The following is a 57,671-nucleotide window of genomic DNA, read 5'->3' as shown; positions in this document are numbered from 1 at the left end:
CCTCAATGGGTTGTTGGTATAATCTATAACGTAAAAAAATAGAGGGAACTACTCAATTAGTTTAATTCTGTATAAAATCGGCAACGATCCCCTCTTACAATCGAAATACAGAATTCAACTGGTTTTCCTGAAGTATCAAACGCAGTTCGTTCTAGTAATAAAGCTGGTTTTCCAGCATCTGTTTTCAATAAAGGCGCTTCATCTTTATTAATAAGGACTGGTTCAAAAGCTTCTCTCGCCCTTACAACAATAATGTTAAACCGTTGTTCTAATAAGCTGTATAAAGAGGAAGTAGTTACTTCTTTTAATATTTCACTATCCTTAATAATACTTAAAGGTAAAAATGATGATTCCAAAATAATAGGCTCATTATCTGCAAATCGTAAACGCTTCATTTCTACTACTTGCTCATTTTCCTCTAATGCTAAATTGGACCTAACCTTTGTTGAGGGATAAACCTTCTGTATTTCTAGCACTTCATCTCTTGGATTTAAACCTTTTTCTTGAATCATGCGACTAAAACTATAAAATCCTCCAAGCGATTGTTCAAGTCTAGGTTTCGAAACGAAGGTCCCTTTCCCTTGTATACGATATAATTTCTCTTCCTTTACTAATTCCTCAATTGCCTTTTTTACTGTATTTCGACTAACTCGAAACATTTCCATTAATTGATTTTCCGAATCTATTTTATCTCCTGGCTTCCATTCACCTGATTGAATTTTTGCAAATAATATTTGTTTCAATTGGTGATACAATGGGATTACACTGGATTGATCTAACAAATGCATCTTTTTTCCTTCCTTCTCTAGGTTTTGTAATCAATATACCATCTATATAAAAAGATGCCTATTGATATATCAACCCTTCTCAAAGGCAAGATTCCCTAAGCAAAAAGTTTTCTCCACTTCCCCTTCTTCATTCAACCAAACAACATCTGCATCTTTCCCTAGTGCAATAGACCCTTTTCGCTTATCGAACCCTAAATGTACTGCTTGATTCAAAGAAACAAGACGCATTTGTTCAACGATTGAAAGTGTAAGCCACTCTTCTATGTTTTTCCTTGCCGTATTCATATTCAACACACTTCCAGCTAAGGATCCTGTTTTACGTTGAATACATTGATTATTGATTACTTCTACTTCATTTCCACCTAAACTATACATACCATCTGGCATCCCCTTTGCACGTATACCATCTGTAATGACTAACAAACGATCTAAGCCCGTCATTTTGTAAACTATTGGTAGTAAATCTTTATGGAAATGGATATTATCTGGAATTACCTCAATATACACATCTTCGGCTAAAAGCACTGCTCCAACAACACCTGGATCACGATGATGAAGTCCACTCATACCATTAAATAGATGTGTTGCATGTGTGATACCAGCTTTTAATGCATGGATTGCCGTATTATAGTCAGCGTCAGAATGGCCAATAGATGCAATAATTCCCTTACTAGTCAATTCTTTTAGTAATTCAAAATTGCTATCTTCCTCTGGTGCAAATGTGACAAGACGAATGGATTGTTGAGACTTATCGTATAAATCATTAAATTGTTGAACATTTGGCTTTAAGATATACTCTTCTGGTTGGGCTCCTTTTTTTGCCCCATTAATAAATGGACCTTCTAAATGAATTCCTAACATTTCAGCTACTGCTGTAGGTTGGTTTTTATAATAAGAAGAAAGTTCCTCAATAGTAGCTTCAATCTCTGACATAGGACCTGTCATCGTTGTTGCTAAAAAAGCTGTTATGCCTTCACTAGCTAAATACTTTGCCATTTTCGAATAACAAATTTGATCAGCATCCATAAAATCATGTCCTAAAGCACCATGTACATGGATATCGATCATTCCAGGGATTATATAACCTTTTAGCTGACAGTCTATTACATTCTCTATCGAAGCTAGTGAAGGACAATTATCCATTTGATCAATTACTGTAATTTTCCCTCCCGACATTTCTAGAAATCCGTTATTTAAAATTTGATTTTCCAAAACGATATTAGCATTAATAATCCATATTTTATTCATGAGGTTACCCCTCCACCAGAATACTGTGGTAGATTAGTATGTTCCTCTGCTTCAATTTCTTTCTTAAATATATGAGATGACATCCAAGTTAAAAATAATGCAGTTAAGCTAACACCGAAAAATGGTAATAAGCCAGGAATCCAACTATAAATTTTATATAGTATGGCAAGCCCTATAATGCTGCTAATCATTTGTAATGGATACGCAATACTAAATATGATTGAAGCAGCAAAGTAACGTAATGATGGTAAATTATAATGGGCATATAGTTGAAATATATTCACTAGAATAATACCGAATAGCATACTAATTGTGATGAACATTGTTAGTAAAAGTAAACCAAGTACGCCATGAAATGTTATAATAATCTGAAAGTTAATGATTAAAAAGTAGCCTAAACCCAGTAAGATAATACCTATTTTATTAGATGGAATAAATTCGACTTTATATGTATTCCAATATATTTTTACTAATCTTTTTAAGTCATCTTCTCCTAGTAATCTTTTACGTAAAGTAGTAAACATTGCGACAGTTGCCGGGGATAGTCCAAATAAAACCAGTCCAAGCAAAGTTAAGCCTATCCATAATAACTGTAGCACTGCTAACAATGTAATCCACTCTACAACCCAGTATAATTTACTTCTCCACCCTTCAAATTCCATGTACATTACCTCCCTACGATTCACACACAACTATATATCATGCATGCTTCATTTTAAGTATGAAGAATTGGTTTCTCTAACTAGACACGTCATTAGAAAGAAGTTTTAGAGAATAAGGGTCACATAAGCTTGGAATCAAAAGTGAATATTTAGCTTATGCGACCTTCTCCTTCTTATTAAGCTAGGAGGAAATCCTAAATTTAATTATTTTGATCGGTCATATGCGCCTTGTGCTACTTCCAAATATTCTTGTAAGCCCATCTTCTCAATTGTTTTCTTATAATCATTCCATTTATCGAAGCTTTCTTTGCCTGTAATAAAACTTGCTGTCATTTCATTTACATACGTTTGAATGTCTGTTAAAACGGCTGACACTCGATCATTTTCTTCTACTGTGTAATTCAATCCTGGAATAATTTCATCATCTTTCAAGGCATATGGCATTACTTGGTTAGCATTGTTAATAGAATTTTCCTTAGCCTCTGCACCTTGGAAATACTTTTTCGTTACAATCCCAGGGTAATAGCCGCCTGGCCATGTTAAATAATCACTTATCGCTTGATCTAAGTTTTTGCCATCTGGGTTATTCGTAATATTTTCTACATATTGAATAGTACCATCCGCATTTTCTTCGTAAGTGACATCTTCAAAGCCCATAAAGAACATTTTAGCTCCTTCCTCACCATATAAGTGATCAATCCAACGAACCATCGCTTCAGGATTTTTCGCTTTATCTGTTAAAACAAACATGCCTAAATTACCAAGACCATTAGTCATCGCAGTAAATTGTCTATCCCCATTCGGTCCTTCTAAAACTTGTGCACCAGTATAACCATCTATTTTATATAACTCTTTCGGATCTACTTCACTAAGCATACCAAACGTCCCTTTAGCTGCTTCTGCCGCAAATTTCTGAGGCTCTGTCGTAAATACATCTTTATTGATTAAACCTTCTTTGTAAAGTTTATTTAAAAACTCAAGTAATTGTTTATATTCGTCTGTCGTTGGCACGAAACGGAATTCTTCAGTTCCTTTTTTAAAGTCTAAATTCAGATTCATCGTTCCTTGTTTGTTCAAGCCAAATGAACCTCTTAAATAAGAAATAATTTGTTCAATACCATAGCCAGTTCCCCAGCCTTGTTCATCTTGTAAACCATTGCCATTAGGATCATTTTCTTTAAATGCTTTCAGCACGTTATACAAGTCTTCTGTTGTTTCAGGTGATTGTAAACCTAGATTATCAAGCCATTTCTGGTTAATCCATGGAGCTCCAACGCGAAGTGATGAAAACTTCGGATCGTAAATTGTTGGGAAGCCATAAATATTGCCATCTGCCATCGTCACACCTTGTTTTACAGATGGGTATTCTTCTAATAGTTTTTTAAAATTTGGAGCATATTGATCAATATAATCATTCAACGGTAAGAATACACCTTGTTGTCCATACTTGATTAAATCAGTTTTTGAAAATGCTGATGCAAAAAATATTTCTGGATAATTTCCAGCAGCTAAAAGTAAGTTCTTTTTGTCCGCTAATACTTCAGTCTGAACAGTTGTCCAATTAATATGGATGTTAGACATTTTCTCGTATTCTTCCCATAACATTAGATTGTTCCAATCTTGTGATGCAAAAAACTTTGCTGCAAAACCGTCTACTTCAATTTTCTCTTTTGTAATAGGCATATCCGTTGCATTCAAATTATCCAGATTACCGCTTTTTTCTCCACCATTATCTTTATTATCTGAACATGCTCCTAGCAAACTTGCAGCTAACATCAGGCTTGTTACTAAACCGTAAACACGCTTTTTTTTCACTTTCATTTAAAATCGCCCCTATTCTTTAACCTTTTAATGAACCAATCATGACACCTTTTACAAAATATCTTTGTAAGAATGGATAAAGCATTAACATTGGTAGGTTAGCAACGATTAAAACTGCGTACTTTAACCCTTCAACGCTAAGTTTTTGAGCTAAAAAGCTTTCTGACGTCGCTTTAATCATATCGTCAGCTTGTCCTTGAATTAATATTTGCCTCAGAATAAGTTGTAGTGGAAACTTATCTTGGTCTTGCAAGTAAATCAATGCTTGGAAATAAGAGTTCCAATGTCCTACTGCATAAAATAAAACCATGACTGCCATAACTGGTAATGATAGTGGTAGAACAATACTCCACAAAATTCGGAAGTTCCCTGCGCCATCAATCATGGCAGATTCCTCTAGCTCATATGGAATGGACTGGAAAAATGTCCGCATAATAATGATGTTCCATACAGCTACCGCGTTCGGAATAATCATGACCCAAAAAGTATTAATCATGCCCAAATCACGAATTAATAAATATGTAGGAATTAGTCCTCCACTGAAAAACATGGTGAAAACCATAAATGCCATAATAAAGCCTTTTCCTTTTAAATGTCTACGAGAAAGAGGGTAGGCTGCACAAATTGTCATAACTATATTTAACAATGTTCCAAAGAATGTGTACTTCAATGTGTTGATAAATCCATTCATAATATCTGGATTTTGGAATACCTTTTGGTAGGCCTCCACCGTAAATTCCTTTGGCCATAGCCATATATCCCCCGAGATTACGTACTCTGGATTACTAAGGGAAGCACTTAAAACAAAAATAAGTGGATACAAAACAACAACTGCTACAATTGTTAAAAAAATATAATTAAAGAGTGTAAACGCACGATCGCCCTTTGATTCTTTCATTTCAATCTCTCCTTTACCATAAACTTGTATCACTCACTTTTTTAGCTATTTTATTAACCATAATAAGGAGGATAAAATTAATGATAGAGTTGAATAAGCCAACAGCTGCTGAAAAGCTATATTGCGCTTCTAAAATCCCGCTACGATAAACGAAAGTTGATATAACATCCGATGCCGACATATTTAAATCATTTTGCATTAAAAATACCTTCTCAAATCCAATTGCCATGACAGATCCTACATTTAAGATAAATAAAATGACAATAGTCGGCATAATCGCAGGAATATTAATATGAATGATTCTTTGGAATTTTGATGCCCCATCTATCATTGCCGCCTCATGCTGTGCTGGATCTACGGCAGCTAAAGCGGCAATATATATGATGGAGCTCCATCCCATCGTTTGCCAAACATCAGATAGTACATATATCGATTTAAACCATGCTGGTTCTGAAATAAAATCAATTGGTGTACCCCCAAACAACATAATTATTTGGTTAATCATCCCATCTGACTTTAAGAATAGTAACAGCATACCAACAACTACTACTGTTGATAGAAAATGTGGGGCATAAATAACTGTCTGCACAAATTTTTTAAAACGAAGACTTTTCACTTCATTTAATAGCAATGCAATAATGATTGGTATTGGGAAAGATATAAGTAAAGTGAATACACCAATCCCTATCGTATTTTTTATTAAGCGCCAAAAATAATAACTATCAAAAAAACGTTCAAAATGCTTAAACCCTACCCACGGACTTCCCATAATTCCCTTTGTAGCAATGAAATCCTTAAAGGCAATTTGCACCCCATATAGTGGATAGTAATGAAAAACCAAAAAGTAAAGTATGACAGGAGCTAGTAATAAATAAAGTTCCCAATTTTTTTTGATAGATTTTTTCCACTCTACCAAGTGATTTTTCTTTACTTTTGATTGCTTTTTGAAAAAACGTTGTGTTTTAGATGTTTTGTCCTCAACAGTTGTTTTATCTAAAAGCGTCATAATTACACCCCCAATTTATCAATGTTGCAGAATGGTAGATTCCTGTATGATCTCTATAACCTTACCTCCGTTACGAATAGACTCTGTTGCTGCGCAGCCCACCGCAACACTCATTCGTCCTGCAAATGGCGTTGTTAAAGGTTCTTTATTATAGAGAATGAGTTCTACAAAATCTTGGGCAATTTTTGGATCAGCCCCACCATGGCTTCCTTCCTCAGGCTTCATTTCGTAAACAACATCACTAAGTTCTTCCCAAGAATTTGATTTTCGTGTTTTTAAATAAATTTTATTATTGATATCATCATTTTCGATACGCCCTTTCGTACCTATGAATGTATAATTTCGTGAATAGTCTGGTGTGAAGTGACATTGTAAGTAAGAAGCTTTTATGCCACCTTCCAATTCCATAATGACCATATTATTATCCTCTACATCAATTTCTTCACGGAATGCACATTCCGTAAATGTATGTTCAACATATTCTGGACAAGTTTTTTTCTGGTCACATGTTGGACACGTTAACGTATTTGGCTGATTTCCACCATAATAATCTAAGCTACCAAATGCAGAGACTTTCGTTGCATATTTCCCAGAAATCCAATGAATGACATCTAAATCATGTGAGCCCTTTTGAAGTAGCAGAGATGTTGTATTTTTTGAATTACCATGCCAATCGTGGTAGTAGAAGTAACCGCCGAATCCAACAAAATGACGTACCCATATAGCCTTTAATTCTCCAATAGCTCCTGAGTCAATTAAGCCTTTCATCGTTTGATACATACTCATATAACGCATATTAAAGCCAACCATTAGATGCTTTCCTGACTTTTTCCATGCATCTAATATTCGATCGCACCCTTCCACAGTAATGGCTAATGGTTTTTCAGCATATACATGCTTGCCTGCACTTAAGCAAGTAGTAATATGTTCTTCATGCAGATAATCTGGTGATAAAACCGCAATTGCGTCGATATCATCTCTTGTTAATAATTCCTTATAGTCCTTTGTTAAAAATAATGGTGTATCGAATTTTTCCTGAAATTTTTCTAAACGTTCTTGAGAGATATCAGCTAATGCTACTATTTCTGATGCTCCAGTAGGTTTATGCCAGTATTGTGCCAAGCCTCCTCTTAAACCGGCTCCAATTACACCAATTCGTATTTTTTTCATTGTAATTCCCCCTCTTATCCTTGCTCCCCTGTATTTCGTAAACGTTTACAAATCAAATTAAACTATTCATGACAACACAACTACACGTCAACACGTTGTAGGTACAAGTTAAAGTATAAAATTGTAATGAATATTCCAAAAATTTAACTGGAATAAATATATAATTCTAACACTTAATATGTCAATACCCTAGGTTTTGTTCGCTAGTATAAATTAACTGAAACCTATACGAGTTGACTCATCCGAAAATTCAGAAAATATATCGCTTCTTCAATAGCTCAATCTACTACCCTATTTTCTTAAATTTTTTTCTGAAAATAAACAAATTTCAAAGTGAACCATCAATATGTAGACAATGCTCTCTATATTTTGGTTTTTAATAATTCAATTTTGACTAATATCAAATAGTACCTGAAAATTAAAACTATATGGACTCAGTAGACCACCTGGTTCATATATTTTATTAGTGCTTGAAGATTTATTTTTTCAGTATCTTTTAATAGATATAAGGATAATTAGAGACAGCTTGTTGAGTTACTATCACAGGCTGTTTTTTATGCTCAAAACATAAAAAAACGACTCACCTATAATAGGTGAGTCGTCTGAGATTTTCACGTTCCCAAAAAATGAGGGGGGTTTCAGGAGCGTAATCATGAACTAGCAAACTTCTGGAGAAAAGTAGCTAAAGTTCATCCTTTCTACACTGTATTGTAGTCAAGGAATATTCTTTATATGATAATGATAATCATTTTCATTTAACTTGTCAACAATAATCTTATAATTTGTTCAACTTCTTTTTCCATGCTAACAAATACTATATTCAATAGCAAAAATCAATCAGTAACGATCTACCCTCGTTTACTTTTATAAATTATCGTTGCTCCAATGAATATAAATAAGGTTACTAGGCTCATCATTGTTTCTATTGCTCGATATTATTGGAAGACCATCAACAATTGTTGCTGAAACTGTATCTCTTTATTGTAGTATAGTGTGTGCAGACTAACACGAATTATTTTAAAAGCTAGAACGTAATACAGAACTGTTACTACTGTAATTCCTAGTACAAAGTGAGAAGTCTCCATTTTTGAGCAATCTCCGCATAAAAACAAGTGTTTTTGCTCTTTCACGAAAAACGGACAGGAAACTTAATAGCAAACAAAGATCCACTGGAAATAGTATTTGCATACTTATTTTTTGAGATGCTTCTTTTCTAAAATTTTGTAACTAATAAACAGCAATCGGCCCATAAGGCCCTTCGATAATTTCTATTTTTGTTTCAAAAATTTCCGTCAAAATTTTTGAGTCCATAACTTCTTCTACTGTTCCGAAAGCGGCAATTTGTCCATCTTTCATAGCACAAATTCTATCAGAATATTTGGCTGCAAAATTTATATCATGCATAACAGTCAGAATTGTTCTTCCAAATTCATTAGCCGCGCGTCTCAAATGCTCCATCATTTGAACAGAACGAGCAACATCAAGGTTGTTCAAGGGCTCGTCCAATAGTACATATTCAGTTTCTTGACACAAAACCATCGCTACATATGCCCTTTGTCTTTGACCACCAGAAAGCTCATCTAAATATCTATTCTCCAAATCCGTTAAATCTAAAAAATCAATATACTTAGAAATAATAATTTCATCTTCTTTAGTTAATCTTCCCTTTGAATAAGGAAAGCGACCAAATCCAACTAGTTGTCTAATCGTAAGCCTAGTGACAAAATGATTTTCTTGTCGCAATATAGTTAAAATTTTTGCTAAGTCTTTTGATTTGGATTCAGTAACATCCATATTGGCCACCTGAATTTGACCTTCCTCCATATCCAAGAGTCTTCCAATCATCAAAAGTGTCGTAGACTTTCCAGCGCCATTTGGTCCAATTAAAGAAGTAAAACCCGCTTTTGGTATTTCAATATCCAAAGGTCCTATTTTTACCTTATCTGTATAGAACTTTTTAACATTATCAATTTTTATCATAAAGCCCTCTTCCTTAAAACTACAGTTAAAAATATTATTCCACCAAATAATTCAATAATAACTGAAACTACACCTTGAGCATGGAACACATGATACATCAAAAAGTATGCACTCGTTATTATCAAAAATCCTATAGCAAGAGCCATTGGAAAGATATATCTATGATCATAAGTTGACGCCGCCTGATAGCTCAAAGTTGCTACTAAAAAGCCATAGAAAGTAAGTGGTCCAATCAAAGCTGTTGAAATTGACATCAAAATAGCAACTAATACAAGCGTATAAATGACACTAGGTTGATATTTAACTCCAAAAGAAGTAGAAACATCCTTTCCTAGTGACAATACATTTAAATTCTTAGAATGAGCAAGAAGTAATAAAGCTACAATGATTACCATAGGAATGACGATAGGAAAATATGCCGAATCTGCATTATTAACAGAGCCAAACAATCTTGCCTGTAAAATATCAAATTCAGAGGGAGCAAGTAGTCTTCTCATGAAAGTTGACACAGAATTTAGCCCAGTACCAATAATAATTCCAACTAAAAGCATAAGTTGTAGGTTCCCATATTTACCAGACAGTAACCATCCATATAGTATTAAACTCATCAAGACCATAACAACAACTTGAAATAAAAATGATCCAACTCCACTAAAATTGATCAATGCACTAGCACCAAAGAAAAATATTGTACTAGTATGAATTGTTGAGTAAAGTGATTCGAAACCTAAAAGCGAAGGCGTTATAATCCTATTATTCGTAATGGATTGAAAGGCAACAGTCGACAAGCTCTGACAAACTGCAGCAATAATCATGGCAACAAGAGCCACTATCCTTCTCATAACAACTGGGATAAAAGAAGGTGAATCTATCGGAACTGGATTGTTATAAACTAAAAGTCCATATGAAGCAAGAATGCCTAAAGCAATCAATGTGATCAGTAAAATCCAATACCGTCTTTCTTCCTTTTTAGAACGAAAAGCCCTAGCTGATCTACTTTTATTATGAAGGCTAGAATCGATTTCGACATTTTCTTTATTTCTATATTCTAATGTGGTCATCGCAGCCTCCTTGGTTTTCTTTGTCTCAATAAAATAGTAATAAATACGACTGATCCCACTGTTCCAAGTATTAAAGAAACAGGTACTTCAAAAGGCATGATAATCGTTCGTGAAATGATGTCGCAGGCAGTTATAGTCCCCATTCCTATCACACATACCCAAGGTAAATTACTCCTTAGATCATCACCTCTAAACATCGAAACAATGTTTGGGACAATTAAACCTAAGAAAGGTAAATTTCCAATAACAGCTGCAACAATTCCAACTGCAACAGAAATAAGGGCAGTCCCGAAAAGAACAATCCTATTGTAATTAACACCAAGGCTTGTTGCGACATCCTCCCCTAGCCCAGCTAAAGTCAATCTATTAGCATAAATAAAAATAAGCAAAGTAACGATAACAATTAACCATAAATATTCATATCTTCCCACCTGAACGGGAGCAAATGAGCCTACAAACCAAGTTTCAATACTTTGCGTCATTTGAAAAAGAAGTCCCATAAAAGTAGACACTGCAGAAATGACAGCTCCAAGCATTAATCCGATAATCGGAACAATTAAGGATGAACGAAGTTTAACTCTTCTTAAAAATAAAAAGAAAATCATAGTTCCTATAAAAGAAAAAATGATTGCGCCAGTCATTCTTAGAACTAAAGTTGGGGCAGGAAATAATAAATAAACAAGAAGCAGCCCTAAACCTGACCATTCAATAGTTCCTGTTGTAGTAGGTTCAACAAAACGATTCTGTGTAATCAGTTGCATGACGAGTCCTGCCATTGACATAGCAGCTCCAGTAAGCATTAATGCAACTGTTCTCGGAACACGAGTTATGAAAAACATCTCCATTCCATCTTCTTGTCCGCGTATATCATATACTCCAGTAAACAGTGATATAATGCCTAAAATAGTAACAACTATGATCGCTAATATAAAAGGTTTTGTACATATCTTATTGTGGTTATAAAACTGGGGTTGAGAAATATTCTCAACCCTAGAAATTATATTTTTTGGCACTATTTCATACTCCTTTACACTACTTAGCTAAAGTTTTTGCAAGATTTTCAAATAACTCTAAATAAGTCTGAAGTGATTCATTTGTGTAAGTATCTGCTGGCGCATAAATAATCTGTTTTTTAGACACTGCAGTTGTGTTTTGAAGTGCAGGTGCGTTAGCAATAACATCCTGTGCAGGAACTGAAGTAGCTGCATCAGATGTTGCAGCATCACGATCTAATACGAAAAGCCAATCCGGATTACTTTGTGCAATGGCTTCAACAGAAACTTCATCACCCTTATGATCAGTAGTAGAATCGGCAACTTCTAATGCTGGAACCCAACCGAAAATTTCATACATTGGTCCCCAAACACGTCCAGAATGAGGAGCTGCAAAACCAATATCTCCACCAGAAACAATAACACTCATCACTTTATCTGTTCCATTATAAGCAGATTTAGCATCTTCGATCACTTTATCAAAATCAGCAACCAATTGTTTCGCTTCTTCATTTTTATCAAAAATTTGACCTAAAGCAACTGTAGAATTTTTAAGTCCATTTACTAAATTTTCCCCAGGTGTAGTAGCTTCCTCAGAAATATCAACATCAAGGTCAATAACAGCTGCATTTGGCACTAATTTTTTGATATCTTCGTAATAGCCAGCAAATCTTTGACCGACAATTACTAGTTCAGGGTCTGCAGCTGCTATAATTTCAAGATTTGGTTCACGGTGATTTCCAATATTTTGAACTGAATCATCCTTTACATATGGTGAATCCGCAGGCATTACATCCTTTGGAACAGCTACTAGTTCAATATTCCAATCAGCTAACGTTTCAAAAGTTCTATTATCCAGGGCAACTACATTCTTTGGATTTACAGGAACAGTAACAGTTCCATGGGCATCAGTGATTTCAACCGTAGTAGGCTTAGCCACCTCTTCACTTCCATTATCTTTAGGCTTTGACTCTTCATTAGTTTCATTACTTGAATCTGAACAAGCTACTAACATCAAAGTCAAAACTGCCATAATACCAACAAATTTTAAATACATAGATTTCTTCATACATATACTCCTTATAATAGTTTATTTTGAAAATGATGAATTCTTTAGATTGAGTTGGATAGTAAAAGCTGCCATCCTAATCGCTATTGATAATCATTTTCATTTGTTCGTCCTGTGAAATAGTATAGTGATTAATTATGTGAAAATCCTGTGAAAGATGTAAATTAATAAATAAAATAGCTTTTTGCATCAAGTATTGATTAAAGATAAAAAAGCAAGACGTGAAGTATTCTTTTGATGGTTTCCGCCTCTTTAATATCTTCTAAAAACTGATGAGTTATAGGATTTTAAAGAACAAAAAACGAGCAAAACTGTTGAAACTGTTTTACTCGTTTTTTTCGATTATATTTAATATTGCTTACTATGACAGCCTGAACTTACCTATTATCTTATTGTGACTATTCAATCATTGAATACCCCCTGCCATGGATTGTTTGAATATATCGATCTTTCTTCTCGCATTTCAACTTTTTTCTTAAATACCCAATATATAAATCCACTACATTTGGGTTGACTGCTAAGTCATATCCCCAAACTTGATTCAATAGCATCTCACGGCTCAATATTTTATTTTTATTCTTGATTAAAAATACTAGTAAATCATACTCGCGCTTAGTAAGCGAGAAATTTTCGCCACCTTTTGTCACAATGCTGCATGATTCATCTACGAAGAGATCTTTAAATCGAAAAAAATTAGTCTCGTTTGTCTGGATAACGTCCCCTCTTCTTAAAATGACTTTTATCCTTGCTACTAATTCTTCTTTCACAAATGGTTTTCTTATATAATCATCTGCTCCTGCTTGTAATCCAGCTATGCAATCCTTGCTGGACACATTGTCAGTCACAATGATGATCGGTGTCGTTTTAACAGTTCGTATTTGTCTACAAATTTCCGGTCCAGATATACTTAACGAATCCCAATCCAATACGATAATATCCCAATCTTGCTCATATACTATATTTAAGCCTTTGTTTTCATTGTGAAGTGTTAATATGAAATAGCCTTCTTGCTTTAGACCGCTTACGATTTTTTTTGCTAAAGACCGTTCATTTTTAATGACCAACACATGCTTCACCTAATGCTCACCTCTACTTCATTACATAAAATAATTTATCACAAAAAGAATAGTGGATTTATAAATCTTAAATTTCAAAAATACTATTATAACAATTTACCAGGATAGATTTGTGCAAATTTACAATAAATATGTAGACAATACTAAAAATAAAAAACCTATTACTTTCTCAGTCTACTATGTAAATATAATTCTAACATTTGTAAAAATTTCATAAAGGGTTGGTTGGAGAGTACTGAAAAAGTCCGTTGTGTTCATTTAATAGGTGAAAGTTTGATTTAATTGAACTTTCAACCACTTTTTCGTTTATAGTAAATCTTTTCATTAGATTCTGTAAGAAAACACCTCAGTACTCAAATTTCCATTTTACTTATCTACTTCCTTTATTTGCATCCGATAAATGTTTTCCGAAATATCTAGTTATGGATTTAATTATTATTTATTCTAAATTGAATCCCCTAAAATGATAATGCAAGAAGTTATTTACAACTGTACATGTTGTTCAAATCATAACATATAAAGTGATTAATTATTACAAAAATATACCAATAAATGAAAATATTACTTATATTATTTGCTGGTGAAAATTTTTTTGATTTAGAAGCAGCCATTTTAAACATCTAGAAATACTTCTATGTTGATAAGATTATTTTAGGAGACGGGTGCAGTCTGAATTGTTCATTCTTACTAGAAAGGGCAGTTGAATTATATTTCTTTTATAGTTTTATATAACTTTCTAACAAAAAAAATCATCTCACCTCTAGATATCTATAGATGTGAGATGATTCTAACAGATAGCACAGGGAAGAATCAAAATTGCAGAAGAGATATGACCGATATTAGAGAAATTATTATCATCAACTGTAGGTTTTGTTGCGGTTTAAAGTATCCTTAGTATGAATGTTCAAGTTGTAAATACAACTCTCTCTAGGTTATAACTTTAATAAATAGAAAAACCCCTGCCATTTTGAAAATAATTTTAATCAAAATGAGTGGGTTTATTTTTAACATGAAAATAAATTTTAGAAAAGATTTGATTAAATCATTTTAAATAGCGTACGTCAAACATATATTGATCGTATAGCTTGCCACTCTCAAATTGGATTATTGAATCAAGAGTCGACTCTAACATTCCAATTTTCCATGTAATCTCTATCGCCGACATTGTCCCTATTGCTTGAATTGTACGTTTATATTTTTCCAACTCTAATGTTCTTTCAATCAATTCTTTAAATGCTTTTAGGGAATTCCCTTCATGCTCAAATGGTCGATCTATATTAATATCATTTAATTCGTCTTTATACTTTTTAATTGTTTCATTTCTCATTTTTTTAGCTTTATCTGCTTGTATTTGCATTGGTCCGAAACGAAATCTTGAACGCCATGCTACAAATGTTTTTACAGGAACATCTAGTAATTCAGCACCATCCCACTTCTCCATCCCTTTTTCTACACAAACTTCATGCATAATCTCCTTTAAAGGCTTCCCAAATTTCTCTTCTACCATGGCCTTATAATCCATAATATTCCACTCCTAAATCATCCGTAATTTCATTAAACCTTTCTTGATTCAAAGTACAATTTTAAATTACATTTTCTTAATTTATTCGTTTCTTCAATTAAGTTAATTTTTTTTTGATGTATTTTTTTTAGTGAGCTTATTGCATTTTCTACGATTGCTGGAGCATCGTTTCCTAAGTTAGGGAAATTCTGATTTAAATATTCATATAAAGCTATTTTTTCAATATTGGATGGAACGCTAGGTTCTTGTGGCAACTCAAATGGTGATTTGTTATCTGCCAATTGTTGAGGCGTATTATAAATAAACTGAAAGGCATTTTGTAACATCCTTTTTTCCCTTTCATCAATCACTTCATATACTCCATTTGAGTCAAGAGTAATTCGGTCAAATTCAACCATTACTAGTTTATCTGGTTTTCTATTTTTTGTTCTGTAGTACAGCATAACCTTTAAAACATCCTGCTCTGAAAGCTCCTTTATTGCTCTAAATATTCCATTTTTAGGATTAGGAACCTTATAAATTTTATTTTCTTTAGAAATATACAACCATTTTATACCACCCATAATCTATCCTCCTAAAACATACACAATATTTGTTCTTTATTTGCTTTTATCTATATAAAACTTTCAAATAAAGATTGATAAAAAATATGCTATAATCATTTTTATACATAAAATGTATTTTTTTACATTCATTTCAGTTAAAAAACTAAAATTGGACCTTCATTTAATCAATGTTTTGGAAAAAAATCCACGAGGATTAATACCCCATGGATTTCGTTTAAATAAAATAGAATTTTTTTGCTTCAAGTGTTACTTCTGCATATCTTCAGGTCAACCTTAATAGATCGTAAAGTAAAAACGATTACGATTCATGTAATTCAAAAGTCAATCCATCCCCTTCCATATACTAGTGATAATCATTTTCATTTGAATGTTCTATGGAGAAGTATAGCTTTATTTTCTGTGAAAATACTGTGAAGGGTAAACTTGTTATATTACTAAACATATAGCTTGTTTCAATAAAGCTAGTTGTTTTGGGATACATCTACTAACGGAAACCCAAACATTTTATTACGCTTCGTATTCTAAAGAGAATTAAATTAAAAAAAACTGCTGACCGTAAGATACAGGCAGCAGCTTCCTAGCTTTTTTGAAATTGTCCTTTAAAAGGCGTATAGTAAAGGGATTTTTAGTTTATTGAACTACTTCAGGGTGGAAACCATCATTTTGGAAGTAGTCATCATGTGACCAAATATTTAATTTTGCATCCTGTGTTTTTTGTTGAATAGCTCTAAATGCATCTTCAAATGTGTTGTTTGGCTTATGAATATAACGTACAACTGCAAGACCTTCCTTTAATAAAGATTCCTGCAATAATACATCATCTACAAAAACATAGGCTAGAAGGCGATCATAATTGTCCGTTTCTGGTCCAACATCATAGACTGCTTCAATTTTTTTAGCCTTTGCCAATAAATTAATCGTGTAATCTTTTGCTTGTTCAGCATATGGCTGGGCATCGCCTTTGTTGTAATTCATTTCAGGTGTATCCACCATTAACAGACGAATTTTTCGTTTCTCACCATTAATTGTCGCCTGAATCGTATCTCCATCATATGCTTTAATATAGTCTAGCTCAAAGCGTTTATTTCCTGTTTTTTCTTCCACTTGTTCAATTGAAATAGTACCTTGCTGATCTGTCACTGATTTAGTATCTTGATCTTCCGCAGGTGATCTGCCAAATATCATGTACAATGCTACAGCCAGAATAATCGTACCACTTGTTATTAATGTTTTTATATCTTGCATTTTCATGTAGTAGGCCCCTCACAACTAATCATCTTTGCTTATACCTACGCTTGGTATAAGTTGTGCAACTCATCATTAGGAAAACAAAAAGTTTCACGATGTTTCTATTGTAAAATATCAAGCTACTACATTCAAGCTATCACATTGTCACAGCTACCCAATGGTTAGGAGAAACCTCTACTAGCTGACTATTTTCTACTTCATAGCGTACTTTTTTATCTTCTATATATTCAGCATCATTATATTTCTTCTTCTCTATTACAGGATCTGGAATAGGTATTGAGCGTAATAATGCACGGGTATAAGGATGCTGTGGATTAGCATATAGTTCTTCACTTTCTGCCAATTCAACAATTTTCCCACCATACATGACCGCAACACGATCACTAATATGTTTCACCATTGACAGATCATGGGCAATAAATAAATATGTTAAACCAAGCTTTTGCTGTAATTCCTTTAATAAATCTACAATCTGCTTTTGAATAGAAACATCCAGTGCTGATAAAGGTTCATCACAAACAATAAAGTTTGGCTCGACTGCTAATGCTCTAGCAATCCCAATTCGCTGACGTTGCCCCCCTGAAAATTCATGAGGATAACGCATAGCATGTTCTTTCCTTAAACCAACAAGCTCAAGCAATTCCTCTACTCGTAGTCGTCTCTCTTCATGTGTCTTCACTAGGCCATGAATATCAAGGGCTTCCCCAATAATATCTAAGATTTTTTTCCGAGGATTTAACGATGAATAGGGATCTTGGAAAATAATTTGCATATGACGACGCATTGCCTTTAACTGCTTTTTCGTTAGCCTTGTTACGGGTATGCCTTGATATAAAACCTCTCCATTTGTAGGCTGATGAAGCTGAAGAATCGTTCGACCTGTAGTGGATTTTCCTGAACCAGATTCACCAACCAAGCCCAATGTTTCACCAGGGAATATATGGAAGGATAAATCATTGACTGCTTTTAGCGTTTGACCACGACCTAATGAAAATTCCTTCGACAGATGTGTCACCTCAATCAATGGCTTATGACGATCGATACCTGACTGAATATTGGCTATCTCTTTTGGCTGCTTTTTCTCATGCAACTTTGGTAGTGCATTCAATAATTTTTGGGTATACGGATGCTGAGCATTCGCAAAAATCTCTTCCGTTGTGCCCTGTTCAACAATTTCTCCTTCTTTCATGACGATGATACGATCACACATACCTGCAACCACGCCTAAGTCATGTGTAATTAAAACAATAGACGTCCCCATTTTTTTCTGCATATCACGCATCAATTTCAGTATTTGCGCTTGAATCGTTACATCAAGTGCTGTTGTTGGCTCATCAGCAATAAGCAGGGACGGGTTACAAGCAAGTGCCATGGCAATCATCACACGTTGGCGCATACCACCTGAGAATTCGTGAGGGTATTGTCGATATCTTTCTTCAGCATCCTGAATACCAACCAGTTTTAATAATTCAATTGTTTGTTGGTAGGCCTCTGTTTTTGACATGGCCTGATGCTTGATTAAACTTTCAGCCACTTGATCTCCTATTCGAATGGTAGGGTTTGTTGATGTCATTGGATCCTGAAAGATCATACTAATATCTTGTCCACGAATCCCTTCCATTTGTTTTTCACTTAATTCCGTGAGTTCTTGGCCTTTAAACACAATAGTGCCAGATTTCAGAAATGAAGGCGGCGATGGTAATAAACGCATAATGGAACGAGCCGTTACACTTTTCCCACTTCCAGACTCTCCTACAATTCCGAGTGTTTCACCTTTATTTAGATGGAAGCTAACATCCTTAACAGCTTCGAATTCTGTCTCCCCTGTGATAAAGGACACGCGAAGATTATTGATTTCTAAAAGCTTTTCATTCATTCGACCCATCCTTTTTAAAATTTGTGATTGACTTACTTACAAGTATAATCCATACTTTACAATACTGATAGGAATTATACAATATGATGCTGAATATTTTATTTACGTTTGGAGGAAATGCATGGTTACTTCAAAAAATCATTTAAAACCTAAGGAATTTATTTTCTTTTCTACGGTTTATCAAAAACTAATGCATCAAAAGCCTTACCATTTGATTCTTTTTTTCTTAAGTATTTTAGTTCACCCTTTTACATACTTTATCTATCGGAAAAGAAAACATTCAAACACTTATGATCAGGCTTTTGCATTACGTAGTCAGTACTACCAAGAGAAGGCTTTGGTTGCTCACTGGCAAAAGGACTTTGAACAACAAGAAATAGCAAAAGCTACCTTTTTTAAAGAGACTGTATTACAGTCACAAATTCAAGCAACAGCCAAGCAATTAGCCCAAAATAAACTACAACAGCAAGTGGATCAAGATTTACAAAAAGAGGGCATACAACAACTAACGTATAACCAATTTTTTAATCAGCTACTAACAAACAAACGCTTTGTCGCTCTTACCTTTCTACCAGCTGTTTTATTTTATGTAGTACTTATCTTATTTGCGAATCCGTTCCTACAATTTATTATTGAACGTATTTTACAAAGCTTCATTGTCATTGTTGGTGTAGCTACATTGGTGTTTACTATTTTGTATTTATCACCATTTGACCCAGCAAGAAACCTACTCGGAGTTGAAGCAACACCCGAGCAGATTGCGAATTTTAATCGTATTCACGGTTTAGATCAGCCTTATTTATCGCAGCTTTGGAACGCACTATCTGGCCTATTTACATTTGATTTAGGAACATCCTTTGCAGGTAAAGAAGATATTACCCACAGCATTGCGACAAAATTTCCTGTCACACTTGAAATAGCCGTATTGTCATTGTTAATGGCTATCGCCATTGCTATTCCAGTCGGTATTATTTCAGCTGTTCGTCCAAATTCATATTTGGATTATACATTTATGTTCATTGCTTTAATCGGCTTATCCATCCCAAGCTTTTGGCAAGGTTTAATTTTTATTTTAACGTTTGCTTTAAAGCTTCAATGGTTTCCAGCGACCTATAATCCTCAGAATTGGTTATCGCTCATCATGCCCATTATCGTCTTGGGAACATCCATTACAGCATCCATCGCTAGGATGACAAGGTCGAGTATGCTTGAGGTGATTCATGAGGATTACATTATTACAGCAAAAGCAAAAGGCTTAAATGAATTTAAAGTCATTTCAAAACATGCCATTCGTAATGCCATGATTCCAATTATTACGGTGATTGGACTTCTTTTTGGGGGTATGTTGGGAGGCGCATCTGTAACAGAAAAGGTATTCAACATTAGTGGGATTGGTAGCTATATCGTCGATAAACAATTTATCCCTGATATTCCGGCCATTCTTGGAGGCGTTGTTTATATTGCCATTACTATTTCAATTGTCAATTTATTGATTGATATCATGTATGCCTTTTTTGATCCACGCATTCGCTCGAAAATGAAGAAGTCTTAAAGGAGGATCACCTGTGAAAAACATCTTACATGTCAAACTACTCTTGAAGATTACACAGGAATATGTCAATTCTCATTTCACTTTTGTCTTTTCCTTATTGTTTTCTTTCTTGTTTCTAGCCTATAGCTATAATTTTTCTACCAATAGCTGGCGCCCAGTTATTATACTCTTTTTTGTTATTTATGCTATTACCACGGCATATGTTGCTTTCATCAATTTACGAATTAAAAAGGACCTAGCAAAGCACGGTGACATTCAAAAAGGCACTCGAGTGCTGGGCTATCCATTGTTAATCACTATATTGTCAGGCAATATTTTTTCAACATCCTTTGCATTTATGCTTGTGTCGAAAAGAAAATCTGCAGAATATACTTTTGCAGCCTATGCCTTTATTACACAATTATTCATCATTGGTATTGCAGCATTGAATATATTTAAACCATATGTAACGGATACCTTTTTACTTGCGATGGGTGTTTTCTTAGTACTAGCGCTGTTTTATATCGTGATGGCCATTTTATGTACGAAATATGTGACAGCTACTGAGGCACCTAAATGGATGATTGTTCCAAGTATTTTATTACTATTTGCAACTTTCACTGGTAATCTATTTGCGACATTACTAGGCTATAGCCTGATTCAAAAGGCTCGAAAGGCAAATCCGTCTTCTATAGAGAAGTGGCAAAAAATATGGGAAAAGATTTTACGTAATACGATGGCTGTATTCGGCTTATTCTTCATTATTTTCATGTTCTCATTGTCCGTCACAAGCTCTTGGACTTTTGACTATGACTTTGCTACAGAAAATAACTATGGTGCGTTACTGCAAACACCATCATTGGACTATCCGCTAGGCACAGATAATTACGGACGAGATTTATTTTCTCGCATTGTATTTGGTGCACAAATATCGTTAATCGTCGGATTTTTCTCAACGATTATTCCAGCAGTTGTTGGAGGGACATTAGGCGCTTTGTCTGGCTATTATGGAAAATCCACTGATAATATCATCATGCGAAGCCTTGATGTTTTATATGCTATCCCTGGCATTTTGCTAGCTATTGCTATTATCGCTGCCTTTGGTGCTAATACAGTGAACCTCATTATTGCGCTGAGTGTTGGGGCAATTCCAACCTATGCTCGTACAATGCGGGCTAATGTTATGCAGCTTGCTAATTTTGAATTTGTGGAATCAGCTAGAGCTTTAGGTGCATCTGATGCTGCTATTATTTTCAAGCATATTGTTCCCAATTCATTAGCACCAATGATTGTGAAAGCAACCTTAACGATTGGTGGAGCTGTTATTTCAACAAGTAGTTTAAGTTTTTTAGGGCTTGGTATTGAGCCACATATTCCCGAATGGGGCAATATTTTAAAAGTTGGTAGTACGTACCTGGAGACACATTCATATGTCGCGATTTTCCCAGGTCTTTGTATTATGCTTCTTGTCCTCTCCTTTAACTTCTTAGGAGATGGTTTACGAGATGCTTTAGATCCAAAAACAAATTAATTGGAGGTAACTATGAAGAAATTACTTGTATTTTTATTCGTTGCAGTACTGGCTTTAGCTGGCTGTGTACAAACAAAAACTGACGTAGAAGGCAGTAAAGATTCAAAAGATAATGACAAGAGCAATGGCAAAGTGGCCATTGAAGTATTAGGGATGGCGTCTGCTGAAGAAGATATGAATATTGTACGCGACCAATTGGTGAAAAATGGTTTTGATGTAAAACTAAATATTCAACCAGATTACGGTTCATTCTCTGCTCAAAAAGAAGCAGGTAACTATGATCTTGCTCTTTCAAGCTGGACGACAGTAACTGGGAACCCTGACTATGCTGTACGTGGTCTATTTAAAACTGGCGGTGACTACAGTGTTGTTGCAGATTCAAAATTAGATGCACTTATCGATGAAGCAAGCACATTGACTGGTGAAGAAGCAGCAGCTAAATATAAAGATTTAGAGCAATTATTAGTATTCGATCAAGCTTATATTGCGCCTTTATATATTTCCAATAAATATCAAGGGATCTACTCTGAATTAGTAAATCCTAAAACGGTTCTTTTACCAAAATCTCGTGCACAGGTTTGGGAAAAAATTGAATTTAATGATGCAGCTAAAAATGCAACAGAACCTTTAATCTTACACCAAACAATCAACTCCCTTACTTCACTTGACCCAATCAAAGGGAATGATGGTTCCATCAATACATTAAACACGAATATGTACGTTCGTCTTGTTAACTTAACAGATACAGATGAAGTTGTTTCAGATGGTTCATTATCTTATAACCATGTAATGGCTGAAGGTAATCAAGAATATTACTTCATTTTACGTGATGATATCCACTTTGCAGCTGTGAAAGATGGAGGAGCAGTTGATACAGGTGAATTAGTGTCAGCTGAAGATGTTGTCTTCTCATTAAATCGTGCAAAAGATGCTAATTCAGTACCAGATCATCGTACTTATAGCATTCATGAAAATATAGAAACAGTGGAAATCGTTTCTGATTTAGCTGAATTACAAAGCAAAAAAGTAGCAGGCTCTGAGCAATCAGTGTTAGATGCATTATCACAAAACCTACCTGCTTCAGTAGCACAATTAACAAAGGAAAAAGGTGCTGTTAATAATGCAGCAGGTGCATACCAAGTTGTTAAAATTACAACGCCAACTCCATTCCCACAAGTATTAAATTATTTAGCACACCAATCTGGTGGTATCGTATCTGAAAAACAAGTAACAAGCATTAATACGTATGACGTGGCTAGCTATGATCCTGACAAAGACATTGCCTATGGTGATCAAGCTACTATAACGGAAGGTTCAGCAACATTTAACAATCAGCTATATGCAAGTGGTCCTTACATTTTAGTGAAGAAAAATGATTATGAAGCACAATTCGTGAAAAACCCTGCTTACCGTGCAGGTAGCGAATATGAACCAAAAATCGCCAAAATTAATGTTCGTTTTATCTCTGATGTTGATAGTGCACTATCTGCATTACGTAATGGTGAAATACATGTTCTTCAAACAGTTCCAGAAACGAAGTTGGATATTGTGAAATCAGACGCTAAATTAACATTAAATACGGCAGATAGTAATGCTGTGTCTTACTTACAAATGAATACGTCTGGACGTGCAGTTTCTGATTCAGCAGATTTACGTAAAGCAATCCTATACTCCATTAACCAAGACGAATTCATTAGCTATTACCAAGGCAATAAAAAACCAGCTGTATCCACAGTATCTCCATTAATCGATACTGGTTTAAAACTGGAGGCAGATAGCGAGAAAGTAAAAGAATTTGTAAAAGCATATAACGATAATAAGTAATACTAATTTGAGCCTTCTCAAAATTTGAGAAGGCTCACTTAGTGTTGAAAAACAAAACAGTCAATTGAAAGGTAGAAATGGATTTCCGTTGCAGGCTACTTGACTCCACTCCAACCTACAAAAGTGTTACCTTTTTAGCGAAGGTTTTCAAATAAAGTGAAGGTCTTCACTGCTCTTTATGGAGAGGTGTTGTCACGCATCACTTCTCTACATTAAAAATAAGAGCTTATTCCCTCTAAGAATACAAATAATGGGCTATTTAATCGCTATGTTACAATGAAAAAAAGTAAAGACACTTTGCAGAATGGTTGATTGGATTGGAGCTAGCGTCACAGATGAGACCCTGGAGCGAACGTAAGTGAGTGAAGCGGCTCATCGAACGCCGCCTGGAAAGGACGCTGGCGGAGCGGAAATCACCCCCTCCCCTTGCAAAGTTGCTTTTTCTGCCTTTGACATGATCTTTTTTCAACAACATGAGAGCCTTCTCAAATTTGAGAAGGCTCATTTTTATATAGTAGAAACTCATTTTATATTTCATTATGTGATTTTGGTTTTGGTCCTAGCTCTTCAGGCTCGATATCAGCAAATGTTTCGCCTTCCTCTTCTAGGTCACGCATGCGGTGTGCAATACGTGAAGCCGCTGAAGCTGCTATACTGCCAACTAAATCATCTAAGAATGTGTTGACATGATGTCCAGGTTCTGTGTCGAGTTTTTTAATAATCCCTATTTTTTGCTTGTCTAAATGACCAAAAGTGGTAACGGCAATACTGCCATATGTAAAAACAGATCCTAGTGCGATTGTTTCGTCTACACCAAATAACCCCTCATCCGATTCGATAATTTGTTGCAGTGGTGAAGATAATAATTTTTTCTCTGCTAGTTCATCTAATTCAATTCCTACTAATAAAGCATGCTGTACTTCTCGCTTACGTAAAACACGTTCAACAGAATGAACACAATGCTCCAGTGTTAAACCTTCATTATAGGTTTTTTGCATTTCGTAAACAATTTTTGCGATATCCTCTATCGCTACACCTCTACGAATTAACGCGGCTTGAGCTGCCTTTGCTACTTCGTCAGAGTGCACACGAATACTTTTATTATGCATAATTAACCCTCATTTCGATTTTTATTGCTAGTATAAAGCTAGCCCAACCTATTATACCTTTACTTTCGTAATATGGTACAATTTTGTTACAAACACAAGAAGGAGTGTCATCATTGGATAAGGGAACAGTACAGGATTTAACATTTTATAGTGAAGCATTACAGGAAGAATTACAGCTCTATATTTATGTTCCTGCAAATTATTCTCCACTTTATAAATACAATATTTTAATCGCATCAGACGGTAAAGATTATTTCCAACTCGGCGGCATTACAAAGCTAGCTGATGAACTGATTGATGACTATGAAATCGAAAATTTAATTATAGCATTTGTTCCTTATAAAGATATTAAAGATCGACGTCATAAATATATTCCAAGCGGTGAGCAACACGAAGCCTATCTACGCTTTTTAGCTCATGAGCTAGTACCCTATTTAGACAATGAATATGCCACTTACCAAATGGGTATGAGTCGTGGCGTCATTGGAGACTCTATGGCTGCTACTGCTTCCTTAATGGCTGCCCTAAAGTACCCAAGCATCTTTGGCAAAGTCATTTTACAATCACCCTATGTTGATAAGGATGTCTTACAGGCTGTTGAAAAATTTAAAGATCCTGGCGCCATTTCTATCTACCATATAGTAGGTAAGGGTGAAGATCAAGTAGTGACAATGGATAAAACTATCAAAGACTTTTTAACACCTAACCGTCAATTACATGAGCTCATGATTAGTAAAGGGTTCACTACATTTTATGACGAGTTCGAAGGCAATCATACATGGAAATATTGGAAACCAGACCTTCGACGTGCTTTAATTGAAAATTTCAATTAATATTGGGTGATTCAAATTACGAAAATTGAAATTTCTGTTATACTTAAATAGAAAAATTGTTTATTTTCGGGAGGTAATGGACTATGAAGTACGGTATTGTGGCATTTCCATCAAAAAAATTGCAAGATTTAGCAAACACTTATCGCAAACGTTATGATCCTCATTATGCAAAGATTACACCGCATATGACGTTAAAGGACAGCTTCGATGCATCTGAAGAAGAAATTCAAACCATCGTCAAGCAATTGGATGAACTTGCTGCTAAATATGCACCTTTAAACATTCATGCATCTCGCATAAGTTCGTTTTTCCCTACAACAAATGCGATTTACTTCCGCATTGAACCAACTGAACAATTAGTAGCATTCCAACATGAACTTCAAGATAACATCCCTCATGGGGAAATGAAACATGTATTTGTTCCTCATATTACAATCGCTCAAAAAATGTCAGCCTCTGAGCATGACGATATCTTTGGGCAATTACGCATGACTGGCGTTGATGAAAAGGATACAATTGATCGCATCCATCTTTTATATCAATTAGAAGATGGCTCATGGACAACATACGAAACATTCCGTTTGTCTGGAGCTGAGTGATTCTTGTATCAGGTGAAAATTGTTGAAACAAAGCAAGAACACGATGATGCCTTTGCTATTCGGCAAAAGGTGTTTGTTGAAGAGCAGGGTGTTCCGCTTCATCTAGAATGTGATGCTGAGGATGCCACTGCAACACATTTCATTATGTATGATAACGTTGAACCAGTAGGAGCAGCACGTTTACGTAGTATTGACGGTACAACAGCTAAAATTGAACGTGTTTGTATTTTACAATCTCAGCGTGGCAAAAAATTAGGGGCTTTAATGATGAAGGAGATGGAGAAGCATGCCATTTCTATCAACAAGGAAACGTTAAAACTGCATGCACAAAGCCATGCCATTCCCTTCTATGAAAAGCTTGGATTTACAGTTACCTCTCCTGAGTTTATGGATGCAGGTATTCCACATCGTGCTATGGAGAAAAAAATGTAATCAAAGGGTATTACGATATGCATAGTGCATTGTCGTAACACCCTTTTTTAATAGACACGAATTCGCTTGCCACCATTTATCTACTCCATCGTAACAAGCTACATTGCCAAGTAGATATGCCATACGCTACTTCATCATTCTAGTGATTTTATCTAAATCTAGTGATGCGCCATCTTGAATAATAGATTGTACAAGTTTATCTTCCAACTCTTGCGTAATAGATCTGTTAGAAATTTTAGCTACACGTCTTACAATTTTTCTTACTTGTTTTTCACTGGTAAAATCCGCATGTTGAATGGCATTGGCTAATGCGAAGATTTCATCCATCGATACACCTGTTTTTTTCTCAATCGAATTAAAAAACGAGCGATGCATGTTTTCCCTCCTATCATTAAAACTCAAATTGACCTTGCGTCTTGCACGAAACATTTCGCAAATGGTGGAGGCCTTAACCTTATTTAGGTGTTCCTAAATAGAAGCTAAAGCCTTTATGTTCATCAAATTAGATGTAAGTAGCGCCAACAATAATTAATAGAATGAATAGGACAACAATTAGAACAAATGTAGAACCATAGCCATAGTTGTTGCCGCCTCCAGAGTAACCTCCGCAATAGCTATTGTTCCACCCACCAACATTATTCCCATAAGGTTGTGAGGACCAGCCTTGATATCCCATAAAAGCACCCCTCCCTTCTACAACCTATAATATGTTTCGGTTGTCAAAATGGGAGGGGTATTCGTCTAGTCAATATTTCCTTTTGGTTTAAAAATTAATGCACCGATAAAGCCAAACACTATAGCAGCACTGATCCCTGAGCTTGTTACTTCGAACATGCCTGTTAATACGCCAACAAGTCCATGCTTTTCTGCTTCCGCCAATGCCCCATGGGTTAATGAATTCCCGAAGGATGTAATAGGTACTGTAGCTCCTGCTCCAGCAAAATTGATTAGTGGCTCATATAAACCCATACCATCTAATATGGCACCGAGGACAACTAACATACTTAGCGTGTGTCCTGGTGTTAAATTGCCAACATCCATTAATAATTGGCCTATGACGCAAATTATGCCTCCAACAATAAATGCAAATACAAATGTCATAACCATGATTTTTGCCTCATTTCATTGTAATTTCTATCGCATGTGCCGTACATGGAATCGTCTCGCCTTGCTGATAGGACAGCGGCGATAATAATGCCCCTGTTGCCACAAGTAATACTCGTTTATAACTCCCTGCGCGCATTTGTTGAATAACATAACTAAAAAAAACAGCCGCCGAACAGCCTGCTCCACTTGCACCAGATTGGAATGCTTCATCCTGTCCATAAAATTCGGCACCTGCATCACGTAATAACGTTAGCTCTTCATTCTTCACGCCATTTTCCACAAGCATTCCTTTCAACAGCTTTAATCCAAGCTGACCTAAATCACCCGTTAAAATTAAATCATAATGATAAATTTTTTGGTTTCTTTGCTGTAGGTGAGATTGAATCGTTTGAAAGGCGGCTGGTGCCATCGCTGCACCCATATGGAAAGGATCATCCATGCCATAGTCAACTGACTTGCCTATCGTTGCTGCTTCTATAGAAGGATACTCCTCACGATGCTTTCCAATAAGGGCATAGCCTGCAGCTGTCACCGTCCATTGTGCAGTTTGAGGTTTTTGAGCACCATAATTGATGGGATAACGAAATTGACGTTCAATGGAATTATGCTGACTTGAGGCACCAGCTAATGAAAAATTAGCCACACCTAACTCTGTTAACAGGCATGCAATAATGGCAGAGGATACAGACGTTGCACAAGCCGAAAATAATCCAATAAAGGGGATTTCTAAATCTCTAGCTGCAAAATTGGTCGGTGTCATTTGATTAACCAAATCCCCACCCATTAAATAATCAATATCTCCGTTTTGTATGCCCAATTTTTTCATAGCAAATTCACAGGCCTCTTCGATCATTTTGCGATGCCCCTGTTCATTTGTTTTCATCTGCCACCGTTCATCATCATAGACCGAGTCAAAATACTGACTAAAAATACTGCGATTCTCCAACGGGCCAGCTACTACTCCACCAGCTAAAAGAGATGGTTTCGATTGAAAAACGATTACCATGAAACCACTCCTATCGTCACAAGGATATATTTAATGAGAGCAACGAAAAATGCAGATACTACCCCAAATAATACAACTGACCCTGCCAATTTAAATAAATTACCGCCGACGCCCAGTACCAACCCTTCTGACCGATGTTCAATAGCCGCAGAAATAACAGCATTACCAAAGCCTGTTACTGGAACTGCTGAGCCCGCACCAGCAAATTGACCAATTTTTTTATAAAGGCCCAAGCCCGTTAAAATCATGGCAAAGAATACCATTGTGGCAACAGTTGGATTTCCTGCTGTTGCTTCCGTAAAATTGAAAAAAATAATATAAAAAAGGGACACAGCTTGACCAATTGCACAAATCAGTCCACCAACAAAGAATGCCTTAGCTATATTCTTTAAATAAGGGGGCTTTGGTGTAACATATTGCTCTAGCTGTTGATATTGTTCTTTTTCCATTTATGTCTGCTCCTTTGCAAGCTCTTTTAGTTCTGTAATTTTATCGCTCAATTTATTATCTTCAATCTGATCCTTTTTTATTTTATTGGCTTCATAAAAAATTTTATAATCAGCTGAGACAAATACATCTTTGTTTGGATATTTCTCATCAAATTTCTTTTGCAATTTTTTCTCTAGCTTAGTCTTTTTCCACTTTTCCCATGGTTTGATTTGTACTGCAACAAGCATACTATCGTCATATTGGATAACCGTTGATCGTTCAACATAGTCTTCTTCTTTTATAAGGGCTTCGACTTCACTTTCATTTTGTGGCGACCCATAGACAATAAATTTTTCTTTTTCAGCACAACCATTTAACAGCGATAAAACGACTAAGAGAGGTAATGTCATTCCTAGTAGCCTCAAATGTTTTCCCCTCCTTTTCTTTACAGTTTCTCCACACATAAAAAAACTATTCATTCGAAGATATATACGAAAGCCCGAGTCCATTTTTCAAAAGTACATATTGTAGAAGTAGTAACAAGGAAAGGAGGTGACAATATGGGTTGTGGTAAGCCAACAAATCCTATTGGACCAATCCATTCAGCAGGCTGCGTTTGTGACGTAGTTCGCGCTATTTTAGATATTCAAAATCAAGCGGTGCGAGATGAGTGTTCTCCATGTACAGCGAACTGTTTCTTAGAACCACTAGGCGGAATTGTTAGTCCTGCACGCTCTCAAGCAGATACACGTGTATTCATGTTAATTACAAAAGATGGTACTCCTTTCAAAGCATTCTTTAACTCTCCAACAGCAGATCCTTGTATTTGTACATCCGTATTCTTCCGTGTAGAAGATATGTTTGATGAGTGCTGTGCAACTTTACGTGTTTTAGAGCCATTATGTACATTTGACTCTAGTGAAAGTACAGTAGACTTATTAAGTCGTGACGGCTGTTGCGTAAACATGAAGAAAATCTGTAAAGTAGATGACTGGAACTCAACAGATAGCTGTATTACTGTAGATTTATCTTGCTTCTGCGCTGTACAATGTATCGCTGATGTTGACTTAGGGATTTGTGATTAATTTCTTTCACCTTTGACACACACACATAAAAAAAAGTGTACAGCATCCTCTGCTGTACACTTTTTTTATAATGTTGGCAATTTTCTTCCACGCCACAGTATTTGTTGTATCTCTTCAAAATGAATGATTTCCTGTGTTTTTAATTCTAATGACGTTAGCATTAAAGAATCACTCTGTACTTCTGAGGCAGTTCCAGTTAATTTTCTACCATCTTTTAAGCAAACTAATAATGGCTGATAGGCCCTCTGACGAAATGGCTTTTCTAAAAATTGAAGTTGTTTTAGTAAGTACGGATCTATTTGTACATCTTCTACGATATCTTCTTTCCCATCAACTGTTTGCTCATCGAAAATGTTGTCCCTTACATATACGGATGTACTTTCATCCAAATCAAGTTCATGTAACGCCTTAGAAATATTTAAAAAATATGATGGTGATTTTATAAACAAGCGTGGCTCTCGATCCACTTTACTCACTTCCCTTTTTTCCATACAATATGCGAAAGTAAGTAAATTGGTTCTTAGCCTATTTGACTTAAGAAAACTGTCGCTAATCCTAAGTAAATTAAAATACTTGTTATATCATTTAAAGTTGTAATAAAAGGTCCTGATGCCACAGCAGGGTCTATTTTTAGTCGATGCATTAACAACGGAATAAAGGAACCCGCTAATGTCGCGACTAAAATAGAACCACATAGTGCTGCTCCTACTAACATTCCTAAAACAAGTTCATGTTTCCAGAAATAAACAATGCCAATAACGATTAATCCACAAACAACGCCTGACATTAAGCCTGTACCTGCTTCACGTAGTAGTAACTTGAATTTACTATGTTCTTCCACGTCTCCTGTTGCAATACCTCTGATCGCCACGGCTAATGCTTGTGTTCCACTATTCCCTGATGTTCCTGAAATAAGTGGAATAAAGACAGCTAGTAAGGCTACCTTATCTAAAGTATCTTCAAATTGCCCCATTAAATTGGCTGTCAGCATACCTAAAAACAGTAGTACCACTAACCAAGGTAAACGTTTTTTAGCTGCTTGGAAAGGTGTTACATCAAACTTATCCATATCCGAAATACCGGCTAATTTTGAGTAATCCTCAGAAGCCTCTTCATCAATAACATCAATAATATCATCGACCGTGATAATACCGAGCAGTTCCCCTTTATCATCAATAACAGGTGTCGCTAAAAAATTATAGTCCTTCATAATTTGTGCGACTTCCTCTTGGTCATCATTTGCATGTACCATCACAACACGTTCATTCATAATTGATCGAATACGTGTATCCTCGTCAGCAATGATTAAATCTCGTAGTGATATAACACCTGTCAAACGGTGTTCTTCATCCACCACGAAAATATAATAAACAGTCTCTGCATCTGGTGCTTCTTTACGCAAAATGGCCATTGCTGAACGCACTGTTGAATTTTCTGGTATAGCAACGTATTCAGTTGTCATAATAGAACCGGCTGTATATTCATCGTAGCTTAAGAGCTCATTAATTTCTTCAGCCGTTTCCTCATCCATCATTTCCAAATAGCTTTCACGCTGTGCCAAATCCAGCTCATTTAAGACATCTGCCGCATCATCAGCATACATATGCGAAAGCATTTCTGCCCCATATGAAGGATCCATTTCAGCTAGGTACGCTTTATATTCATCATCTTCGATATCGATTGCCTGAAAAATATCAGCCATTTCTGTCGGAGACAAGAACGAATAGATGATCTTCCTTATATCAGGTTCCACCTTTTCGTAAAACGTTGCCTGATCATATGGATGAAGTTCTAAAAACTCATCACGGAATGCATCAATATTATGTGCTTCGAGCATTCCTCGTAGATGTGCCTCATCAAATTGCACATCATCCTTTTCATTTCTTTCCTCTATCATGCTTGTCCCCTCCTTCCGAGCTTTCAATCATCTTTACGGGCAATGCCGTAAATCTACCTTCTATATAATAGAGTGTATTATACCTTTTCTGCAAACCCTTTTTTAAGTTATCCAACAGAGTCGGTGTACAGATTTTTATAAAATTCGATTTTAAGCGTAAAATCATGACGATTTCTATTTTACTATACATTAATTTTATGAAGTCGGTGTAAAGATACTTCCTATACACTGTTATTACATCAAAAATGATAAGGAGATGCCCGTTTGTGCGAACATCTCCTTTCTATCAGTCAAAGACTACTTCAATAATCTCTGCATGTCTTCATTTAACATACTTGTAAAGTGTAATGGCCTACCAGTCAATGGATGCTCCATACTTAAGGATACACAATGTAGTGCTTGTCGATCAATCAAATGACGGCTTCCACCATAAAGGTCATCACCAACAAGTGGATACCCAAGGTACGCCATGTGTACGCGAATTTGATGTGTACGTCCTGTGTGCAATTGCAATCGTACATGTGTCACTGGTTCAGCATCAAGTAAAAACCGCTTTAGCACGGTTACATCTGTATGTGCATATTGCCCATCTTCTCGTACTTCTCTTTCAATAATACTCGTCACTTTACGCCCTATAGGTGCCACAATGGATTGAAAATTTTGTTCGACATGGCCATGCACAATCGCCTCATATTGCCTTGAAATATTTCTGCTACGCTGAGCAAGCCCTGTTAAATGATGAATGTGCGCATGCTTGGCAATACAGAGTAAGCCTGATGTATCTCGATCTAACCTTGTGACTATGTGGGCTGTGGAAGCTAATCCTTGTTGCTCAAAATAGCCACAAACTAAATTTGCAATGCTTTTGGTTGGATGCTCTCTTGAGGGAATTGTACTCTGGTGAGCTGGTTTATCAAGCACTAAGATCGCATCATCCTCAAATACGATGGTTAAATCACCATGCTCAATAGCAAGACCGTCACTTCTTTCCTCAGGAGGAAATGTCACTCCCACACAGTCACCCTCTTGAAGGACATGTCTCACATTACGTTCGACACCATTGACTGTTAATAAGCCACCTTCAAACTTAATGGCGGTTAAGGCTTTCTTGGATATACGCCATTCCTGAAGGGCTTCTCGTAATAATTGCCCCTCTTTATCAGCCACAAAGTGCAATGTAAACCTTGTATCCATATTATTCATTAGCGACAAAAGATTCATGCACGCGCTCCCAAAATGGGAATGGTCGGAAACGGGCAAAACGTACTTTTTCATTTGCTACATTAAATGCAATAGCCTTGACATCACCTTGTGTAATTTGCAAGTGATCGACGGTCATATTAAAGTTCTGTTCATTTACCGGACGTAACACACAATGATGGTGTGCTGGTAATATTAATGGTGATCCTACTGTTCTGAAAACACGATTATTAATGGATGCAATTTCAGTGACTTGTAGTGCCGCTAATGTAGGATGGATAATTGCCCCACCAAGTGCTTTATTATAAGCGGTACTACCAGAAGGCGTTGATACACATAGACCATCTCCACGGAAACGCTCAAATTGATTGCCGTTCAACTCGACATCCATAACAAGTGTTACATCTGGCGATTTGATTGTTGCTTCATTTAACGCTAGGTACGTATTCGAATCGGCATTGTGATGCTCTACTTTTACTTCTAAAAGTGGATACTCCACAACATTAAAGTCTTTTTTTGCAATGGATAAAACTAATTTTTCTAATTCAGATGGCTTCCAATCCGCATAAAACCCTAAATGCCCCGTATGAATACCAACGAATGCTACCTGGTCTAACAAATGAGAATATCGATGAAAGGCATGCAAAAGCGTGCCGTCTCCTCCAATAGAAACAACGATTTCTGGTGTTTCCTCATCATAAGTTAAGCCAAAATCCTGTAAATAAGTTTTAGCTAGCTCCATTAGCTCGTTAGATTGTGCATCTCTACGTGATTGAATCGAAAATTTCATTGGGCGTCACGCTCCTTCTCTGTTAGTAAATTAGGATTCGATGCTTCTTTGTATTCGCTAAAGTAGGCCTGTGCCTCTTGAATTTCACTACGAATCAATGACATTTCCTCATCCAACCGAAATGCTGCCTCTGCTGCACTTTGTAAGCGATTTTTAATTTCCTCTGGGAACATGCCCTTATATTTATAATTTAAAGAGTGCTCAATAGATGCCCAGAAATTCATGGCTAGTGTTCGAATTTGGATTTCGGCTAACACTACTTTTTTTCCTTGAATCGTTTCAACAGGATATTCCACGATCATATGGTAGGAGCGGTAACCACTTGGCTTATTATGTGTAATATAATCTCTTTCTTCCACTACACGCATATCTTTACGCTGACGAATAAGCTCTGTTACCGTTGCGATATCATCAACAAATTGACACATAATCCGAAGGCCGGCGATATCACCAAGTTCATCACCAAGTTGTTTAGAGGGCTCAAAAGCTAATCCTTTTTCTAATGTTTTATCATATATACTTGCTAAAGGCTTAACACGTCCTGTTACAAATTCAATTGGTGAATTGGCATTAACAATACCAAATTGCGAACGCATGCCCTTTAATTTTACTTTTAACTCGTCTACTGCTTGTTTATAAGGACTTAAAAATATTTCCCATTGTCCCATTGTAAAAACCTCCCGACATTCGGTATCGAACACCACCGTCTGTTCGTTTTGTCTTTCTATTCAGCAAGAATTGCCTGAAAGTGTTGTTCCACTGTTTGGACAAATTCCGCCCCGTAATTGTAATTTCCTTCAATATTATACACGAGCATTTCCAATTCATCGTAGAAATTTGTCAGTTCAATCTCTTCTTCACCTATTCGTAGTATTGGATCTTTCTTTTTTTGTAAAATATGTACAAGATTCTCCCAACTACTCGGTGGAAAACGCAAGTAATGATAGTCTTCGCCTGCATCAAGTAAATAAATAAATGCAAACTCATCTGAATCTGCAATGAGTTGTCCAGCAGGTTTTAACTGTAAATTTACTTCATTGTCGTTTAAACTAAAATGAAGTTGATCTTGTTCAAAATTCGATGTTTCTATTGTATAAATTTTACGCACTGCGGTTCCCCTTTTCGTTGTACTCTTCCTCTTATTTTATCACACAGGGTAAATAGTTGCAGTGTGTAAATACTAAATCAAGCGAAACAACGAATGAAAAATAAAAAAATAAATAGGTGAATATAAATGACACAAGAAATTGAAATTGAGTTTAAAAATCTATTAACAAAACAACAATACGAGCAATTGTTACAAGACTTCCACATTAGCCAAAATGCTATTCATCGACAAGTAAATCATTATTTTGACACACCTACACAGGCCATTCGTCAACTGCAAAGCGGGCTGCGAATTAGACAAATTGGTGATTATTACGAATGTACACTCAAAGAGAAAAATACCGAGCATGCTCATCTTGAAACAACAGATGAATTAACTGCAGTACAGGCACAGCAAATGCTTGATGGTAAAGGCTTTTTTGCTCAAGAAGTAGCAAAAAAATTAGCCAGCCACAGCATTCCTTTAGAACAATTACAAGTATTTGGCTCACTCACTACAGATCGTGTCGAAATTCCTTATAAAGAGGGGCTTCTTGTTTTTGACCATTCTTACTATTTGCAGTGCGACGATTATGAGGTAGAATATGAAGCAAAAGATGCAATAAAAGGAAATACAATTTTCGACGAATTTTTACAGCAATACGGAATTAAAAAACAGGCTACAGATAAAAAAATAGCCCGCTTTATGAAAGCTCTACAAGCACAAAATTCATAATAGTATAAAAAGGAAGGTGACTGACTCCTTGGATATTCAATCACTAAAATCTTTACTAGAAATTCAAGCATTGCAAACACTTGGAGCTACCGAAAATGCATCCACAAACAATCTGACAGACAATAATTCTATTTTTTCTGACATGATTAATGAATTATTAGGAGAAGCATCGACAGCAAGCAATGCCAAATTGTCTAGCTTGTTTGCTTCTGGAACAGCAAATCATTCAGATTTCGTCAATCAGCTGACAATGTTAGCCAATAATTCAGAAGGTAACTCACTCGAATCATTGCTTTATCAAGGCTCTAATGCTGTGTTTATCCCTGAATCTGTCAAACAAGCTTTAGCAAACAACTATACTGGCACAAAGCTTGATTCTTATGTTTCAGATGATGTTATAGGCTCTACAGCGTACGCCAATTCACTAACAGGAGCCAATCAATATGCCGCTATTATCGAAAAAGCTGCCGCTACTTATCAGGTACCCGAAAAGCTTATTGCGGCTGTCATCAAGCAAGAATCTAATTTTAATCCAACTGTAGTGAGTCATGCAGGAGCGCAGGGCTTAATGCAATTAATGCCCACAACAGCACAATATTTAGGCGTGACAAACGCTTTTGACCCAGAGCAAAACATTATGGCTGGGGCAAAATATTTGCGTCAAATGCTAGATAAATTTAATAATGATCCTACACTAGCTTTAGCAGCCTACAATGCTGGCGCGTCTCGCGTTACGAAATATGGAGGGATTCCTCCTTTCAAAGAAACACAGAATTATGTCAAAAAAGTGATGAATTACTACACAGTGTAATCGCATCTTTCCTTTTATCCATGCATTTTCCAACAAATTTCACCCATTGTGGTGAAATTTGTGCTATTTTAGCGAACAACAATTCGAAAGAGCTCTTTGTTTGTGTTAACGAAAAGACGTTGATAGAATGAAGGTAGTCACAAGAAATTCACATTTTGAGGATGACAAGTATATCAATAACGCTTCGGCTTAATAGCCGCTAACGGTGTGTCTAGATTTTTCCGAGCAGAAAAGTAGAAGTTAACCTAAGAAAGTCACGTCCTGTGACATCTGCCGGGGGCTTTGTGTCAACACTTTCATTGCCACAGGCGTAGCGCTTTTTGAAGGTGTCCTAGATTCAGCAGTCGTTTGAACACTTGCTGAATGCGATAAAATGATACTTTAAGATATAAAGAAGAATTAAAGGAGCATATAACCTATGAGTCGAAAATACACTGTTCCTTATGAGGAGCTGGGAGCTGAAAAACTGTCAGAACTCATTCACGCGTTCTATAAAAGAGTGGCTCAGCATCCTGATCTTATTCCAATCTTTCCAAAGGATTTGACAGAGACAGCCCGTAAGCAAATTCAATTTCAAACACAGTATTTAGGTGGACCAAATCTCTTTACTGAGGAACATGGACATCCAATGATGCGTGCACGTCACATGAATTTTCCGATTACACCTGACCGTGCTCAAGCTTGGCTAGAGTGTATGTCAGAAGCAATGGATGAGGTAGGTTTAGAAGGGAAGTTCCGTGAAACTTATTATCAACGTTTAGTATTAACAGCTCATCACATGGTTAATACGCCAAATGACGATGAGGGGGAATTGTTACGTGAATAATATTCAAATGTTGCTGCAAGAGCCAACGCCGACGATTTCTACTGCAAACAAGCCTATTGAATTGTATATTTTCGTAGATCCACTTTGCCCTGAAGCTTTCAGTATGCAAGCAACTCTTCGTAAATTACAGCTTGAATACAACCACTATTTCACGTGGCGCTTTGTTTTAAGCACAGAGCTTACTTCTTTAAACTGCTTAAGTAAACGTGTCAAAGGTTGTATCTCGGGAGTCGAACTTGATATTAATCACCCTGTCTTACCTTCAATTGCTATTAAAGCAGCCGAACTACAGGGAAAACGTGCAGGTGCACGCTATTTGTCGAAACTACAAGAATATGTATTACTAAACCACCAAGATGTAAACTCCTATGCAACGCTTTTAAAAATTGCAGAGGATGTTCAACTAGACATGAATGAATTCACTGTCGACTTTGGCTCAAAGGAAGCAGCACGAGCTTTCCAATGCGATTTATATATTAAACGTGAAATGGAAGTTGACGAAGTCCCTAGTATCGTGTTTTTCAATGAATGTATTGAAGATGAAGGACTAAAAGTCAGCGGTAGCTATTCCTATGAAGTTTATGAACATATTTTACAAGAAATGCTGAACGAACAGCTTGTCCGTCAGCCATTACCATCAATAGAGGACTTATTTTCTAAATTCCATACACTTTCTACAAATGAAATAGCTTTTATCTATTCATTTACAGAGCAAGCAGCAGAGCGTGAATTAAAGAAACGCATGCTACAACAAAAAATCGAACGAATCCAGACAACTCACGCTACGTTATGGCGTCTTAAATAATACAATAAACGACAGGGACTCCAATCTTTCATGATGGAGTCCTTTTCATGTTGTTGAAAAAAGGTCATGTCAATAGCAGTAATACACTTTTTCACAAAGTGTGGGGTAGATTTCCGTACCGCCAGCGTCCATTCCAGGGGGCGTCCGATGGGCCGCTTCACTCGCTGCGTTCGCTCCAAGGCCTCACTTATGACGCTAATCCCCTAGGAGTGACGCTGGCTCCACTCCAAACAACCATGTGCAAAAGTGTCTTTTCCTTATCTTTCATACAAGCATAATTAGAGGAAGGATAGGCTCTTATTTTCAATATGGAAAAATGATGCGTACCGCTCCTCCATAAAATGAGTAGTGAACATCTTCCCTTTATTTGAAAACCATTGCTAAAGAGAAATATTTTTATCGGTTGAAATGGAAGGCTTGACTCCCGTGGGATAGCGAGGCGAAAGCGGCTTTGCGCTCGCCCACAGAAAAGCAAGTAGCCTGCAACGGAAATCCATTTTCACCTTTCACATAAATTCTATGGATATTTTTTTAGGATAAAGCAAAATACAAAGAAGCGCCTCTATCCTCGACCGATAGAGACGCTTCTTTTTCACAAAGGGGATGGGAGAAATGTTCACGTTCAAACAAAGGGGTGTATGTTTGTTTTGTGATTTATTTCACAAGAATTACTCTATCATGGAATAATATATTTAGCAATGCAACCAATACTAGATTCACAAATTTGTCAAATAGAAAGCGATTACAAACAGTATTTTTCCAAGATGCACACTTTTAAACTATTTAGAAATCAAAAAAAATCATTATTCTTTCATTTGAAATAACATGGACAATACATAAAAAGGAGCAGTAGGAATATTCCCACCGCCCTTTTAATTAGTTATTCAACAATAATTTTTCTAATTCATTTAAACGCTCTTCAAATACTTTACATGCATCTTCAATCGGCTTAGCAACGTTCATATCAACACCTGCTGCCTTTAATACTTCTATTGGGAAATCAGAGCATCCAGCTTTTAAGAAGTTATTAATATAACGTTCTACAGCTGGTGTCCCCTCCTCTAAAATTTGTTTACTCAATGCTGTAGCGGCTGATTTACCAGTCGCATATTGATAAACATAGTAATTATAGTAGAAGTGTGGAATACGAGCCCATTCTAAGCCAATTTCTTCATCTACAATCATATCATCGCCGAAATATTTTTTGTTTAGTTCATAATAAACCTCAGTTAAACGATCAGCTGTTAATGACTCACCGTTCTTATCCATTTGATGAATAAGATGTTCAAACTCTGCAAACATTGTTTGTCTGAATACTGTACTTCTGAAACCATCTAACCAATGATTTAATAAGTAAATTTTTTGTTGAGGGTCATCAATTGTTTTTAGTAAATAGTCATTTAATAACTCTTCATTACATGTTGAAGCAACCTCTGCGACAAAAATAGAATAATCTCCATAAACGAATGGCTGATTGTTACGTGAGTAATAGCTGTGAACACTATGGCCAAATTCATGCGCTAATGTAAATAGATTATTCACATTGTCTTGCCAATTCATTAAAATATACGGATTCGTACCATACGCGCCTGATGAGTAGGCTCCACTACGTTTCCCTTTATTCTCTAATACATCAACCCAACGGTTATCCAATCCACTTTGGACGATGCTTTGATATTCCTCGCCTAATGGAGCTAGTGCTTTCACTAAAATATCTTTTGCTTCATCGTAAGTGACTTTCATTTCCACTTCTTTAACAAGTGGTGCAAATAAATCCCACATATGCAATTCGTCTACACCTAATAATTTCTTACGCAACGAAATATAACGCTGCATAGCTGGTAAATACTTATGAATTGTTTCAACTAATTGATCATACACATTTTCTGGAATGAAGTTATTAGACATGGCTGCATGGCGTGCAGAATCATAATGACGAATACGAGCACTCACATTATGCTTCTTCACATTACCCGTTAGCGTTGCCGAGAACGTATTTTTAAACTTGCCATATGCTTCATACATAGCTTTAAATGCACCTTCACGCACTGAGCGATCTTTGCTCTCTAAAAACTTAATATAGTTACCGTGTGTAAGTTGTACTTCCTCTCCCTCTTCATTTTTCACATAAGGGAAAACCATGTCCGCATTGTTTAACATACTGAATGTATTAGAAGCTGTACCCGTTACCTCAGACATTTGCGCTAGCAATGCCTCCTGCTCAGCTGGTAATACATGTGGACGTGCCATTGTAATTTCTTTTAAAGATTGCTTATATAATTGTAGGTCTTGATTTTCTGCTAAGTAGCCTTCAATTGTTTCTTCACTTAATGCTAAAATCTCTGGTGTTAAATATGAAAGTCCAGCTGAGATACTAGTTGCCAATGTTTGAATGCGACTGTTCATATCTTGATAAAAGCTATTTGTTGTATCTTGATCATAGCGCATATGGGCATATGTGTAGAGCTTCATCGCACGCTCATATAGATGATCATGATATTGTAAAGCTGCTAATAATGCCCCTGCCCCATTATTTAAAGTACCTGCATAGCTCGGTGCTTGTTTAGCAAGCTCTGCAACTTCCTTCAATTCCTCTTCCCAAGCTGCATCTGTTGCAAAGATATCCTCTAAACGCCATGTTAAATCTGCTGGTACTTCATTTCTAACCAAAATCTGATTACTGTTACTAGCCATGTATGCCAGCCCCCTTTATATGTGCTTTTTTCCTTTTACTCTCATATTTTCTCAGTATATTGTGGCAATTGCAAATAAATGTACATACACATGCTCACAAATATCTAGCGACTGCTCTTCTTGAGTCATATGCTTAAGGAGCTGTCCATAATACAGGACAGCACTTACCGCCTGCGTTGTCACTTCTAGTTGATGCTTACTTAAAAAATGGTGAATCTCCTGCTTCGTTAACACAAAGGGCTGTCGATCTAATTGTTTACTAAAATGCAACAGCATCGTTTGCCATTCACTAGTAAACAAGGAGATGGCTGCTCCACCCTTCACTGGGATTCCAATGTAGGAAGGCATAGCAGTTAACGCAAAGTTTAATTCATAGCAATTTCGTAAAAATAAATCTTGCACCCCCTTTTTACTATATAAAAGACGAGCAGATACAAATTGCCTACATGCCTGTTTATAAAGTTGCCAATACTGTTGAAATTCTTCTTGGGTAATTTGCTTCGGTATATAAAAAGGAAAGTGTTGTTGATTGACTGGTATTGTCTGAACTTTACCTATGAAAGTATGCCCATGTACATGAAGAAGATTCGTCCAATAAGTAAAATGGGCCGTCCTAGCGTTATACGTCATTAAATAAGGTACACCTGATGTAGTTGTCATAAACGCTTTTTGCAGCAATGGGGAAATGGTAATTTTGCTGATGCCGTTGATTGCATCTTTACTTTGAGGCGTTTGAAAAAGCCAAATTACTTGTATATCGTTTTTTTCGTAGCCAGCTGTACGTTGTTGCCATTTTTCATGGGAGATTGTGCTACATTGAAATTCAATTGCATAGTGACGATCATTTATTGTAATGAGCAAATCCGGGCGTTGAGCAAGCTGCTTTAAAAATGGCTCTAGCTCTACTTGATATCCATGCTTTGTGAGCCATTCAAATAATTGCATTTTACCTTGGAGATGAAGTTTAGATTCACCTTCTGCGAACAACTGTGGACAATGCTTTTTGGCGAAGTGTGAAAAATGGGGAATATTATGTTGACCTATTTTCAATTGAACTGGTTCTAGACATTGAGGACAAAAAAATTTCATTTGTCGCCTATATCGTTGTAAAGCTTTCCTCGTATATTGATATGGGAGAAATAGCTGCTGTTTGTTGTTATAAGCTACCAGCATATAATCAACTCCTTTTTAGTCAACTATAATGGAGTTGGTTTGCCTTCACAAAAATTAAGCAATTATTTCTTGAAATTAAAAAAATGCCGTCTCATATATCTTCATTCAGCAGATTTCACAGCATGAGAAGAGGCCTGTACAACGCTGGTCAATTAACCGATGGTAGCTTAAATATGAATGCAAAAAAAGGACTGTAGCAAAACTCAATAAATTTACGAGTTTTACTACAGTCTAAAAAATGAGGTATTTTAATGCTTACGCAAAGTATTTTCGAACTGTTTCAAAGCAATTAAATTCCATAATCTTTTCACCGTACTCCTCTAGACGGTGAATGGTTAAATTGGATGGTGTTAAAAATTCCTTGATGACCGCATTTCGATCATGACGATTTAAATCCTCATCCGCGTTCCCGAAATCAACAACTAAATAGTACCAATCTTCATATTTGAATAATGAGGAATCCACTAATTCATCTGTCATTCGTTTTGCGACAGGGATTAACTCATCAATATCTTTAAATTTATAAACATAAATGTCTGTATCCATAAATAACTCTGACTCATCCATGTCACCAAGTTGAGTTAGCTGGCTAAGAAGATCCTCTCCAACTTCATCGAATGGTGCAAACATTTCTTTGTGTTCATCAAAACTCGAATGACCATCTAATGTTTCACCGTCTTTTAAAATATGTGCACGTGTGACAATGATTTCTAAGCCTACTTCAGATGCATTGATGTGAATCCAAATCGGACCCTCTACATCAAAGTAATCCTCCGTGTTTACTTCATCAATCATATCCCAAAAAAGTTGCTCACCCTTTGCTCGATTGTACCAAATTTCTTCACGACTATAGCCGCGATCCTCTATATCATTATACGTAATAAAGAGCTTGAGTGTATTTTCATTTACACGTTCGATGTCCACTAGACCTCATCTCCCTTCACTGTCATATGCTGAAAAACAGTTTTGTTTCATTAGTATGCTTTTATTCTTTGTTTTTAACCTTCATACTGCATTTGTTTTTCAACCTTTGACCACACTCAGTAAAACCATCGAGGAACCGCAAACATGAATTTTTTTGTTCACAGTTGTCTCTAACTCTATTGTATGCTGTTCTGTCATAAAATGAAAAGGATATACACCATTTCACAGAAGATATTTGAATTATTGAAATTGTAGTAAACTATTTAACTTAAATCAAGTTTAACATACTTTTACGGAAATATATGACTTTTCCCTATCAATTATTATACTTCATATAGAAGGTTTTACATAAGTAAAACATAAAAAAATAGATGTCACAACATGCATTCCACATTTGTAACATCTACAATATATATTATTCAAAATGAGTAGGTTTAATTCACCATTCGTTGCGCTTCTTGAAGCTGATATGCTCGGACTTTTCGAGGTAGGAAGCGACGAATTTCATCTTCATTATAGCCAACTTGCAGACGTTTTTCGTCCAAAATAATTGGTCGGCGTAATAAACCAGGATACTCCTGAATTAATTCATATAAACGTTGTAGTGGTAAACTTTCAACATCCACATTTAATTTTTGAAATATTTTTGAACGAGTAGAAATGATTTCATCTGTCCCGTCTTCTGTCATACGTAAAATTTTTTTAATTTCACTAATACTTAGTGGCTCAGAAAATATATTACGTTCTGTATATGGAATTTCGTGCTCCTCTAACCAAGCTTTCGCTTTACGACAAGAGGTACAACTTGGTGATGTAAATAGGGTTACGATCATTCTGACACATCCTTTCATTTTGTAATCATTATCTATAAACCAGAACCAAAGTGTTAAATTAGAATTAATGTAAAGTAAAATACACAGTACCATTATACAGTACTCAGCTGTATTTGAATATAGTTCCAATAAAAAAAGACTGAACCCGTCACGAATTATTCTGTCTCTTTATACAGCTTTTAATAAAGCGTATTTCCTTCTATCTTATGTGCTACTACTAACATTCCCACTTTCAGTGCATTTTAAACATCCAAGCATGTATCTTAGTTGTTCTCATTTAAAAAGATTAAACGAGAAAATTGTCAATTTGACGTGTACACCTAAACACAATTTTAATAAAAAATTTTATATTTATAACAAAATTACACAACAAAAAAAGCATATAATTTTTTCTCGAAAAAAACCACCGTCAAAAGTCTGACTTTACACAATGGAATCTTTATAATATAATTCTTTGCAATCAAATCAATTTGAATAATTTAAATTGAGAAAAACGCTGACGAAGAGTAGTACATATGTTCATTTCACGTTTAGAGAGTCTGTGGTTGCTGCAAACAGATCGTGGAGACATGTGGAATGGACTTCCGAGTTAGCTTTGTGAACGCTGTTAGAAGCTATTAGCAGAGCTCGTCCCTTCACGTTACGAAGCTGAGTGGCCTTTTAGGCAAGCTGGGTGGTACCGCGGATTCAAAACATCATTCGTCCCTTCATTAGAAAAAATCTAATGAGGACGCATGATGTTTTTTTGTCTTTATCGTGAGGTAGAAAAGTGAGCAAAACGCCGCTGACAACCATCATGGAATTTGAATTCGAGGAGGAACTTTTAATGACAACTATTTTTTCAGGCGTACAGCCTACAGGAATCGTTACTTTAGGGAACTATTTAGGAGCATTCAAGCAATTCCCTGCACTACAAGACGAAGGAAATGCTATTTATTGTATTGTTGATCAGCATGCGATCACGGTTGCCCAGGATCCTAAAGAATTACGTGAAAGCATTCGTAAGCTGGCAGCTACCTATATTGCTACTGGCATCGACCCTAAAAAATCTACGTTATTCATTCAATCAGAGGTGCCAGCGCATGCTCAGGCAGGATGGATGTTACAATGTGTTGCGTCTATCGGGGAGCTAGAACGTATGACACAGTTTAAAGATAAATCACATGGTAAAGAAAGCGTTTCTGCTGCTCTTTTAACATATCCACCGTTAATGGCTGCAGACATTCTACTTTACAACACAAACATTGTCCCTGTCGGCGATGATCAGAAGCAGCATATCGAGCTAACTCGTGACCTTGCAGAACGTTTTAATAAACGCTTTGGTGACGTTTTAACAATTCCAGAAATTCAATTACCAAAAGCAGGCGCTCGTATTAAATCCTTACAAGAGCCAACAAAGAAAATGAGTAAATCTGACCCTAATACGAAAGCGACAATCCGTTTGCTAGATACGGCAAAGGACATTGAGAAAAAAATTAAATCAGCGGTTACGGATTCTGATGGTATTGTTGCATTTGATGTAGAAAATAAACCAGGTGTCTCAAATTTATTGACAATCGAATCGGCTATTTCTGGTATAGCCATTGAAGATTTAGTCAAAAAATATGAAGGAATTGGTTATGGTGGATTCAAGCAAGGTGTTGCAACAGCTGTTATCGAACATCTAACACCAATTCAAGAAAAATTCTATCATTTAGTAGAATCCTCTGAATTAGATGTCATCTTAGATGAAGGTGCTGAAAAGGCGAATGCGATTGCCAGTGCTACATTAAAACGCATGGAAGATGCAATGGGTCTCGGCCGCACACGTCGCTAATTTATGGCTTGTCTGTGGAGCGATCAAAGCCTAAATCAAGCACAACAGCACAAATGATAATGCAGGCTCCTACCGCCATATAAAATTCTGTTGTTTGAAAAATAAATTTGAAAACAACCTTCCAGGAATAACCTAATGTTCGATAATTTAAATACAATATGAGATTCCCTACAGAGAGGATCATTAAGCCATAGCTTACTAAAAATAAAAAGAGACGAAACACAGTAGAGGCATCCTTTCTATTTCTTCTTACTTATCATTTATTCACAAAACTATAAAAAAAGACGTCAGCCGTTTAAATTAGGCTGACGTTTTTTTAAGTTTATATATTATGCTTCATATTTTTTGAATAGGAGACTGGCATTGTGACCACCAAAACCAAGAGAATTACTCATCGCATATTGAATGTTTGCTTCTCTTGCTTCGTTTGGAACATAATCTAAATCACATTCTGGATCTGGATCTACTAAATTAATTGTTGGAGGTAAAATGCCTTCTTTTAAGGCTAATGCTGTGAAAATCGCTTCCACACCACCAGCTGCTCCTAATAAGTGACCTGTCATAGACTTTGTGGAGCTCATAGCAAGCTTATACGCATGATCACCAAAAGTAGTTTTAACAGCTTGTGTTTCAAATAAATCATTATAAGGTGTGCTAGTACCATGTGCATTAATATAATCAACTTGTGATGGATCAACTCCACCATCTGTCAATGCTTGCATCATTGCACGTGCTGCACCCTCACCCTCTGGAGCTGGAGCCGTAATGTGATGCGCATCACCTGTTGCACCATAACCTAAAACTTCAGCATAGATTTTAGCGCCACGAGCTTTTGCATGTTCATACTCTTCTAGAATAACGATACCAGCGCCTTCTCCGATAATAAAGCCATCGCGGTTTTTATCAAATGGACGGCATGCTGCTTGTGGATCTGGATTTAATGATAAAGCTGTATTTGCACAGAAGCCTGCCACAGCCATTGTAACGATTGGTGATTCAGCACCACCTGAAATCATCACATCTGCATCCCCACGTTCAATTACTTTAAAGGCATCACCAATGGAGTTTGTTCCAGAAGCACACGCCGTTACAGAACATGAGTTAATACCTTTTGCACCAACGTGAATAGATACTTGCCCTGAAGCCATATCAGGTATCATCATTGGAATGAAGAATGGGCTGACACGTCTTGCGCCACGCTCTTGGAATGTTAAAAATTGTTGTTCATAAGTTTCCATACCGCCGATACCAGAGCCAATCCATACACCCGCACGTGGAGCTAACTCTTCATCAATTGTTAATTGTGCATCTTCCATTGCCATAATGGAAGCGGCTAACGCGTAATGCGTAAAACGATCCATTTTACGTGCTTCTTTACGATCAATATATTTTTCAATATCGAAATCCTTCACTTCTGCTGCGATTTTTGCTGCAAAAAGTTCTTTATTCAATCGTGTCAGCTCACCAATGCCAGATTTACCAGCCTTGATGTTAGCCCATGTTTCTTCGATGCTATTTCCTAGTGGTGTAACTGCGCCAATTCCTGTAATTACTACTCGTCGTTTACTCATTGTCTTACTCCCCTCAAGCATTTTTCCTTCTTATTTTCCCCATCTCATGGCTACGGCACCCCATGTTAAGCCGCCACCAAAACCAACGAGGACTAATAAGTCATCCTCTTTAATCTTACCTGCTTCGAGCTCATCTACCAAGGAAATACCAATAGATGCTGCTGAAGTATTTCCATATTTATGAATCGTTTTTGACATTTTTTCAGGTGGTAGCTCTAATCGCTCACGAGCAGATTCCATAATTCGTATATTTGCCTGATGCGGCACTAAAAAATCTACGTCTTCTTTTGTTAATCCTGCTTTCTCTAACACATTAACAGCCGATTCACCCATTTGACGTACAGCAAACTTAAACACTTCACGACCATTCATTGTAATCGTGTCTTGCTGTGTTAAATAAAGGTTTTTACCGCCTGTACCATCAGCACCAAGTTCAAATGATACAATACCTCTGCCTTCAGATACTGGCCCAACAATAGCTGCACTAGCACCATCACCGAATAAAACAGCTGTATTACGATCATTCCAATCGATGACTTTCGACAGTTTTTCTACACCTACTACTAAGACATATTTATAAGTATTTGCCTCTACAAAGTGCTTCGCTGTCACTAAGCTATATATAAATCCTGCACATGCCGCTGCTTGATCCATCGCCGCCGCATTCACTGCTCCGATTTGTTCTTGAACCATACATGCTACACTTGGAAAAGTTTGATCCTGTGTGACAGTTGCTACAAGTATTAAACCAATTTCCTCTGGCGTAATACCCGCTTTTGCAATAGCTTCTTTAGCAGCTGCTACTGCTAAATCTGAAGTTTCCTGATCCTCTGCCGCAAAATGACGTTCTTCAATGCCTGTTCGAGTTCGAATCCATTCATCTGAAGTATCCATTATTTTTTCCAAATCAAAATTTGTAACGACCTTCTCAGGAACATATTTGCCAATTCCTATAATACCAGCGTTCATATAGCAACCCCTCAGCTTTCTTACTATCAATTATTAGTAACTGGTCATAATTATAACGCATACGAAAGGAAGGACGCAAGGTGATTTAAAATTAATGTGTTTTGGACGTAGCGGAGATTTTATTTTTGGTGAGGGCTGACTCTTTATTAGGTTAGGTGATAGTTTTGGCATTATCGTCGTTTTTGAGCGGGTGAGCTTCTTCTTCATAGTACTGTTCGCCTTTTTATGAACGGAGTCTCTTACTTAGGGGCACTATCTACTAGCTCTGAGCCAAGTCCCTACTATAATTAGAGCGCTTCTTCACTCGTTACGAGCAAAAACCCTAATCGAGACTAATTCCCTGACTCTTCTTCATTACAAAGCACACACTAACTTCCTATCATTAAACATCAGCATACCTTCTCTACGATAGGCCGTTGAATATAAAATGCAGATCCTCGTATTTGTTGTGACAAATTCGCCATGTTTCACATAAAAGGTTCATTTTTTTTCGATTTATGTTATGATATGATAATGAATATGAGTAAAACCTTATAATGAAAAAAGTTCGGTTGAGGTGAAATTAATGCAATATATCGTAACGTTCATATGGTCATTCCTACTAGTTTCTATGTTAAACTACGTAGTCAGCTCTGTACTTGGTGTACCATTTGATTTTAAGACAGGGGCAATCGTTTCTGTTGTATTCTCCATTCTAATCTTTATTATTGGAGCAATCATTCCAAACGACCCTACACCAGAAGCTGCAGATCATCATTAATTTATCTAGAAAAAACCTGTTCAGCATATTGCCGAACAGGTTTTTTCTGTTATTTTTCCACAACACATTGACCATCACGCATTTTCACATGCAAAGTTTCTCCTCGTAAAACCTCACCACGAAGCAGTTCTCTAGCTACTGCTGTTTCGATATGTCGTTGTACAAAGCGTTTTAATGGTCTCGCTCCAAACTGAGCATCCGCTCCTTGCTGTACTACCCAATCAATAACCTCTTGCTCGACAGATAAAGTAATTTCCTGTTCTGCCACTCGTTTAATCAGTTGCTCCACGTACTTCCAAGCAATCGCAGTAAAATGCTTTGTAGATAAAGCATGGAAAAAGATAATGTCATCCATACGGTTTAATAACTCTGGTTTAAAATGTTGGCGTAAGGCCGTCATCACTAAGTCTTCAACAGCATTATCGCCTTCTTTTGCCTCCATTAAATAACTAGAGCCAATATTAGATGTTAGAATGACCACTGTATTTGTAAAATTCACCATACGTCCCTGACTATCTGTAATGCGGCCATCATCTAAAATTTGTAATAAAATATTCGCCACATCTGGATGCGCTTTTTCAATTTCATCTAGGAGGACCACGGAATATGGATTTCGGCGTACAGCTTCTGTTAATTGTCCGCCCTCCTCATAACCTACATAGCCTGGAGGAGCACCAACGAGACGAGACACACTATGTTTCTCCATGTATTCACTCATATCAATTCGAATAAAGTGATCTTCTGCATCAAATAACTGCGCAGCAAGTGCTTTAGCAAGCTCAGTTTTACCAACACCTGTTGGACCTAAGAATAAAAAGCTACCAATCGGACGATGTGGATCTTTAATACCCGCACGTGCACGCCATACAGCTTCTGTTACTAATTGAACTGCTGTATCTTGACCGACTACTCTTTCATGTAATGTATCCTTTAATCGTAGAAGTTTTTCACGCTCTCCTTCTACTAATTTTGTTACAGGAATTCCTGTCCAGCGGGAAACGATCGCAGCAATTTCATCTGCCGTTACTTCTTCACGTAAAATGCGGGATTCTGCCCCGTTTTCTAACTGTTTTTCGAGTTCCTGAATTTCCTTTTCTAATGTTGGGATTTTGCCATGGCGTAATTCGGCAGCTTTATTTAAATCATATTTACTTTCTGCTTCATCTAAATCACGACGGTATTTATCTAATGTTTCCCGTTTTTTCTGAATGTCGTGTAACATTTCTTTTTCTGCTTCCCATTGTTGGCGCATGCCCTCTGAGGATTCTTTTAATTTTGTTAATTCCTCACGCAATTGCTCTAGACGTTTTTTACTTGCCTCGTCCTTTTCCTTACGTAATGCCTGTTCTTCAATCTCAAGCTGCATAATGCGACGTGTCACTGCATCTAATTCCTGTGGCATCGAATCAATTTCTGTACGAATCATCGCACAAGCCTCATCAATTAAATCAATTGCCTTATCAGGTAAAAACCGCTCTGTAATATATCGGTTGGACAGTTCTGCTGCCGCAACAATTGCTCTATCATGAATCCGTACTGCATGATGTAATTCAAAGCGTTCTTTTAAGCCCCGTAAAATGGAAACCGTATCCTCAATGGAAGGCTCACGTACAAGAACTTGCTGGAATCGTCGCTCTAAAGCAGGATCTTTTTCAATGTACATACGATACTCATCTAGTGTTGTAGCACCAATACAATGTAGTTCACCGCGTGCAAGCATTGGCTTGAGCATATTGCCTGCGTCCATAGCGCCGTCTGTTTTACCTGCGCCGACGATGGTATGAATTTCATCAATAAATAAAATGATTTGTCCTTCTGAATCTTTCACCTCTTTTAACACACCTTTTAAGCGCTCTTCAAATTGGCCACGATAGCTTGCCCCTGCGATTAAAGCACTCATATCTAGCTCATATAACACACATTCTTTCAAGCCCTCTGGCACATCGCCTTTCACAATACGCTGTGCTAAACCCTCAACAATCGCTGTTTTACCAACTCCTGGTTCACCAATTAATACAGGATTATTTTTCGTTTTGCGTGTTAAAATACGAATGACATTTCGAATTTCCTCATCACGCCCGATAACAGGGTCCATTTTGCCGTTTTTAACTTCTTCAATCAAATTTCGTCCAAATTGCTCTAGTGGTTTTTTGTTATCTGTTTGTTGAAATTGCATAGCTAGCACTCCTTTACCATCATGTTTCTTATCATTGTTATACCCATTCTTGTTCTTTTAAAAAGTTTGACCTTTTTTGACTAACTTTATTTTACATCAATCGACATTGCTTCGCAAAGAAATCGCACTAAAAATTTTTCACGGATTATGGAAATTTACGTTATAATAATGGTATGTTTCTATGTTTTAGTATCGAAAAATCCACTATCCTTTTGTAATAATTGCCGTTTATTACAAAAAGAAAGCGATGTGTTGGAGATATGGTTTTAATGGATAATATGTTTGAAAAAATTAAGGATCTATTTCAAAAGCATGGTGTTTTTATCAAAGTGAATAAAGGAAATAAAATTTTTCTAGAGGGTGAACGGGCAAAAGAAATTTATTACATTCAATCGGGTGTGATTTCGATAAGCCAAGAAACCGAAACTGGCAAGGAATTAACTATTCGTATTTGTGGTCCTGACAGTATAATTGGAGAGGGGTCATTGTTTTGTAACCTAGTCTATAATTCCATGACTGCAAAGGTTTTAGAGCCTTCTACGATGTATGTGTTAAGTCGTAAATCATTGGAGCATTTACTAGAAGATCAGCCTACTGTTATGGTGGAATATATAAAGTGGTTGCAAACAGAAAACTTAAAGCATCAAAGTCGTTTGCGTGATTTAGTGTTAAATGGTAAAAAAGGTGCTTTATTTTCAACGCTCATTCGGCTTTCCAATACGTATGGTAAACCTTTAGAAAATGGCTCGATTTTTATTGATTTCCAGCTAACAAATACGGAAATTGCGAATTTGTGTGCAACAAGTCGTGAAATGATTAATCGTATGTTGAATGATTTAAAAAAACACGACATTATCACTTTTGATAAAGGCTTTATTACAATTCATGATTTACAATTTTTAAAAAATGAAATTGCTTGTGAAAATTGTCCATTACAAATATGCCGTATCGATTAATTTCGTTACAAACGAAATCCCTGCCTATAAAATAAGCAGGGATTTTTAATGTTGCAATTTTAGCGTACGCCTAATGCCATTTTTGCATAGCGTGACATTTTGTCTTTTGACCAAGGTGGATTCCATACAATGTTAACATTTGTACTTTTCACTTCTGGAAGTTCCCCTAATGCCGTATTCACCTGATCCACAATAACTGGCCCAAGTGGGCATCCCATCGATGTTAATGTCATCGTAACAGTTGCTACACCTTCATCATCTAAATCTACATCATATACTAAACCTAAGTTGACGATATCAATCCCAAGCTCAGGGTCAATTACATTTTCTAAAGCACCAAACATGCTATCTTTCATATCTTGATCCATTCGTATTTCTCCTTCCATCATAGTGTTAACCTTATCATAGCAGATGCATCCTGTTATGCCAAATGCTGTGCAAGCCAGTCTGTTGCTGCTAGCATACCGTCACGTGGGACTGCATGTCCTGCCTTTTTGTTCACCATAAACTTTAAATATTCAGGGCTTGCTTGATAGTATTCCCGTAATGTCTCATAAAATTTATACGTTTCTTGGAAAGGTACTGTTTTATCTAATTCTCCATGCCAAAAGAAAACTGGACGACCTGCGAATTTTTCTGGCGTTAAACTAACATCATATTTAGCTAAGAGCTCATTCACTTTTTGGACATCTTCCTCTGACATCGGCCAATTGATACCGCTTTTTGCAAATTGTTGCAATTGATATTCACCTAATTTAATAAAACCTGGTGCACCCATACATATTGACGCTGTTTTTATCCAATCATAAAGTTTTAAACAGCCGGAGGTCACGATACCGCCCATTGAAGTACCTGCTATGCCAATATTATGATTGGCCAATAAATTTTTATTCTTTAATTCATCATATAATTGTTGCACTTCATGAATAGAATTTAAAACAATATCCCAAAATTTCAAGTTCATTTGTATTTCTGTAAGGCCTTCGCTACGGTCACCATGAAATTTTGCATCTGGTAATAGGACACGCACCCCCTTATGCACCAATTGGTATGCATAGTGTAAGTTATGTTCTTTCGCGCTCATAAAGCCATGCAAAAAAATCACTACTGGGGTTTCTTCATTCATCTTGTCTGTATGTATATGTAATAAAGGAATATTTCCCCACACTTCTTTTTCTACAAACATTTTTGTCACTCCCAACTATTGTCTCATCTTTATGTTAGCAAACTTTTTTCACTGTGACAAAATTTTGACGAATGAAAGACAAAGAGATACTATTCAAACTATAGGAAAGGGGCAACGAGCTATGAAACCGCATTTAATCGTACTAGACTTAGATGGTACTTTATTAACAGACCAACAACAAATCTCAGCAAAAACGAAAAAAACATTATTGCAGGCTAAGGAATTAGGGCATCAAGTGATGATTGCAACGGGGCGTCCATACCGTGCAAGTGATCTTTATTACCATGAGCTTGGGCTCACTACACCCATTGTCAATTTTAATGGCGCATATGTACATCATCCAAAAAATGTATCTTGGCAACATATGCACACACCGATTGATTTAAGTGTTGTACATGATGTTGTTGGATCCATCAATAGTTACGAGTATGAAAATATTATCGCTGAGGTAAAAGATGATATTTATGTACACACAGAGGATGATCGCATCTTAAATATTTTTAATATGGGTAATCCAAAAATCACACTTGGGGATTTATACACACATCTCTTGGAAAATCCCACAAGTTTATTAATTCAAGCAAATGAAGCGAATTCAGTCATTATACGTGACCATTTACAGGCGGTGCACGCGGAAGTCATTGAGCATCGTCGATGGGGTGCGCCACTTCATATTATTGAAATTGTACGACGCGGCTTAAATAAAGCTGTGGGTATTGCGCATGTGGCAAAAGATTTAGGTATTCCACGTGAGCGTATCATCGCGTTTGGTGATGAAGACAATGATTTAGAAATGATCGAATATGCCGGACTTGGTGTAGCGATGGGGAACGGTATTCCAAGTCTTAAAAACATTGCCAATGAAATTACAGCAACAAATAATGATGATGGAATCGCAAAAATCCTCATTGAACGCTTGAAATTATCATAGTTAAGTAGTAAGTTCAAGTTAACATTCCATTTTTACCAGTTTAACTTTATTCAGTGGTACCCCTTCCATTTATCTTAAGTGAGTACCGACTGAATAAAGCTAAAAATACTTGATGAGTAAGTTGAAATTAGGGGGACAAGAGAATGAAGATTTTTACGGATAGTGGATGCGATCTACCGAAGTCTTACTATGAAGAGAATGATGTCGTGTTACTCCCTTTACGAGTGCAATTGAACAACAAAGAATATGAAGATGTCATTACGATTGATTCCAAAGAGATTTACGATGCCATCCGCCAAGGTGCTCAACCAAAAACATCACAAGTGTCACCTGAGCTGTTTTTAAAGCACTTTGAGGAACTAGCTAAAAATGAAGAAGAAGGCATCTATATTGCCTTTTCATCGGAATTATCCGGCACATATAGTACTGCTCAAATGATTCGCAATCAAGTATTAGAGCAATATCCTTCATTAAAATTAGTCATTATCGACTCTAAATGCGCTTCACTAGGACATGGTCTAGTTGTAGAGGAAGCAGTTCGCCTTCGAAATATAGGGGTATCCTTAGAGGATATGGCCTCTAAAATGAGTGCATATGCACCTCAGATGGAGCATTTATTTACAGTAGAAGATTTAGATTACCTTGCCAAAGGTGGTCGTGTATCCAAGGCCAGTGCCTTTTTAGGTGGTCTTCTGAGCATTAAACCTATTTTAAATGTAGAGGATGGCAAGCTGATACCTATTGAAAAGTCACGTGGTCGAAAAAAAGCACTTAATCGTATGTTAGATTTAATGCAGGAGCGTGGCGGAAGCTTTACGGATAAAATTGTTGGTATTAGTCATAGTGATGATGTGGCCTTTGCCAATGAAGTAAAGGCTTCTATTCAGGAACGTTTTTCTCCTCAAGCTGTTCAAATTACTATGATTGGCTCTGCAATCGGTTCACATGTAGGACCAGGCACTATTGCAATCTTCTTTACGAACAAAAGCTATCAAGGCTAATAAAAAGCATGTTAGGGTTGCTCCTAGCATGCTTTTTCGTTGTGCTATTATTGTTGGACGTCTTGTTCTTGACGGCGAACTTTTCCTCGTTTAATGATGATGACAACAAAGCCGATAAAGATTACCCACACTAAACCAAGGGCAACCATGTAGGGCATGTTTAAGCCTTCATCATTGCGAACCTGATAAATCTCAACCATTTCTCGGTCTAAAATAACAGGATAAACCTCTTTTTCATTTATACGAACTTTTTCCTCATGTAAAATTCCGTTCAGCATTTTCCCTTCACCAAGTTGCGCTGGTGTTAAGTCCACACGTTGCGTTTTGCCTGTATTATTCACCATAATTACCCACTTTTCTTCGTCAGAAGTACGTGTGAAGACAAGTAGACCATTGTCATTTGTAATTACTTCAAAATCACCTTTACGTAAAGTTGCAGATTGATTACGTAAGGATTGAACATTTTTAATATAATCAATCAATTCTTCATCAGTTTTAAAGTTATACAACTGATGTGTATCTGGTTTTGCTTCCCCATTCATGGCGATTTCTGTACCATATTGCACAACGGGAATCCCAGGAAGCATAAATAAAGCACCCATCGCCATTTTTAAACGTGTAGGCGGAAACATATTTTCAGTCGCAGAATCGAATGTAAAACGATGGGTTTCAAGTGAATCCACCATAATCTGTGTCGGCTTCTCTCCTGTAAAAGGCTCCATTAATTTAGACGAATCCATATCTACATTTTTAAAAATATTACGATAAATATCCGCTGTTGCTGGTGAGAAGGTTGCATCAAAATCAGCATCACTTTCTTCATTAGCAATCACGTAAAGAGATGCTTTTGTCTCTTTTAATGCTGCAATCATCGCATTGACAAACTCTGTATCAGCCTCTGCAATATTCGTTAAACGAATACCACCAACATCATATGTAGAAACAAATTCAGTGGCTGATTGAATGAGCGCCTCTTGCACAGCTTTGTTCGATAAATCCCATTGTACTTGTCCATTATTCGTAGAAGCAATCCAGTCAGCTTTTGATGAGTCCTTTGCCCATTCATGATTTGGACTCACATTATTGAGCGGGAAATCCACCATGATGGACATATTTTTAGCTTTATAGGCTTCTACAACACTTTGGAATTCTTCTGTTGTTCCAAAATGACGTTCGATTGTCGTGTAGCTTGTAAGTAGTGATCCATCATATTTCTCTGTAGAAAAAATAGGACCAATAGAAACAATTGTAAAACCCATCTCACCAATAAATTTTAGCTTATCTTGCAGACCTGTAAAATCTCCTCCTGCAAATTTCGAAGGGTCTTTCGTATTTGTATCAAAATCGTTTGTGCCCGAACCATTAAAGAAACGGTCAACGAGTAAATCAAAGATGCTTTCTTCTGCTATCGATGTTGTCGCTTTTTCATCCGCATTCGCTACTGGTGTAGTACTTACGAATGAAGTTGCTAATAAAAGTGATGCAGCCGTCGCACTTATCCACTTCTTAAATTTCACTGTTATTCCCTCTCTTTCAAACCAATCCATCGTCATTTTACCAAATAACACTGTCACGTCGCTATCTTTTCAAAAGATTTTACGAAAATGCGAAATGAATTAGGGCAAAAAGGTGTCAGTTCTCTTGTATTCACCCTTTTGGCAAAATAAAAGCCGTGAAGCAAATACTTCACGACCTTTAAGAAATTATTATGCTAGGAAATTAATGTTTAATGGCAGCTTAAAGCCTAAGAACAGTGTGATAAATAGGAATACTGCGAATAATGCCCAAAACATCCCTGTTGGTTTGTTTTTCTTTTGACGCACTAATACCATTTCCATCATACCAATTACTAAAATACCGAATAAAAATTTCAGTCCGTACATCATCGGGTCTCCAGCCTGATATTTAAAGAATAATGCCCCACCTGTGATGATAATTAATACGTAGAATAGACGTAAAGCCATATGTAAGCCCTTTGATTGCTTGCCCATTAGTGCAGCGATTAAAAAGATAACAATAGCAATAACCCACGTAGTAATATGCAAATGCGTTTGGCTAGTT

The 57,671-nt window shown here is 36.4% G+C and carries 57 protein-coding genes and 1 other annotated feature (1 of these 58 cut by a window edge); of the genes, 16 read left to right on the top strand and 41 right to left on the bottom strand.

The window, feature by feature from the left end; translation table 11 throughout:
* Window positions 1-56 precede the first annotated feature (56 nt).
* The 16 genes from V6670_RS03760 to V6670_RS03685 form a co-directional block, all read right to left on the bottom strand.
* A complete protein-coding gene (locus V6670_RS03760) occupies window positions 57-788 on the bottom strand; it encodes a GntR family transcriptional regulator (protein ID WP_058844171.1) in 732 nt (243 codons plus the stop codon).
* Window positions 789-857: 69 nt separating this feature from the next.
* On the bottom strand, window positions 858-2,036 hold the full coding sequence (gene nagA / locus V6670_RS03755) for an N-acetylglucosamine-6-phosphate deacetylase (RefSeq protein WP_141904800.1): 1,179 nt from the start codon (window positions 2,034-2,036) through the stop codon (window positions 858-860).
* Window positions 2,033-2,698, bottom strand: coding sequence for a DUF624 domain-containing protein (locus tag V6670_RS03750; protein WP_338652691.1), 666 nt, complete (start codon window positions 2,696-2,698; stop codon window positions 2,033-2,035). The genes nagA and V6670_RS03750 overlap by 4 nt, the downstream gene beginning before the upstream one ends.
* A gap of 204 nt (window positions 2,699-2,902) precedes the next feature.
* The gene (locus V6670_RS03745; protein WP_141904798.1) at window positions 2,903-4,519 is read right to left on the bottom strand and encodes an extracellular solute-binding protein; all 1,617 of its coding nucleotides are present in this window, start codon (window positions 4,517-4,519) and stop codon (window positions 2,903-2,905) included.
* A gap of 19 nt (window positions 4,520-4,538) precedes the next feature.
* Window positions 4,539-5,417 carry a carbohydrate ABC transporter permease gene (locus tag V6670_RS03740; RefSeq protein ID WP_036126512.1) on the bottom strand — a complete coding sequence of 293 codons (879 nt, stop codon included), beginning with the start codon at window positions 5,415-5,417 and terminating at the stop codon, window positions 4,539-4,541.
* Between the two features lie 13 nt (window positions 5,418-5,430).
* Window positions 5,431-6,423, bottom strand: coding sequence for an ABC transporter permease subunit (locus V6670_RS03735; RefSeq protein ID WP_338652682.1), 993 nt, complete (start codon window positions 6,421-6,423; stop codon window positions 5,431-5,433).
* An 18-nt stretch (window positions 6,424-6,441) separates the two neighbouring features.
* Window positions 6,442-7,593 carry a Gfo/Idh/MocA family oxidoreductase gene (locus tag V6670_RS03730; RefSeq protein ID WP_141904796.1) on the bottom strand — a complete coding sequence of 384 codons (1,152 nt, stop codon included), beginning with the start codon at window positions 7,591-7,593 and terminating at the stop codon, window positions 6,442-6,444.
* A gap of 1,227 nt (window positions 7,594-8,820) precedes the next feature.
* The gene (locus V6670_RS03725) at window positions 8,821-9,573 is read right to left on the bottom strand and encodes an ATP-binding cassette domain-containing protein (RefSeq protein ID WP_141904795.1); all 753 of its coding nucleotides are present in this window, start codon (window positions 9,571-9,573) and stop codon (window positions 8,821-8,823) included.
* Complete coding sequence (locus tag V6670_RS03720; protein WP_338652677.1) at window positions 9,570-10,634, bottom strand: iron chelate uptake ABC transporter family permease subunit; 1,065 nt, start codon at window positions 10,632-10,634, stop codon at window positions 9,570-9,572. Before V6670_RS03720 ends, V6670_RS03725 begins: the two co-directional genes overlap by 4 nt.
* Window positions 10,631-11,647, bottom strand: a complete 1,017-nt coding sequence (locus V6670_RS03715) for an iron chelate uptake ABC transporter family permease subunit (protein WP_141904793.1) — start codon at window positions 11,645-11,647, stop codon at window positions 10,631-10,633. Before V6670_RS03715 ends, V6670_RS03720 begins: the two co-directional genes overlap by 4 nt.
* Window positions 11,648-11,666: 19 nt before the next feature.
* Window positions 11,667-12,695, bottom strand: a complete 1,029-nt coding sequence (locus tag V6670_RS03710) for a siderophore ABC transporter substrate-binding protein (RefSeq protein WP_141904792.1) — start codon at window positions 12,693-12,695, stop codon at window positions 11,667-11,669.
* 398 nt (window positions 12,696-13,093) lie between these two features.
* A complete protein-coding gene (locus V6670_RS03705) occupies window positions 13,094-13,771 on the bottom strand; it encodes a response regulator transcription factor (protein WP_141904791.1) in 678 nt (225 codons plus the stop codon).
* 1,042 nt (window positions 13,772-14,813) lie between these two features.
* Entirely contained in the window at window positions 14,814-15,293 is a 480-nt protein-coding gene (locus V6670_RS03700; RefSeq protein ID WP_338652672.1) for a hypothetical protein, read from the bottom strand.
* Between the two features lie 32 nt (window positions 15,294-15,325).
* On the bottom strand, window positions 15,326-15,856 hold the full coding sequence (locus tag V6670_RS03695; RefSeq protein ID WP_338652670.1) for a hypothetical protein: 531 nt from the start codon (window positions 15,854-15,856) through the stop codon (window positions 15,326-15,328).
* Between the two features lie 633 nt (window positions 15,857-16,489).
* Complete coding sequence (locus V6670_RS03690) at window positions 16,490-17,110, bottom strand: thermonuclease family protein (RefSeq protein WP_141904788.1); 621 nt, start codon at window positions 17,108-17,110, stop codon at window positions 16,490-16,492.
* Between the two features lie 133 nt (window positions 17,111-17,243).
* Window positions 17,244-18,983 carry an ABC transporter ATP-binding protein gene (locus V6670_RS03685; RefSeq protein WP_338652668.1) on the bottom strand — a complete coding sequence of 580 codons (1,740 nt, stop codon included), beginning with the start codon at window positions 18,981-18,983 and terminating at the stop codon, window positions 17,244-17,246.
* A 121-nt stretch (window positions 18,984-19,104) separates the two neighbouring features.
* On the opposite strand from V6670_RS03685, the gene V6670_RS03680 reads away from it, so the two are divergent.
* Genes V6670_RS03680 through V6670_RS03670 form a run of 3 tightly spaced genes read left to right on the top strand, consistent with a single transcriptional unit; the run spans window position 19,105 to window position 23,869 of the window.
* Window positions 19,105-20,535 carry an ABC transporter permease gene (locus V6670_RS03680; protein WP_338652666.1) on the top strand — a complete coding sequence of 477 codons (1,431 nt, stop codon included), beginning with the start codon at window positions 19,105-19,107 and terminating at the stop codon, window positions 20,533-20,535.
* A gap of 13 nt (window positions 20,536-20,548) precedes the next feature.
* Window positions 20,549-22,045, top strand: coding sequence for an ABC transporter permease (locus V6670_RS03675; protein ID WP_338652664.1), 1,497 nt, complete (start codon window positions 20,549-20,551; stop codon window positions 22,043-22,045).
* 12 nt (window positions 22,046-22,057) lie between these two features.
* Entirely contained in the window at window positions 22,058-23,869 is a 1,812-nt protein-coding gene (locus tag V6670_RS03670; protein WP_141904784.1) for an ABC transporter substrate-binding protein, read from the top strand.
* 527 nt (window positions 23,870-24,396) lie between these two features.
* Here V6670_RS03670 and V6670_RS03665 read toward each other — a convergent pair.
* Complete coding sequence (locus tag V6670_RS03665) at window positions 24,397-24,978, bottom strand: phosphatidylglycerophosphatase A (protein ID WP_036126573.1); 582 nt, start codon at window positions 24,976-24,978, stop codon at window positions 24,397-24,399.
* Window positions 24,979-25,091: 113 nt separating this feature from the next.
* Here V6670_RS03665 and V6670_RS03660 point away from each other — a divergent pair, with 113 nt between their 5' ends.
* The 3 genes from V6670_RS03660 to V6670_RS03650 all read left to right on the top strand — a co-directional run bounded on the left by V6670_RS03660 (window position 25,092) and on the right by V6670_RS03650 (window position 26,842).
* On the top strand, window positions 25,092-25,811 hold the full coding sequence (locus tag V6670_RS03660) for an alpha/beta hydrolase-fold protein (protein ID WP_141904783.1): 720 nt from the start codon (window positions 25,092-25,094) through the stop codon (window positions 25,809-25,811).
* Window positions 25,812-25,894: 83 nt separating this feature from the next.
* The gene (locus V6670_RS03655; protein ID WP_036126625.1) at window positions 25,895-26,410 is read left to right on the top strand and encodes a YjcG family protein; all 516 of its coding nucleotides are present in this window, start codon (window positions 25,895-25,897) and stop codon (window positions 26,408-26,410) included.
* Window positions 26,411-26,413: 3 nt separating this feature from the next.
* The gene (locus tag V6670_RS03650; protein ID WP_338652660.1) at window positions 26,414-26,842 is read left to right on the top strand and encodes a GNAT family N-acetyltransferase; all 429 of its coding nucleotides are present in this window, start codon (window positions 26,414-26,416) and stop codon (window positions 26,840-26,842) included.
* 126 nt (window positions 26,843-26,968) lie between these two features.
* Here the strand turns inward: V6670_RS03650 and V6670_RS03645 are convergent, their stop codons facing one another.
* The 6 genes from V6670_RS03645 to V6670_RS03620 form a co-directional block, all read right to left on the bottom strand.
* Window positions 26,969-27,217, bottom strand: coding sequence for a stage VI sporulation protein F (locus V6670_RS03645; RefSeq protein ID WP_141904781.1), 249 nt, complete (start codon window positions 27,215-27,217; stop codon window positions 26,969-26,971).
* 127 nt (window positions 27,218-27,344) lie between these two features.
* Window positions 27,345-27,518 (bottom strand): YjcZ family sporulation protein, encoded by a 174-nt coding sequence (locus V6670_RS03640; RefSeq protein WP_080717135.1) that lies wholly within the window; start codon window positions 27,516-27,518, stop codon window positions 27,345-27,347.
* 65 nt (window positions 27,519-27,583) lie between these two features.
* Window positions 27,584-27,943 carry a stage V sporulation protein AE gene (gene spoVAE / locus V6670_RS03635; RefSeq protein ID WP_141904860.1) on the bottom strand — a complete coding sequence of 120 codons (360 nt, stop codon included), beginning with the start codon at window positions 27,941-27,943 and terminating at the stop codon, window positions 27,584-27,586.
* A gap of 16 nt (window positions 27,944-27,959) precedes the next feature.
* A complete protein-coding gene (locus V6670_RS03630) occupies window positions 27,960-28,955 on the bottom strand; it encodes a stage V sporulation protein AD (protein ID WP_036126636.1) in 996 nt (331 codons plus the stop codon).
* The gene (gene spoVAC / locus V6670_RS03625; protein ID WP_036126638.1) at window positions 28,949-29,404 is read right to left on the bottom strand and encodes a stage V sporulation protein AC; all 456 of its coding nucleotides are present in this window, start codon (window positions 29,402-29,404) and stop codon (window positions 28,949-28,951) included. The genes V6670_RS03630 and spoVAC overlap by 7 nt, the downstream gene beginning before the upstream one ends.
* On the bottom strand, window positions 29,405-29,863 hold the full coding sequence (locus V6670_RS03620; RefSeq protein WP_338652657.1) for a YhcN/YlaJ family sporulation lipoprotein: 459 nt from the start codon (window positions 29,861-29,863) through the stop codon (window positions 29,405-29,407). It lies immediately after the preceding gene.
* An 81-nt stretch (window positions 29,864-29,944) separates the two neighbouring features.
* Between V6670_RS03620 and V6670_RS03615 the strand changes: the two genes are divergently transcribed.
* Entirely contained in the window at window positions 29,945-30,469 is a 525-nt protein-coding gene (locus tag V6670_RS03615; RefSeq protein ID WP_008174263.1) for a CotY/CotZ family spore coat protein, read from the top strand.
* Between the two features lie 65 nt (window positions 30,470-30,534).
* On the opposite strand, the gene V6670_RS03610 is transcribed toward V6670_RS03615, so the two are convergent.
* From V6670_RS03610 to V6670_RS03585, 6 genes are all read right to left on the bottom strand, one after another.
* Window positions 30,535-30,960: a hypothetical protein gene (locus V6670_RS03610; RefSeq protein ID WP_036126640.1), complete on the bottom strand. Its 426-nt coding sequence runs from the start codon at window positions 30,958-30,960 to the stop codon at window positions 30,535-30,537.
* Window positions 30,961-30,989: 29 nt separating this feature from the next.
* Window positions 30,990-32,366 carry a magnesium transporter gene (gene mgtE, locus V6670_RS03605; RefSeq protein WP_036126643.1) on the bottom strand — a complete coding sequence of 459 codons (1,377 nt, stop codon included), beginning with the start codon at window positions 32,364-32,366 and terminating at the stop codon, window positions 30,990-30,992.
* Between the two features lie 297 nt (window positions 32,367-32,663).
* Window positions 32,664-33,560 carry an RluA family pseudouridine synthase gene (locus tag V6670_RS03600; RefSeq protein WP_338654471.1) on the bottom strand — a complete coding sequence of 299 codons (897 nt, stop codon included), beginning with the start codon at window positions 33,558-33,560 and terminating at the stop codon, window positions 32,664-32,666.
* A 1-nt stretch (window position 33,561) separates the two neighbouring features.
* Window positions 33,562-34,356 (bottom strand): NAD kinase, encoded by a 795-nt coding sequence (locus V6670_RS03595; RefSeq protein WP_036126648.1) that lies wholly within the window; start codon window positions 34,354-34,356, stop codon window positions 33,562-33,564.
* On the bottom strand, window positions 34,353-35,024 hold the full coding sequence (locus tag V6670_RS03590; protein ID WP_036126650.1) for a GTP pyrophosphokinase family protein: 672 nt from the start codon (window positions 35,022-35,024) through the stop codon (window positions 34,353-34,355). The genes V6670_RS03595 and V6670_RS03590 overlap by 4 nt, the downstream gene beginning before the upstream one ends.
* Window positions 35,025-35,080: 56 nt before the next feature.
* Complete coding sequence (locus tag V6670_RS03585; protein ID WP_036126652.1) at window positions 35,081-35,464, bottom strand: hypothetical protein; 384 nt, start codon at window positions 35,462-35,464, stop codon at window positions 35,081-35,083.
* Window positions 35,465-35,590: 126 nt separating this feature from the next.
* Between V6670_RS03585 and V6670_RS03580 the strand changes: the two genes are divergently transcribed.
* The 4 genes from V6670_RS03580 to V6670_RS03565 all read left to right on the top strand — a co-directional run bounded on the left by V6670_RS03580 (window position 35,591) and on the right by V6670_RS03565 (window position 38,620).
* Entirely contained in the window at window positions 35,591-36,178 is a 588-nt protein-coding gene (locus V6670_RS03580; protein ID WP_036126653.1) for a CYTH domain-containing protein, read from the top strand.
* A 28-nt stretch (window positions 36,179-36,206) separates the two neighbouring features.
* A complete protein-coding gene (locus V6670_RS03575) occupies window positions 36,207-36,989 on the top strand; it encodes a lytic transglycosylase domain-containing protein (RefSeq protein ID WP_141904780.1) in 783 nt (260 codons plus the stop codon).
* A 418-nt stretch (window positions 36,990-37,407) separates the two neighbouring features.
* Window positions 37,408-37,815 (top strand): hemoglobin, encoded by a 408-nt coding sequence (locus V6670_RS03570; protein ID WP_004227447.1) that lies wholly within the window; start codon window positions 37,408-37,410, stop codon window positions 37,813-37,815.
* The gene (locus V6670_RS03565; RefSeq protein WP_036126658.1) at window positions 37,808-38,620 is read left to right on the top strand and encodes a DsbA family protein; all 813 of its coding nucleotides are present in this window, start codon (window positions 37,808-37,810) and stop codon (window positions 38,618-38,620) included. Before V6670_RS03570 ends, V6670_RS03565 begins: the two co-directional genes overlap by 8 nt.
* Before the next feature lie 876 nt (window positions 38,621-39,496).
* Here V6670_RS03565 and pepF read toward each other — a convergent pair.
* From pepF to spxA, 4 genes are all read right to left on the bottom strand, one after another.
* Window positions 39,497-41,314, bottom strand: coding sequence for an oligoendopeptidase F (gene pepF / locus V6670_RS03560; protein ID WP_338652648.1), 1,818 nt, complete (start codon window positions 41,312-41,314; stop codon window positions 39,497-39,499).
* A gap of 51 nt (window positions 41,315-41,365) precedes the next feature.
* Window positions 41,366-42,487 carry a competence protein CoiA family protein gene (locus V6670_RS03555; RefSeq protein WP_338652646.1) on the bottom strand — a complete coding sequence of 374 codons (1,122 nt, stop codon included), beginning with the start codon at window positions 42,485-42,487 and terminating at the stop codon, window positions 41,366-41,368.
* A 255-nt stretch (window positions 42,488-42,742) separates the two neighbouring features.
* Window positions 42,743-43,411, bottom strand: coding sequence for an adaptor protein MecA (gene mecA / locus V6670_RS03550; protein ID WP_036126663.1), 669 nt, complete (start codon window positions 43,409-43,411; stop codon window positions 42,743-42,745).
* Window positions 43,412-43,845: 434 nt separating this feature from the next.
* Complete coding sequence (gene spxA, locus V6670_RS03545; RefSeq protein WP_025116803.1) at window positions 43,846-44,241, bottom strand: transcriptional regulator SpxA; 396 nt, start codon at window positions 44,239-44,241, stop codon at window positions 43,846-43,848.
* A 490-nt stretch (window positions 44,242-44,731) separates the two neighbouring features.
* Window positions 44,732-44,954 (top strand) — a binding site (T-box leader).
* A gap of 116 nt (window positions 44,955-45,070) precedes the next feature.
* On the opposite strand from spxA, the gene trpS reads away from it, so the two are divergent.
* Window positions 45,071-46,060 carry a tryptophan--tRNA ligase gene (gene trpS / locus V6670_RS03540; protein ID WP_036126679.1) on the top strand — a complete coding sequence of 330 codons (990 nt, stop codon included), beginning with the start codon at window positions 45,071-45,073 and terminating at the stop codon, window positions 46,058-46,060.
* A 1-nt stretch (window position 46,061) separates the two neighbouring features.
* Here trpS and V6670_RS03535 read toward each other — a convergent pair whose 3' ends face one another.
* The 3 genes from V6670_RS03535 to V6670_RS03525 all read right to left on the bottom strand — a co-directional run bounded on the left by V6670_RS03535 (window position 46,062) and on the right by V6670_RS03525 (window position 48,600).
* On the bottom strand, window positions 46,062-46,283 hold the full coding sequence (locus tag V6670_RS03535; protein WP_036126664.1) for a hypothetical protein: 222 nt from the start codon (window positions 46,281-46,283) through the stop codon (window positions 46,062-46,064).
* Window positions 46,284-46,389: 106 nt separating this feature from the next.
* On the bottom strand, window positions 46,390-47,631 hold the full coding sequence (gene fabF, locus V6670_RS03530; RefSeq protein WP_141904777.1) for a beta-ketoacyl-ACP synthase II: 1,242 nt from the start codon (window positions 47,629-47,631) through the stop codon (window positions 46,390-46,392).
* 30 nt (window positions 47,632-47,661) lie between these two features.
* The gene (locus V6670_RS03525) at window positions 47,662-48,600 is read right to left on the bottom strand and encodes a beta-ketoacyl-ACP synthase III (protein ID WP_141904776.1); all 939 of its coding nucleotides are present in this window, start codon (window positions 48,598-48,600) and stop codon (window positions 47,662-47,664) included.
* Between the two features lie 565 nt (window positions 48,601-49,165).
* On the opposite strand from V6670_RS03525, the gene V6670_RS03520 reads away from it, so the two are divergent.
* The gene (locus V6670_RS03520) at window positions 49,166-49,360 is read left to right on the top strand and encodes a YjzD family protein (protein ID WP_004227469.1); all 195 of its coding nucleotides are present in this window, start codon (window positions 49,166-49,168) and stop codon (window positions 49,358-49,360) included.
* Between the two features lie 49 nt (window positions 49,361-49,409).
* Here V6670_RS03520 and V6670_RS03515 read toward each other — a convergent pair whose 3' ends face one another.
* Window positions 49,410-51,536, bottom strand: a complete 2,127-nt coding sequence (locus V6670_RS03515; protein ID WP_338652635.1) for an AAA family ATPase — start codon at window positions 51,534-51,536, stop codon at window positions 49,410-49,412.
* A 269-nt stretch (window positions 51,537-51,805) separates the two neighbouring features.
* On the opposite strand from V6670_RS03515, the gene V6670_RS03510 reads away from it, so the two are divergent.
* The gene (locus tag V6670_RS03510) at window positions 51,806-52,492 is read left to right on the top strand and encodes a Crp/Fnr family transcriptional regulator (protein ID WP_141904774.1); all 687 of its coding nucleotides are present in this window, start codon (window positions 51,806-51,808) and stop codon (window positions 52,490-52,492) included.
* 59 nt (window positions 52,493-52,551) lie between these two features.
* On the opposite strand, the gene V6670_RS03505 is transcribed toward V6670_RS03510, so the two are convergent.
* Window positions 52,552-52,860 (bottom strand): metal-sulfur cluster assembly factor, encoded by a 309-nt coding sequence (locus V6670_RS03505; RefSeq protein WP_036120908.1) that lies wholly within the window; start codon window positions 52,858-52,860, stop codon window positions 52,552-52,554.
* A 53-nt stretch (window positions 52,861-52,913) separates the two neighbouring features.
* Window positions 52,914-53,678, bottom strand: coding sequence for a prolyl oligopeptidase family serine peptidase (locus tag V6670_RS03500; RefSeq protein WP_338652630.1), 765 nt, complete (start codon window positions 53,676-53,678; stop codon window positions 52,914-52,916).
* 121 nt (window positions 53,679-53,799) lie between these two features.
* Here V6670_RS03500 and V6670_RS03495 point away from each other — a divergent pair, with 121 nt between their 5' ends.
* A complete protein-coding gene (locus tag V6670_RS03495; protein ID WP_036120914.1) occupies window positions 53,800-54,609 on the top strand; it encodes a Cof-type HAD-IIB family hydrolase in 810 nt (269 codons plus the stop codon).
* A 143-nt stretch (window positions 54,610-54,752) separates the two neighbouring features.
* Entirely contained in the window at window positions 54,753-55,610 is an 858-nt protein-coding gene (locus V6670_RS03490) for a DegV family protein (protein WP_058843814.1), read from the top strand.
* Between the two features lie 47 nt (window positions 55,611-55,657).
* Here the strand turns inward: V6670_RS03490 and V6670_RS03485 are convergent, their stop codons facing one another.
* Window positions 55,658-57,157: an alpha-amylase family glycosyl hydrolase gene (locus tag V6670_RS03485; protein ID WP_338652628.1), complete on the bottom strand. Its 1,500-nt coding sequence runs from the start codon at window positions 57,155-57,157 to the stop codon at window positions 55,658-55,660.
* A gap of 159 nt (window positions 57,158-57,316) precedes the next feature.
* On the bottom strand, window positions 57,317-57,671 hold the 3' portion of the coding sequence (locus V6670_RS03480; RefSeq protein ID WP_036120921.1) for a YisL family protein. 11 nt of this gene lie beyond the right edge of the window; the window shows 355 of its 366 coding nt (coding positions 12-366); its start codon lies beyond the right edge, outside the window; the stop codon is at window positions 57,317-57,319.

Source organism: Lysinibacillus sp. Y5S-8 (assembly GCF_036894365.1).
GTDB lineage: Bacteria > Bacillota > Bacilli > Bacillales_A > Planococcaceae > Lysinibacillus > Lysinibacillus fusiformis_D.
This window is presented reverse-complemented; position numbering and strand designations above follow the sequence as displayed.

Coding starts and splice junctions, on each gene's coding strand:
- V6670_RS03760 (WP_058844171.1), bottom strand. CDS start 788: ATGCATTTGTTAGATCAATCCAGTGTAATCCCATTGTATCACCAATTG.
- nagA (WP_141904800.1), bottom strand. CDS start 2,036: ATGAATAAAATATGGATTATTAATGCTAATATCGTTTTGGAAAATCAA.
- V6670_RS03750 (WP_338652691.1), bottom strand. CDS start 2,698: ATGGAATTTGAAGGGTGGAGAAGTAAATTATACTGGGTTGTAGAGTGG.
- V6670_RS03745 (WP_141904798.1), bottom strand. CDS start 4,519: ATGAAAGTGAAAAAAAAGCGTGTTTACGGTTTAGTAACAAGCCTGATG.
- V6670_RS03740 (WP_036126512.1), bottom strand. CDS start 5,417: ATGAAAGAATCAAAGGGCGATCGTGCGTTTACACTCTTTAATTATATT.
- V6670_RS03735 (WP_338652682.1), bottom strand. CDS start 6,423: ATGACGCTTTTAGATAAAACAACTGTTGAGGACAAAACATCTAAAACA.
- V6670_RS03730 (WP_141904796.1), bottom strand. CDS start 7,593: ATGAAAAAAATACGAATTGGTGTAATTGGAGCCGGTTTAAGAGGAGGC.
- V6670_RS03725 (WP_141904795.1), bottom strand. CDS start 9,573: ATGATAAAAATTGATAATGTTAAAAAGTTCTATACAGATAAGGTAAAA.
- V6670_RS03720 (WP_338652677.1), bottom strand. CDS start 10,634: ATGACCACATTAGAATATAGAAATAAAGAAAATGTCGAAATCGATTCT.
- V6670_RS03710 (WP_141904792.1), bottom strand. CDS start 12,695: ATGAAGAAATCTATGTATTTAAAATTTGTTGGTATTATGGCAGTTTTG.
- V6670_RS03700 (WP_338652672.1), bottom strand. CDS start 15,293: ATGGATTATAAGGCCATGGTAGAAGAGAAATTTGGGAAGCCTTTAAAG.
- V6670_RS03695 (WP_338652670.1), bottom strand. CDS start 15,856: ATGGGTGGTATAAAATGGTTGTATATTTCTAAAGAAAATAAAATTTAT.
- V6670_RS03690 (WP_141904788.1), bottom strand. CDS start 17,110: ATGAAAATGCAAGATATAAAAACATTAATAACAAGTGGTACGATTATT.
- V6670_RS03685 (WP_338652668.1), bottom strand. CDS start 18,983: ATGAATGAAAAGCTTTTAGAAATCAATAATCTTCGCGTGTCCTTTATC.
- V6670_RS03680 (WP_338652666.1), top strand. CDS start 19,105: ATGGTTACTTCAAAAAATCATTTAAAACCTAAGGAATTTATTTTCTTT.
- V6670_RS03670 (WP_141904784.1), top strand. CDS start 22,058: ATGAAGAAATTACTTGTATTTTTATTCGTTGCAGTACTGGCTTTAGCT.
- V6670_RS03665 (WP_036126573.1), bottom strand. CDS start 24,978: ATGCATAATAAAAGTATTCGTGTGCACTCTGACGAAGTAGCAAAGGCA.
- V6670_RS03655 (WP_036126625.1), top strand. CDS start 25,895: ATGAAGTACGGTATTGTGGCATTTCCATCAAAAAAATTGCAAGATTTA.
- V6670_RS03645 (WP_141904781.1), bottom strand. CDS start 27,217: ATGCATCGCTCGTTTTTTAATTCGATTGAGAAAAAAACAGGTGTATCG.
- V6670_RS03640 (WP_080717135.1), bottom strand. CDS start 27,518: ATGGGATATCAAGGCTGGTCCTCACAACCTTATGGGAATAATGTTGGT.
- spoVAE (WP_141904860.1), bottom strand. CDS start 27,943: ATGACATTTGTATTTGCATTTATTGTTGGAGGCATAATTTGCGTCATA.
- V6670_RS03630 (WP_036126636.1), bottom strand. CDS start 28,955: ATGGTAATCGTTTTTCAATCGAAACCATCTCTTTTAGCTGGTGGAGTA.
- spoVAC (WP_036126638.1), bottom strand. CDS start 29,404: ATGGAAAAAGAACAATATCAACAGCTAGAGCAATATGTTACACCAAAG.
- V6670_RS03620 (WP_338652657.1), bottom strand. CDS start 29,863: ATGAATAGTTTTTTTATGTGTGGAGAAACTGTAAAGAAAAGGAGGGGA.
- V6670_RS03615 (WP_008174263.1), top strand. CDS start 29,945: ATGGGTTGTGGTAAGCCAACAAATCCTATTGGACCAATCCATTCAGCA.
- V6670_RS03610 (WP_036126640.1), bottom strand. CDS start 30,960: ATGGAAAAAAGGGAAGTGAGTAAAGTGGATCGAGAGCCACGCTTGTTT.
- mgtE (WP_036126643.1), bottom strand. CDS start 32,366: ATGATAGAGGAAAGAAATGAAAAGGATGATGTGCAATTTGATGAGGCA.
- V6670_RS03600 (WP_338654471.1), bottom strand. CDS start 33,560: ATGGATACAAGGTTTACATTGCACTTTGTGGCTGATAAAGAGGGGCAA.
- V6670_RS03595 (WP_036126648.1), bottom strand. CDS start 34,356: ATGAAATTTTCGATTCAATCACGTAGAGATGCACAATCTAACGAGCTA.
- V6670_RS03590 (WP_036126650.1), bottom strand. CDS start 35,024: ATGGGACAATGGGAAATATTTTTAAGTCCTTATAAACAAGCAGTAGAC.
- V6670_RS03580 (WP_036126653.1), top strand. CDS start 35,591: ATGACACAAGAAATTGAAATTGAGTTTAAAAATCTATTAACAAAACAA.
- V6670_RS03570 (WP_004227447.1), top strand. CDS start 37,408: ATGAGTCGAAAATACACTGTTCCTTATGAGGAGCTGGGAGCTGAAAAA.
- pepF (WP_338652648.1), bottom strand. CDS start 41,314: ATGGCTAGTAACAGTAATCAGATTTTGGTTAGAAATGAAGTACCAGCA.
- V6670_RS03555 (WP_338652646.1), bottom strand. CDS start 42,487: ATGCTGGTAGCTTATAACAACAAACAGCAGCTATTTCTCCCATATCAA.
- trpS (WP_036126679.1), top strand. CDS start 45,071: ATGACAACTATTTTTTCAGGCGTACAGCCTACAGGAATCGTTACTTTA.
- fabF (WP_141904777.1), bottom strand. CDS start 47,631: ATGAGTAAACGACGAGTAGTAATTACAGGAATTGGCGCAGTTACACCA.
- V6670_RS03525 (WP_141904776.1), bottom strand. CDS start 48,600: ATGAACGCTGGTATTATAGGAATTGGCAAATATGTTCCTGAGAAGGTC.
- V6670_RS03520 (WP_004227469.1), top strand. CDS start 49,166: ATGCAATATATCGTAACGTTCATATGGTCATTCCTACTAGTTTCTATG.
- V6670_RS03515 (WP_338652635.1), bottom strand. CDS start 51,536: ATGCAATTTCAACAAACAGATAACAAAAAACCACTAGAGCAATTTGGA.
- V6670_RS03510 (WP_141904774.1), top strand. CDS start 51,806: ATGGATAATATGTTTGAAAAAATTAAGGATCTATTTCAAAAGCATGGT.
- V6670_RS03505 (WP_036120908.1), bottom strand. CDS start 52,860: ATGGATCAAGATATGAAAGATAGCATGTTTGGTGCTTTAGAAAATGTA.
- V6670_RS03500 (WP_338652630.1), bottom strand. CDS start 53,678: ATGTTTGTAGAAAAAGAAGTGTGGGGAAATATTCCTTTATTACATATA.
- V6670_RS03495 (WP_036120914.1), top strand. CDS start 53,800: ATGAAACCGCATTTAATCGTACTAGACTTAGATGGTACTTTATTAACA.
- V6670_RS03490 (WP_058843814.1), top strand. CDS start 54,753: ATGAAGATTTTTACGGATAGTGGATGCGATCTACCGAAGTCTTACTAT.
- V6670_RS03485 (WP_338652628.1), bottom strand. CDS start 57,157: ATGGATTGGTTTGAAAGAGAGGGAATAACAGTGAAATTTAAGAAGTGG.